This is a genomic window from Microvirga arabica (assembly GCF_016811235.1).
GTDB lineage: Bacteria > Pseudomonadota > Alphaproteobacteria > Rhizobiales > Beijerinckiaceae > Microvirga > Microvirga arabica.
Genome location: NZ_JAFBID010000039.1, coordinates 1 through 52121, shown reverse-complemented (window position 1 = coordinate 52121; position 52121 = coordinate 1). Strand labels below are relative to the sequence as shown.

The window sequence follows — 52121 nt, the reverse complement described above, 5'->3', positions numbered from 1 at the left end:
GCCGTCGAGGCCGAACTGGGCCCCGTCGACATTCTCGTGAACAATGCGGGCATCACCCGCGACGGCATGTTTCACAAGATGACCTTCGATCAATGGTCGGCCGTCATTCGCACCAATCTCGATTCCATGTTCACCTGCACACGCCCCGTCATCGACGGCATGCGCTCGCGCAGTTTCGGCCGCATCATCATCATCTCGTCCATCAACGGCCAGAAGGGTCAGATGGGGCAGGCGAACTACTCCGCCGCCAAAGCCGGCGTGATCGGCTTCGCCAAGGCGCTGGCGCAGGAGAACGCCAACAAGGGCGTCACCGTCAACGTGATCGCACCCGGCTACATCGCCACCGAGATGGTGAAGGCGGTGCCGGAAGAGGTGCTGAAATCGAAGATTCTGCCGCTCATTCCGGTGGGCCGTCTCGGCGAGGCGGAGGAGATCGCCCGCACGGTGCTCTTCCTGGCCGCTGACGACGCCGGTTTCATCACCGGCTCGACCCTGTCGGTGAACGGCGGCCAGTACATGGCCTAGAATAAACCAAGGAGCGTGCTGCAAGCAGGCCTGCAATGGGGTCTGTGGTCGGCTTATTCCTTAAGCCGGCCGCAAGCGCCGTGCTTTGGCTTGTACACGCCTTCGGTAGCCCTCAACGAGGGCTTCGGTCGACCCACCTGTTGCAACAGTCGTAGCTGCGTCCATGAAGGCGAGCATCTTCTCGGTTATCATCAGCTGCGCTTCAGCCGGCGTGCCCTGACCCAGCGCGATCTGCGCCAGGCGCAGGCCTATGACGCTCTGCGCTTCCAAGCCAAGAAGAGTTGTGTCGATGGTCAACTTCATCCAAGGCTCCAGCATTGCTTTGTCTCCAGCCGCACGGAACTGGCAGCCATCGTCTCACGGATTTCCGGACACTGAGCCTGCCGTGAAGCTGATCGCGAAACGGCACAGGGTCACAGCAGTGGGTTTGGACAACTTACTAAGAGCATGAGAACGCCCGCCACCAGTGCGGGCGTTCTGAACCGGCTGATTGGGCCGTGTCTTTACTTCGCGCGAGCGGCCGACTTGGTCGGGGCGACGGCTGCCTCTGCGGCAGAGCGCAGGAAGCCGAAGGGCGCGACGCTGTCTTGGGCGAGCTTGGTGTAGAGTTCACGGCTCTTCGTGGCATGTGCGACGAAGCCCTCGTAGGCGCTCCTGAGATAGTCGCTCTGGATCTGAATGGCCTGCTTAAGCGACTTGACGCCGGCCAGCTTCTCAAACGTAGCGGCATTCTGCTCAAAGGACTTCTTGGCGTAGTCGGTCGTCTCCACCACGATAGCCTTGGTACCGGTGGAGGCGACATCAAGCGTCTTCACGGTAGCCTCAAAACTGTTTTTGCCGAACTTCTGAACGGCCTCGAACTGCTGGTTCATCAGGAATCTCCGAAAGGTGAGGGCGCTCGGCGCCTCTCAGATATTGAGCCGTGTCATACTCCGGCATGTGTTTATGGTGCAGTGCACAATTGACGCCAAGTCACATTGTGCGCTGCACAATAGGACGAGCTTGCCCATGTCCTCCCTTCCGATCGACTTCTTTTTACAAAGATGTCGCACCTTGTCCCGGGATCGAAGCCCGCTGTTGCCAAGTTATGCTGCAGTGCAGTACGCATCATTGTGTCCTAAGGCTAAGGCTGATCTCTGCGGCCTTACAGCTGCCCCTTGGCACCAGTTCCGTGCATGAGTTTGTTCAGTTCAGCGTACCCACCCGACGTTCTTTCCCCGAAGGAGAGGTCCTGGCTTTACGATCAGCGCAGCACAATTGCGCGCCACTGATCGTCCAGATCGCTCCTTCCACCTTTGCGAGGAATGATGACCCCCAATCGAACCATCGGCCAAACCCCGCCCGATCAGGCCAACAAGCTCTTCGCCCAGCTTCTTGAGACATCCAATGATGCCTTCGAGCTCCGCGAGCGGCTGTTCTCAGAGCTGAGACAGGAGCTTGAGCTGCTCGCCAATCTCCAGGAGGAGCATCTCTTCCCCGTGCTGGAGCAGAACCCGGAGACGGCGGACCTGGTCCGCGGGGCTCGTGACGACTACCAGCAGACCAGGGCTCTCCTGAATGAACTCGGAGCCACCCCCAAGGACAGCGATGCGTTCCTGGCCAAGGTGGCAGAGCTGCGGAAGGTGTTTCAGCAGCATATCCGCAACGACAAGAACGAGTTGCTGCCGGTGGTGCTCAAGGTCCTGAGCGCGGAGGAGGTCGAGGCCGTCGTCGAGAAGGTTGAGGAGGAGGTCGCGGAGACCCGGCAGGCGGCCACTGAACCACGGCGAACCCGGCGGGGACGCAAGCCGACCGATGCTAGAACGGACACAGGCGGAACCTTGTTGGCTGCCGTCGAGGCTGGCTCGGAGAGCGTCAGGGTCCTTGAGCAGGCGGCGCAGGACGCGGTTCAGGACAGTGCCCAGGCGGCATCCGAGTTGGGCGGCCGTTCACTGGAAAGCTTCAGCCGTCAGGGCCGAGAAGCCCTGACCCTGGTCAATCAGATGCCGGATTACCTTCAAGCCGTTGCCCGCTCCAATCGGATCCTGGCCGGTGGGGCAGGAACCATCACGCTGGAGTGGTTCGGGCTCCGTCAGGAGCGCCTGCTGAAGAACCTTGAGGGGATGACCGATCTTCTGAGCTGCCGGACGATCCCGGACTTTGTCAGCCTCCAGAGTGCGCTGGTCCGGGGCAACGTTGAGCGCATGCTCGAGAACAGCCAGCGGCTGGCGCAGCTCACCGCCCAAGTGGCCCAGGAGGCCACCCGGACTCTCACGGCGCAACCCAAGCACGACCGGCGCGGGCGCTAAGGGTCTGTCTGACGACGCTCCCGGCTTGCGAGCCGGGAGCGCCATAGCGGGGATCGGGCAACAGCACAGGACTGTCCTTGGCATCCGACGTTCCATCGATTGCGTGTGTTGCCTGGCGTGAGACGCTCCTGTCTCGAAACCTTTTCAGCGGGTGGGCATGCGCCTGAAGCTTCCGATTGCCCACCTTCTCAAAGCCCAGCGTCACTGGGAGAAAGCCCTCGTCAAGGCCACGGCGACGTCGCGCAAGCTCATCACCAGACCGCGCAAGACCCAACCCAAGAAGAGCGGGCTGACCGAGGTCAGCTCCTTCGGGTCCAATCACGGCAATCTCCGGATGCTGGCCAATGCGCCCCCGCAATTGCCCAAACCCGCGCCCCTGGTTGTAGTGCTGCATGGCTGCCTGCAGACCGCGCGTGCGTACGACGAGGGCAGCGGCTGGTCGATGCTGGCGAGACGGCACGGCTTTGCGCTCGTCTATGCCGAGCAGTCCCAGGCCAACAACCCGAACCGCTGTTTCAACTGGTTTCAGCCCCACGATGCCCGGCGCGGCTCAGGCGAAGCCTTGTCGATCCGCCAGATGGTGACTCGCATGCGGCGGGTCCACAGCATTGATCCGGCCCGGATCTTTGTCACGGGCCTTTCGGCTGGTGGCGCCATGGCATCGATGATGCTGGCCACCTACCCGGAGGTCTTTGCCGGCGGCGGGATCATCGCCGGACTTCCCTATGGTGCTGCGTCCGGTCTGCGCCAGGTCATGTCCGCAATGAGGAGACCGCAACCGCGCAGCGGCGAGCAATGGGGCGACCTCGTCCGCGCCGCTTCGACCTATACGGGCCCGCGGCCGACGGTGTCGATCTGGCATGGCACAGATGACCGGACGGTTGCGACCTCCAATGCAGCGGCGTTGCTCAGCCAGTGGGCCAATGTGCACGGTATCAGCGAGGAGGTGTTTAGTTAGACGTCAGTCGCGGGCCACCGCAGACGGTCATGGTCGAACAGAAGGGGTGACACGGTCGTTGAGCTGTACCTGATCGATGGCATGGGCCACGGCACGCCGGTGCGCCGGACGAAGGCTCAAGTCGCGGCGGTAGGAGCCGGATCATTCATGCTGGATGTGGGCATCTCATCCTCGCTGCATCTGGCGAAATCGTGGGGCATTGTTCGCCGGAAGGCCGCCTCCCGCAGGATCTGAACGGCAGTCCAGCTCTACTGGCCTTAGTGAGCCTGTCGCCACCAAGTAACATCTTGCCGGTTGGCCCGATCAGGGAACGGCATGTCGTTGTCGTGGTGACTCCCATGCCAGCCGGGTGGTCCTGTCCGTCAACAAGGCCCTTGCCACCCCAGTTGCCGGCAAACCTTGGGCAAATCGGATGACATTTAGACCTTTGCTTTGAGCTTACCGCCGGTTTAGCTTGGGGTATGAAACCTCATAACCACCATGCCGCTCCGGTTCCAAAGGTTAATCACCGCTCCAATCGGCTACTGGCCGCACTGGAGCCGGATGACTTCGCGGCCATGGAGCCGCACCTGCATGAGGTTAACCTGCAGCAGGATCAGGTGCTGTACGAGGCGGGGGACCCTCTGCGCCATGCCTACTTCCCCCATGACACGGTGGTGTCGCTGGTGGCCGTGTTGAAGGACGGCCGCTCGGCCGAGATGGCGGTCTACGGCCGCGAGGGAGCCCTGGGTCTGGTGAGTGCCGTGACGGCCGTCCATTCCTTCGGGCGCTACATCGTGCAAGCCAAAGGCACCGCCTCGCGCATTGAGTTGGAGCGCCTGCACGAGGTGATCGGCCAGTGCCCGAAGGTGCGCCAGCTGGTGCTGCGCTTCACTGAGGCGATGATGGCCCGGGTTCTGCAAAACGTGGCCTGCAATGCGGTTCACAGAGTCGAAGCCCGCGCGTGCCGCTGGATCCTCAGCATGCATGACCGGCTCGACCGGGATACCGTGCCGCTCACGCATGAGTTCCTGGCCGACATGTTGGGTGTGCAGCGATCCACCGTCAGCAGCATCACGCGATCCCTTCAGGAAGCGGGCTTCATCCAGCAGGGCCGGGGCGTGATCACTGTGACCAACCGCGCCGGCCTGGAGCAGACCTCTTGCGAGTGCTACGGCACCGTTCGCAGCAGTTTCGAGCGGCTGCTCCCTCACACCTACAGGCATAGTACGACGACCGACCTACGTCAGCAGCGTCGCTGCTCCTGATCGCCGTTTCACATGACTGTCGAGCGCACGACGGCCTCGCAGGTGAGATCGTCCGCTTTACCTGTGATTGTGGAAGGAAGCGGAGAGGGTTAGGGTGTCCAAGCACGCTTACAAAGTCGTTGAACTGGTGGGCTCATCGACGAGCAGCATCGAGGATGCGATCCAAGCGGCGATCAAGCGTGCCGACCAGACCTTGCGCACCCTGCGCTGGTTTGAGGTGGTGCAAACCCGTGGGCAGGTGGAGAACGGTGAAGTCCAGCATTACCAGGTGGTGCTCAAGGCCGGCTTTACCTTGGAAGGCGAGTACCCGTGATACGAGGCGATGGCTCCCCAGGCATGCCAGGAAACCAGCAGCGGAATGGCGCTGACCCTTCGCGGCGAACTCGGCATACGACTTCAGCGGGGTCGACAGGTGACATCCTTGATGTGGTTGTGGGGGGACATCAGCGTGGATCGCATTCTCCAACAGAGTGCAGATTTCGTGCAGGCTAGCACCCTGCAAGGCACCATGTTGTAAAGACAGTGACATCCGTCTTGTCACAGCTCTAGGGCAACTGCATTCGCCTTACCCCTTCAGGGGGACTTCACCTTTAGGATGGCTTATCTGCGATCAAGATCAACAAATTAGGAAACGCAGGAGCATCATGATCGCAGTCTCCCAGCAATATCAACAGCTTGGCAGAACTCGAAGACAACTGATTGTTTGTAAAGAATTTACAATTTGACTTCCGTTATCTTGTAAAGCTTGACACCTGAACCTTAACTCGCCTTCCCGGCCCCGAACGCACCGGGTACTTCCTCGTTCAACCTTCACAAAAGCGAGGAACACGACCGTGGCTTACCAGGATCAGATCACACAGGCTCAGATCCTTATCGAAGGCCAGAACACCTGGAACGGCATCGACCCCGAATCCGTCGCCCGCATGAGGCTGCAGAACCAGTTCAAGACCGGCCTCGACATCGCGCGCTACACCGCCAGGATCATGCGCGAGGACATGGCCGCCTACGATGCCGACCCGTCGCTCTACACCCAGTCGCTGGGCTGCTGGCACGGCTTCATCGGGCAGCAGAAGATGATCTCGATCAAGAAGCATTTCGGCTCCACCAAGCGCCGCTACCTCTACCTCTCGGGCTGGATGGTCGCCGCCCTGCGCTCCGAGTTCGGCCCGCTGCCCGATCAGTCCATGCATGAGAAGACCAGCGTTCCCGCGCTGATCGAAGAACTCTATACTTTCCTGCGTCAGGCCGACGCCCGAGAGCTGGGCATGCTGTTCCGCGATCTCGATGCCGCGCGCAAGAGCGGCAACATGGTCAAGGAACGGGAGATCCTCTCGGCCATCGACAACCATCAGACTCACATAGTCCCGATCATCGCCGACATCGATGCGGGCTTCGGCAATGCCGAGGCGACGTACCTTCTCGCCAAGAAGATGATCGAAGCCGGCGCCTGCTGCCTGCAGATCGAGAATCAGGTCTCGGACGAGAAGCAGTGCGGCCACCAGGACGGCAAGGTCACCGTTCCGCACGAAGATTTCATCGCCAAGATCCGGGCCATCCGCTACGCCTTCCTCGAACTCGGCGTGGATGACGGCCTGATCGTCGCCCGCACCGACTCGCTCGGCGCAGGCCTCACCAAGCAGATCGCCTTCAGCCGCGAGCCGGGCGACATCGGCGACCTCTACAACGGCTTCCTCGATTGCGAGGAGATCACGCCCGAGAACTGCACCAACGGCGACGTGGTGATCAACCGGGGCGGCAAGCTCCTGCGCCCGAAGCGGCTGCCGAGCAACCTGTTCCAGTTCCGCCCCGGCACGGGCGAGGACCGCTGCGTGCTCGACTGCATCACGGCGCTGCAGAACGGCGCGGACCTTCTGTGGATCGAGACCGAAAAGCCGCATGTGGATCAGATCGCCGGCATGGTCGACCGCATCCGCGAGGTCATTCCGAACGCGAAGCTCGTCTACAACAACTCGCCGTCCTTCAACTGGACCATCAACTTCCGCCAGCAGGTCTACGATGCATGGGAGAAGGCCGGCCAGGACGTGTCGCAGTACGACCGCGCCAGGCTGATGAGCGTGGACTACGACGGCAGCGAACTCGCCCAGGAAGCCGACGAGCGCATCCGCACCTTCCAGGCGGACGGAGCCAAGCGCGCCGGCATCTTCCACCACCTCATCACGCTGCCGACCTACCACACGGCAGCACTCTCCACCGACAACCTCGCCAAGGAATATTTCGGCGAGCAGGGCATGCTGGGCTACGTGCGCAACGTCCAGCGGCAGGAAATCCGCCAGGGCATTGCCTGCGTGAAGCACCAGAACATGGCCGGCTCCGATATCGGCGACGACCACAAGGAATACTTCGCCGGCGAGGCCGCGCTTAAAGCAGGTGGCGCGCACAACACGATGAACCAGTTTGCGGCTTAAGTAATCAGCGGGCGGGGGGCAGTCCAAGCCGACGCTAGTCGATTGCACCTCGCACCCGCGGTTTACCGAAGCCTGACGACACAGAGGCCGCAAACCTCCCGGTAGAGTAAATGCTGCGGTCAACCTTTGACTTTAACAGGAGTGAAGCACATGACGATCTCTGAAAAGCCACAACTGAGAAGCCGCTTCGAGGACGCTGCCAGCTCGATGTCTTCTGATCAGGAGGGCGCTATCCGCATCCTTGCCAATGAGCTCCATCGGGTGAATGAGGCGGTGATGAACTGCGTCAACCATGGCCTGTCGATCGAGCTGCAAAGGGTCAAACGCTGTCATTCTGAGCACGGATATTGGGGCGATATGATCGTGCCGGTCATCGTCAAGCAAGGTGATGATCGGAGCTGAGTGCCCGCATTCATCCACAGAGCGGGCAGGGGTCTACGTCAACCCGATCCGCATGATGGCGGCGTCGCGCTATCCGTCTCATTGGAGTGTCGCGTCGCCGACTGGCCCTGGTGCCTCAGCCATGTTGGCGTGGTGGTAGAGGGCAGCAGCTCCTTGGTGAAGCGGGAGGCGACGATGTATTTGGTCATCCGCAAGTTCAAACACATCAGCTCGATGGCTGAGGCCGCACGGCGGGCCGAGAGTGGTCTTGGCCGACTTCTCAAGCAATCTCCTGGCTTCCAAGGCTACTACGTGTTCGATGCCAGCGATGGAGTAGGTGGATCTGTGAGCCTGTTCGAGAGCAAAGAGGCGGCTCTAGCAGCCAACGAAAAGGCGCTCGCTTGGATTAGGGGAAGCCTTGTCGATGTCATCAACGGCGAACCTGAAATCACCATGGGCGAGGTGCTGGCGGTGGTCTCAGCCTGAAATGCTGTGACAAATTGAGATATCGATCTCCAAGCCCGGTGTCAGGAGCCTCTGAGCCTGGTGTTCAGCCCGGCAGTCTGGACAACTGTGCGACAGGGATGATCGCAGAGGTGGCTCCTTACATGTGAGGCCTCTGTCTTCGTCCCAGCAGCGTACCAGGCGCGGATCAATGGTTGCGAGCTTGAACCAGGTAGGCGGCAACCGTCGTCTCTCCAAGAGCCTTGCAGGCCTCCAGCCGATGCAATCCCTCAACCAGAACAAAGCGATTGCCGTCCGGCCGCACGAGAATGGGCGCTTCCTGCCCTTTGATCAGGATGCATTCTGCCAAGGCATCAACCTTCTGCCGATCCAGCGTCTGACGCCGCGTCACCGGCACATAGACATCCTGGATCGCGAGCATCTGCCGCTTCAACACCATCCCGACTGCTCCTGTGTCTGTCCTCTCAGGTGAAGCTTACGTGCAGGGATCTGGCTTGCATAGGAACATGCCCTCGCGACGGGCGTTCACCGACAGGCCCAGCTTGGCAATTTAGTCGACGTATGCGCTGGACCTCCTCAACCGGAGACACATCCATGAGCAAACTCACGGCACTAATCGGCTTCATCTTCCTGGCCGTTTCGTCTGCCTGGGCGCAAACCCCAGCACCCACCACCCCGGCACCTGGTGCTACTCCCGGCTCTCCTCCTGCCGGGGATGCTGCCGCAGCAGGCGGCGGTATCGCTGACTACTGGTGGATCATCCTGCTGGTCGTCATCGTCGCCGCAGCCATCTGGTACTTCTCCCGCAGTCGCGGCCGCAGCCGTAATCAGCTCTAGGAAGGCAATCCTCCAGTGCGCCCGTTCTGGAGCGGCTCCATGGGCGTCAGCGTTGATAAGCAGACGTGTTGATGCTCATGACCGTCTCTGAGGCAGAACCCGGCCCCGCGCCGGGTTCTTTTTTGGCAGGAACGCCCATCCGCACTTATGCGCTCCAGGGATGCGGACCCTGAGAACGTGAGACGTGCCACTCGATCTCCATCGATGCTCTGACGGTGCAGACCCGCTGGCCGCGCTCATCCCGCACTTCGATGACAACATCGCGGGTGTCACCTTTTGCCAGACGGTCTGTTCCGATCTCGGCCGCCGAGCGGGCGGCTGCCTGCACCGCAGCGTCCAGGCTGTCGAAGTCGGTGCCGTCGTCATCACGCACGCTCTGTGCGCCATCCTGAACGTCAAAGTAGTAGCGGGCCACGGCAATCTCCTCTGGGCCAGCACACCTGCGTCGGACATGGTCCGTACCAAGCGGTAAGCGCCCCGGCTGAGGTGCTGTCAGGATTAACCTCAGCCAGGGCAACAGCGGAGAGGAAGCCCTCCATCAACTCCGAGGCCATCGACCAACGGCGCCGGGGTCTCTGTTCGGGCGGATACGCGATCCGCCCGAGCAGAGATCCTGTCGCAATCAGAGTAAACAAACGGTAGACGTCGAAATGCACTGCGTGCGGCAAGTACATCTCAAAGATGTCCTTGGCCCTTTGACGACCACCAAGGATCAGAAGGTGCATCAATCATTCAGCGGGTGTGACACTGGCCAAATCCGTACGATCCCAACTGTCACGGCGTCATGAGGCTGTCATCGAGCCGCTTTAAGTGAGCCCTGTGGCCGCTTGGTCCGAGGGCCAAGGGCAGGCACGGATGCACTGCCGTCCTTGGCTCTCATCCAATCTCATCCTTCGCAGCGGCACTCAGTTCGGGCTTCAGTGGCTCTGGCGTACCACCTGCGGGATGTCGTGTCTGGCAATACCAATGTCCGACAACTTACGATCGGACAGGGCATTCAACTGCCGTGCGGTTTCACGAGCACATAACCAGCGTCGCAGACCTGAAAGAACAACTGATAAAAACATAACGCAACCTCAATGATGTGCTGGCCCAAGCGGAAAGGCACGGCGCACTGGCTGTGAGAAAAAAGGCCACCTGCTGGGGTGGCCGAGTTTAGGGAGGAAACCCGCCACAGAAAGGCCGCGGCGGAGGAGCGGTGATCTGCAGCGCATCAGCCTCAGGACAAACCCGCTTGAGCCCAGCCCTGCCATGCGGAATGAGCATGGAACAGATTTGGAGCGTTTACCCCTCGTTTACGGCTGCCGGGCAGCTCACGCAGGAACCTTACCGACGATCCACGCCGCCGCCACCGGGCTAAAGCCTATTTCGATCAACTCCTCCTCAAGATCCTCAATAGGATCTGGCTCCAGTGGAATCGAGCTGACTTCGGCTCCTGCACCGGGCGTCGGCCCGCCCTCGTCCTGCTCCGCGTCTTCGAGAGGCGCTACCGTGACACGCACGATCGGGTCTTCGTCGCCATTATCCTCACTCTCGTAGACCTTGAGCGTGACCCAGCGCTCCTCGACCTCGTCCTCATAGACCGTTTTCCACTCGCCCATGTTCCCCTCCTTAGTCATGTACCGGGGAAGGCCCGGCACTGATGCCGTCGCACCATAGCGCTTTAACGCCATCACATTGTCGTGCTTCAGGGCCCTAGTGCCATTGTGTGCCGAAAGGGCACCCCCATGTCCTCAATGCGGAGGCACATCCCGCAACCCCTTCACCGCCTCCGTAGACTTCAGCCCCGTTCAGACCAATCCCGACGGGGCTTTTTCCTGCCCGGCGTCTGCATGACCTGGATCAGATCGCGTGGTGTTCCGATGCGAGGGTGCCTAATGCGACGTGTAGCAGTCCATGACAAGCTTCAATGGACCGCGCCCTGCTCCTCGGTGTCAGGAAACACCTCCGGCTTTCGCAAGCTCGGCCGCAACTGCCTCATCTTCCGTCATGCCAGTCCCCACAACACCTGACAGAAGCTAGGGCTTCTGTCCTAGGCAGCAATGAGCGGAAGACAACGGGCACGATGGAACATCGTTCCTGTCTCAGAGATGGTTCCAGAAGGACATGGCCCTGACGCGAAGGGCTCGCTCCTGGCATCAATTGGAGCTTAGAAAGCCAAACGCCTCGGCTGAGGAGATCGGGTTCAAGGACCCTCAGCCGAGGCGCATGCGGTTCTCTGGAGCTGACACCGCAGGACAAACTACACCCGCCAACCGTGGCTATTTCATGAAGCGATTCAGAGACATCAATGGCTACTTTGCCCTCGCCGCAGATTAACTCACGATGTCGATTAGATAAGGTTCAACCTGCACAGGCTTGCCTCGCAACCCCTGTGCTGAGTAGAGCTTCTGTTGGGAGGCACGGTCCGCTATCCATCCTGCTGTCCCGCTGCTGTCGTTGACCTCTCCAGAAGGTTCAGAATGGCCTACACACTCTCCCGGCTTGCTCCAGGCAGCTATGACGTGCTGCTCCATGGGGTGATTATCGCCAGCCTCGTCCAAAGCGGTAGAACAGATGACGCCACGTGGACAGCAGAACTTCTACTCGACTTGCCTCCTGAAGAGAGGCCTGCTCCGTTCACCGAGCTCGAGCATACATTTGGCAGTCTTGAAGAAGCGCAGAGATGGTTCGGAGATGCTGACATCCGTGGAGCCGGTGGAGAGGACTAGGCATGGCAGAGGTCATTCAGTTCCCGAGGCGGACAGAGACACAGACGCTCCATTTCGGTGAGAAGCATGCCTTTGGTGAAATCGGCGGGCTGATGCTTTCTCTCGTACAGGAGCAGGACAAGCCCGATGCGCCCTACACGCTCGTGCTGTTCGGCGGGAACGATGTGTTCTTCCCACTGGAGTCGTTTGAGCCCACACTGGAAGGCTTGGAACTCGCCAACATCACTGGCGAAATCACATTGCGTGCACTTGCAGTCGGTCATGACAACTGGTCGAGATAGTCTCTCGGCCCAGAGGACAGCGCACAAGGACAAGTTGTCGAGCAGGGTGAACTCGCTCCTAATTCAGGCACGACCCCGAGCTTTACTCCGCCTGGAAGGGCAGAAGTCAGAAAGGCTGACACACAATGGCAGACAATCCGGGCGAACAGACTCCTCCTGCCAAGCCCAGGCGAGACGATTTGGATAAGGCCCGCGAGACCTACCTCCTCGAACACACACCTGGTCTGAAGGAGCACGATGCCGCCCAGCACAGAGCCTTCCTCCAGATTGAGGAGGATGCTCTGGCCATCCCGATCCAACGCCGGACAACATCGCCGCGGCGGAAGCTGCTGAGGCTGCCCTCCCGTCCAGAAAGAGGACGGAAATTCAACTGCGACGAAGCTTTGAGTCCTTGGCTCTACATCTTCCCAAGGACGCCAGGCGCAAGCGCAAGAGCTTCGTCCAGCGTGGTCAGCGAGCGTGGAACAGAGCCAACCCGACACCGCTGACATCGGAGCTGGAGCGAACCCTAACAGTAGCCTTCATGAAGGCTTATGGGCACTGACTGCTCATAGGACCATCAGGAGGCAGCGCATAAGCCCGAGACGTCGAGCACTGGTTAAGGGGACGTGTACTCCCAAAACCGCTTTACCACACTCCACCTTCCACTGACGCCAGCGTCGCCTGCGCTGAACCCAGTGGAGCGGGTCTGTCTCGACCAGCGAGCGCTACCTCCTGCATCGCATGCTCAACGACTATGAGGCGGTGTTGGAGGCGGTCTGCCGAGCCCAGAGCCGACATCTCGACGATACAGGTTCTCTCGCACTGATGACGGCCTACCGTACCTGACTGCGTCAGGGATTCCTGAGCGCGTATCTGTTCCGAGCCCCTGAAGCTTCAGAGGTCTGTCCAGTGTGGCCTTCACTAATCAGCTCTCGCTAAAGCTGGATTTTTCGCCGCCGTCACTGAAACTGCTATCACCCGATAGGGTCATACTGGCTGTGGTATCGGACAGCCGGTTGAGGCTGCGGGTCAGCTCGTAAAGTACCCAGCGTCTGGCTCGGCGTGCTGAGGATCGTTTCATCACCACCTCCTGGCACGTGCAAGGTTCAGCGGCGAGGTCGGCTCGACGTGTCGATGGTGACGAGGTTTCCGGTGATCGGATCGAGAATGGTCATGAGCAGTTCTCTCGTTCAGGCACAGGAGCAACGCCGTGCCTGAGGTTTCGATCAGTTGCGATTGGAGTTGTGGTTACGAGACAGTTACTGCACGGGACGCTCACATCCCCAAAGCAGATCGAGGCGGTTCATCCGCGCCCCGACTGCTTTGGAGGTGAGGACTGATCCGAATCCCAGCGGATCAGCCAGAGTATGGGCATGGCATCATGGTTAACGGGTCGCTAACAAGCCTCTTGACGGCTGTAATGTGCTCTTACTTTCATCGGTTAACCGTTTGGTAACAACATCAGGCGCCGAATGAGGGGACTTACGAGGGGTATGGCCGTAACATTCTCCATTGCCTTTCCGCCTCATTGCGTATTGCCGCCTCTCAATCTCGCTTGTGCCTGCGTGGGTGCCGTGCCTCCTCACGGTTTCTCTGGAGAAATGCCAGCGATGAAGAAGCCAAGGCCAAAGCATAACAAGTCGAAGACAAAGGTCAGACAGGGCAGGGTGCTCGTGGTGACCTCCGGCAAAGGTGGCGTCGGCAAGACCACCTCGACAGCGGCACTAGGGGCAGCACTTGCGCAGAGTGGCCAGAAGGTGGTTGTCATCGATTTTGATGTTGGCTTGCGCAATCTCGACCTAGTCATGGGCGCTGAGCGCCGTGTGGTGTTTGACCTGATCAACGTCATGAAAGGCGAGGCCAAACTTTCACAAGCGCTCATCCGCGACAAGCGTCTCGACACGCTGGCTCTCCTGCCGGCCTCGCAGAGCCGGGACAAGGATAGCCTGTCCGAGGGGCCTTGTCACATTAACTGACAGTGGGCGCCCCAGGGCAAACTCGGTCACTTGACAGGCTCACGCGGCAACGCTGGCTGCAGACTTCCACTCCGCTATGGCATTGAGGCGGTGAAGGTGGGTAGAAAGGGCAGAGCGGCGGGAGCGGGGCGGCACAAAGAGATTGCGAACTGCCGAGAAGACGCTGACGAACCTCTGTAGCCCTCCCGTTGATCGAAAGCCCTGCATTGCCTGCTCTCGTCGGCGCAGGGGCAGATGCGAATTCTCCGCCCGGTTGTTGAGGCCTTTGTGCGAGCGATGCTCGACCGCTGGCATGATCTGGCGCCGGGCAGCCGCGTAGGAGCCCAGCTTATCGGTGATCATTCGCCGGGGCGGACAGCCTTGCTTCTTCAACAGGCGCCTCAGTAATCGCTTAGCGGCTTTTGTATCACGTCGCGGCTGGACGATCTCATCGAGCACGTAGCCATTCTGATCGACAGCCCGCCACAACCAGTGCTTCCGGCCAGCGATAGTGATCACGACCTCGTCGAGATGCCAAATGTCGCGCCGGTTCGGCCTCTTGCGTTTGAGGCGGCGGGCGTAGTCCGGCCCGAACTTCAGAGCCCACCGACGGACTGTCTCATAGGAGACGAGAATGCTGCGCTCGAGCAGCATCTCCTCGACCAGCCGTAGGCTCAACGGGAACCTGAAATAGAGCCATACCGCGTGGGCGATGATCTCAGGTGGAAAGCGGTGACGTTTGTAGCTGACGGGCTTGGTCATGCCCGTCCACCTACACGCCTTGCTCTCATACTTCAGTTAATGTGACAACGCCCCATTGAGGTCGTACTCATAGCGGAAACGGGTTCCTTGGCGGAGGCGAAGCTCGGAAAGTGCAACATCCGGAGACCGGGCCGCCAACTCCATGGAGCCGAACCGTCTGGCCCGCAGCACGAACTGGAACAGGTGGATGCCCTCCCAGCCCATCACAACCTGGATGACACCGTGCAGCTGCCGCAGCGTCAGGCTGTCTGGCACCTGAACCCGCCGCCAGATCACGGGGCTGAGCCCGATCAGCCAGACCTTGAACTGCAGGATCTTCGGAGTTGGAGAAGGATCAGGAGTCTTGGGTTCGGATGGGGTGGGTTTCGGCAAATGAGGGTGTCCCGCAGCTTTGTTTCGTTGGGCCCGAAATGTTGTGCAGCCAACCCGTTACCAATCTGCCCCACACTTCCTCATGCTCTCCTCTTGGGCGCCTTTCTTCTTGACAGATAAAATTCTATAATAACTATACGTATAAATAGAATAAATAGCCAGGAGGAATTCATGCTTAATCGTCGTGCTCTGCTGAAACTCTCATCCGTTGCCGCGAGTTCGCTGCTCCTTCCTGCGGGGCTCCGGCCGGCCTTCGCTGCCAGCGGGGACATCACCATTGGCGCGCCGCTTCCAATGTCGGGCCCCTTCGCTGCCAATGGTAAGTTTGGCTCCATGGGTACTGCAATGATTGTTGAGGAGATCGGCAAGGTCTTAGACCGTAAGCTAAGCTATCTCGAGATCGACACGGAAGGAAAGCCGGCCACAGCCGTCCGCAAAGTTCAGGAGGCGATGGAGCGCGGAGTGACGCTGTTCTCCGGCGGCATCCTGTCGTCTGAGGCCCTCGCCATGGGCAAGGAGGTCGCGAAAGGGAAGGGGGTCTTCATCACCACGGCAGGCGCCGATGAGATCACCGGCTCGGAGTGCAACAAGAGCACGTTCCGGTGGAGCGTGCCGACATTCGGCGCCATCGAGCAGACTGTGCGTCCGCTTATCGAGCAGCTCCCCAACGCGAAGCGCTGGTACACGATCACGCCTCAGTACGTCTTCGGCGATGGCCTGCTCAATGCCGCCAAGGCAATCTTCAAGGAGAAGGGGATCGAGCATGTGGGCAACAGCTATCACTCCCTCACCGAGAAGGAGTTCAGCGGCTATCTGACCAATGCCATGGCCGCGAAGCCCGATGCTCTCCTCATCCTCAACTTTGGCTCCCAGTCGTCCGATACTCTTCGTCAGGCCGTCAGCTTTGGCATGAAAAACCGCATGACGATTCTGCTGGCCTGGGCTTCGGGGCTCGAACAGTTTGAAGCCTTGGGGCCTGAGCTGATGGAGGGCGTCTACTTCGGGGCTCAGTACTGGCACGGCATTGATTCGCCGTTTAACCGCGAGCTGGTCGCCAAGGTGCAGGCCAAGCACAAGATGAACCCGAACTACGCCTTCGCCAGTGCCTATCTGACAACAAAAATTTTGATCGACGCGGCCGCAAAGGCGGGAAGCACAGAAGGTCCAGCCGTCATCCAGGCCATGGAGGGTATGAAGTATGCTGGCCTAACCGGCGACGAGGAGATCCGCGCGGCCGACCACCAGGTCATCAAGAACTATTACCTGCTCAAGGGCAAGGCCAAGAGCGCCATGAAGGACAAGGACGACTACGCCGACATCATCAGCTTCGGTAAGTCGTTCCAGTCTCCGGAGCAGGCCCAGTGCAAGATGGCCTGACCATCGGCGGGGGCGGCACGCGGCCGTCCCCTTCCTGTTTTGAACATTGACTGCCTCCAACATCAGGTGCCCGCGTGATCTATCTGTTTCAGCTGGTGAATGGCATCGGCCTAGGAATGCTCTACTTCCTGCTCGCGGTGGGATTGAGCATCATCTTCGGGCTGCTTCATTTCGTGAATTTCGCCCACGGCGCATTTTATCTTCTGGGCGCCTACTTCGTTTATGACATGACCGAGCGCGGCCTGAATTTTTGGGCGGCACTTCTTATGGCGCCGTTCATCGTTGCGGGGCTCGCGGCCCTGACGGAATCTGTCCTGCTGCGGCGCATCTATCACTTGCCGCATACGTTCCACATCCTTGTGACCGTCGGACTCGCCCTGATGGTGCAGGAACTAGTCATCATTCTTTGGGGGCCGGTGGGCGGCAATGTCTCGACTCCGAGCGCGCTCAGTGGCGTGCTTATGCTGGGCGATTTCATCTATCCGCAATACCGCCTCTTCGTCATCGGGCTGACCCTCGTGCTCGCCATCGGCCTCTGGTGGCTTTTGGAGGGCACGCGGCTCGGCGCCGTAGTGCGCGCGGGCTCGGAGTCGACTGACATGGTCTCGCTGCTCGGCATCGATATCCTGCGGGTGAACACGGCCGTCTTCGCCCTCGGCGCTGGCCTCGCTGGCCTCGCCGGAGCCCTCGCGGCGCCGATCCGCGGCGTCGAACCCTTCATGGGCGTCGAGGCTCTCGGCATCGCCTTCGTGGTCGTCGTCATCGGCGGCATGGGCAGCTACACGGGCGCTCTCATCGCAGGCCTTCTGGTGGGAATCGTGCAGAGCATCATGACGACGCTCTGGCCCGAGGGCGCCCGCCTGATGATCTATCTCGGCATGGGTCTCGTCATTCTGACGATGCCGCGCGGCCTGCTCGGCCGGGCATGAGAGCTGCTATCATGAACCGCGCTTCTCTACATTTCCTTCTCGCCGCACTCATCGCCATCGCGCTCCCGCTCTTCATGCGGTCCGGCACGCTTGCGTCCGAGGTGCTGATCTTCGCCATGGCGGCGGCAGCCTGCAATCTGCTCCTCGGCTATACGGGCCTGTTGTCCTTCGGTCAGGGAATCTTCTTCGGCCTCGGGAGCTACGCTGCCGGACTGACCTTGCTGCACACCTCGCTGCCGCTCGCTCTGGCGCTCGTGCTCTCGGCGATCACGGGAGCCGTCGTCGCCACGGGAGTCGGCTGGCTCTCGATCCGCCGGCAGGGCGTTTATTTCGTCATGCTGACGCTCGCCTTCTCCCAGTTTTTCTACTTCCTCGCTTACACGTTCAAGGACATCACCGGCGGCGACAACGGCCTGCTCAATATTCCCCGGCCCGCCATCGGACCGTTCTCTCTGGGAGATTCCTGGACCTACTACGGATTCGTGGCGGTGCTCTTTCTGCTCCTCTTCGCGGCTCTGCAGCGGGTTGCGAGCTCCACGTTCGGGCGTACCCTGCTGGCGGTCCGCGACAACGAGGAACGCGCGCGCGCCATCGGCTTCCCCGTCCGCGACTTCAAGATTACGGCCTTTGCCATTTCCGGCGCGGTGACGGGGCTTGCCGGCGCACTCCATGCTCTCCTCATCGGCGTCGCGCCTCTGTCGAACATCGAGTACCACATGAGCGAGAGCATCCTGATCATGACGATTATCGGTGGCACCGGAAACCTGTTCGCCTCCGTGCTTGGAGCAGGGTTCTACGTGATCGTCTCGGATCTGCTCTCGTCGATCTGGCCGCGCTGGCTTCTCCTTCTCGGCGGGCTCCTCATCGTGGTGGCGCTCTTCATGCAGAAGGGTCTTTGGGGCCTCCTCGAACGGCTGGTCGAGGCCCTGCCCATGGGCCGCAAGTCGTCCACCAAATCTTCCATCGAAGCGCCCATCCAGCCGGAATCCCAGGGGAGGGGTATATGAGCACCCAGACTCCGATTCTTGCGGCCGACAAACTCAGCGTCCGATATGGCAGCTTCCTCGCCCTCTCGGACGTCACCCTGTCGATTAAGCCCAATACGATTCATTCCGTGATTGGCCCGAACGGAGCAGGAAAGACTACCCTGTTTCATGCCCTCACCGGCCGGGTGCGAGCATCGAGCGGGCGGATCACTCTCGACGGACGGGACATCACCCATGTGTCCGACGACAAGAGGGTGCCTCTGGGCATCGCGCGCTCCTTCCAAGTAACGAGTCTATTCCAGAACCTGAACGTTCGCGAGAACCTGCGCCTTGCGGCTCAGGGGCGCACACCTCTTCAGGCGCTCGCACCCTGGCGCGGAGTCAATCCGCGTGACAACGCGCTCGCCGTCGCCGACGAAGTGATGGAGCGCTTAGAGCTGACCCATGTGTCGGACAGGGCGGCTGGTGAACTCTCACATGGACAGCAGCGGCGGCTCGAAGTCGGCATGGCAGTCGCCGCAAAGCCGCGGCTGATCCTGCTCGACGAACCGACATCTGGCATGGGCATCGACGACGTAGAGGCGATGAAGGCTCTGATCCGCGATCTGGGGCGCGACCACACGGTGCTTTTCATCGAGCACAACATGAGCATCGTTATGAACATCAGTGACACCGTGACGGTCATGCGTGCGGGGCGCGTGCTGGTGGAGGGCCCACCCGCCGTGGTGCGAGACGATCCGGAAGTGCGGCGCGCCTATCTCGGCAACATGATCACGGGTGATATCGCATGACCACGGCATTGCTCGAAATTGAAAACGTGCATGGCTATTATGGCAAAAGCCATATCCTTCAGGGAGTGACCCTCGAGGTCCGGGCCGGCGAGGTCGTAACGCTGCTCGGTCGGAACGGGGCCGGGAAGACCTCGACCCTGAAGAGCATCAGCGGCCTGCTCGCGCCGAGCGCCGGACGCGTACGTTTCGCCGGTACGGACGTCACGGGATGGCGCCCTCACAAAATCGCTCAGCGTGGCCTCGCCCTCGTGCCCGAAAACCGCGGCATCTTCGGACTGCTCAGCGTTGAGGAGAACCTGCGCATCGCGGAGCGGAAGGGCTCGCCCTGGTCGCTAAGGGACGTGTACAGGATCTTCCCGCGCCTCGAAGAGCGCCGCCGCAACGGAGGCAGCCAGCTCTCCGGCGGCGAGCAGCAGATGCTGTCGATTGCCCGCGCCCTTCTCAACGCGCCAAAGCTCCTGATGCTAGACGAGCCCGTCGAAGGACTGGCGCCCGTCATCGTCGATGAGATCGTCGACCAGATCAAGAAAATCCGCGCCGCCGGAGTCCCGATCCTGCTCGTCGAGCAGAACCTCGCCGTCTGCACGCAGCTCGCCGACCGCCACTATATCCTGGAGCTCGGCCGGGTCGTCTATCACGGCACACATGACGAGTTCGCGGCCGACGAGGCAACGAAGGACCGCTATCTGGGCGTGAAGGCTCACTGACCCTGCTTTTGGTAAACCGAATGATTCCCAATCTTCAGATCAATCCCCAGCGTCTCTGGGACAGCTTGATGGACACCGCCAGGATCGGCGGAACGGCGAAAGGCGGCGTGTCCCGCCTGACCCTGACCGACACCGACAGGCAGGTGCGCGACTGGCTGAAAGGCGAATGCGAGAGGCTCGGCTGCACCGTGACGGTCGACGAGGTCGGCAACATGTTCGCCGTTCGCCCCGGCCGGCGCGCCGATCTTCCGCCCGTCGCGATCGGCAGCCATCTCGACACGCAGCCCACGGGCGGAAAGTTCGACGGGATTCTCGGGGTGCTCGGCGGCCTGGAGGTCCTCAAGACCTTGCAGGATTCCGGCTATGAGACGAACGCGCCTCTCATGCTGGTGAACTGGACCAACGAGGAGGGATCGCGCTTCGCGCCCGCGATGCTCGGATCCGGCGTCTATGCGGGCGTCTTCGATCGGGCCTATGCGGACAGCCGGGAAGATCGTCAGGGCGTCACCTTCGGCGAGGCCATCGAGGCGATCGGCTATCGGGGAGAAGCCAAGGCCGGATCGATCACGTTCGGAGCGATGTTCGAGCTGCATATCGAGCAGGGGCCCATCCTCGAACAGGAGGAGAAGGTCATCGGAATCGTCCAAGGCGTCCAGGGCATGCGCTGGTACGAGGTCTCCGTCACCGGACGAGAGGCCCATACAGGCTCGACCCCGATGCCCATGCGGCGCGACGCCCTCGTGGGCGCGGCGCGGCTCATCGACCGGATCGAGGCCATCGCGCTGGAGCACGCGCCTTCCGCCGTGGGCTCCGTCGGGCTGATCGAGGTGCAGCCCAATTCGCGAAACGTCGTGCCGGGCCACGTTTTCTTCACGGTCGATTTCCGTCATCCCGACGACGCCGTCCTCGACGTGATGGAGCAGAAGCTCCTCGCCGCGATCGACGAGATGGCCGGCAAGGGAAACCTCGGCGTGGAATCCAAGAAGGTCTGGGAATCGCCCGCCGTCAGGTTCGATGCCGATTGCCTTGCGTCCGTGAAGAAGAGCGCGCAGGCGGCCGGGTATCCGGCGCGCGATATGATCTCGGGCGCGGGTCACGATGCAGCCTACGTCGCCCGCGTCGCACCGACCGCCATGATCTTCGTGCCCTGTGCGGGCGGGCTGAGCCACAACGAGGAAGAAAGCACGTCCTTCGAGGAATGCGGGGCAGGGGCGCAAGTGCTCCTCGGCGCTGTTCTCGACTACGACGAGCGCGGGACCGAACGCTTGGGCTGACGCATCTCGAACCAACCGCTCCGGGTTCGTCCGGATGCATGGACTTCATGGCGCTGGCCGGCGCCTTCACAAGGATAGACAGGCATGCGCTTCGTTGTCGCCCGCATGAATCACGAAACCAATACGTTCTCTCCGGTGCCGACGCCGCTCGCATCGTTCAACCCGCGCTGGGGTGAGGATGCTCTGCAGGTGGGCACGGGCTCGCGCACTGCCATGGGGGCCTTCCTGGCCTTTGCGGAAGCGCGCGGCGCGGAGGTGGTGACGCCAGTCTTCGCCACCGCCAACCCAAGCGGCCCAGTGGCGGACGACGCCTTCGAAGCCATGGCGGCCGCCATCATCGACGCGGTCCGGAACGGATGCGACGCCGTTCTCCTGGATCTTCACGGGGCCATGGTCACCGAGAGCCTGGAGGATGGCGAGGGAGAGCTCCTCGCCCGCATCCGTGCCGTCGCGCCCGATGTGCCGCTCGGCGTCGCCCTTGACCTTCACGGCAACATCACTGAACGTATGGTTGCGAACGCCGACGTGCTCGTCGGCTTCAAGACCTATCCGCATGTGGACATGTACGAAACCGGTACTCATACGGTGCGGCTCGTCGGACGCATGCTTGACGAGGGGCTCGCGCCGAAGCGGGCCTGGTGCCATCCGCCGCAACTGGCCCACACCTTGAAGATGAACACTGGCGCTCCCGGAGCCATGCAGGACGCGATCAAGGCTGCGAGAGCCGCGGAGGAGCGGCCCGGCGTGCTGGCTGTCAGCGTTTTTGGCGGCTTTCCCATCGCCGACATCGCGGATGCGGGTGTATCGGTGATCACAGTCGCGGAATCGGCCGATCTCGCCGCGGAGGTCGCGCGCGAGATCGGCGTGCTCCTGTGGGAGCGCCGCGCCGAGTTCGTGTACCACGAGGAGCCGCTCCACCAGTCCGTGGGCGCCGCGCGCGCCGCGGCCGCCGAAGGAGCGGGGCAAGGCCCCGTGCTGCTGCTCGACCATGGCGACAACTGCATGTCCGGCGGCACCTGCGACACCATGGACGTGCTCAGCGAGGCGCTGACGCAAGGGCTCGACGACATTATCGTGGGTCCGATCTGCGATCCGAAAGCCGTGGCGGCCATGATGGCGGCGGGCGTCGGCGCGCGGATCGAGATCGGAATCGGCAACCGCGTGGCCATGCCCCGCATCGGCATCTCCAAAGATCCGCTGCGGCTTGAAGGCGTGGTGCGCGTCCTGGGCGACGGGGAATACACGATCAGTGGGCCGACCTATACGGGCATGCGCTGCTTCATGGGGCGGGCCGCCGTGCTGGATACCGGCCGGGCACGGGTGCTCGTCACCGAGCTGCCTCACGAGCCGTGGGACCTTGCGGTGTTCACGAGCGTCGGTCTCGATCCCCGTGCGTGCCGGTACCTGATCCTGAAATCCCGGATGTATTGCCGTCCCGTGTTCGAGCCCATCGCGCGGGCCGTCGTCGAGTGTGCGAGCTGCGGCGTGACGAGTTCGGATTACAAGTTATTCCATTTCGAAAAACTCGCCCATCCGGTGTATCCTCTTCAGCAAGACATCCCGTGGAGAGCTGAGGCAATTCGACTATGAGAAGCGACAAAGAACGCGCCCCGGACCGCGGGCGCGGACGGATGCAGCGCACGAAGCTCTCGGATCAGATCGCCGAAGACCTGAGGCGCTGGATCGCGAGGGAAGGCCTGAAGCCGGGTAACCGGTTGCCCAACGAGAAAGCCTTGATGCAGCACTACGGCTGCGCGAAGGGTACGCTTCGCGAAGCGCTGAAGGCCCTTGAAGTACAGGGGCTTGTGAAGATGCAGACTGGCCCGAACGGTGGCGCCGAGATCCAACCCGTTTCCATCGACGCGGCCATGCAGCAGTTGCGCAGCTACCTCCATTTCCAAGTGCTGGATTTCGAGCAGATCTACGTCCTAAGGCGCAGTCTCGAGGTTTCCCTGGCGGAAAGTGTCGTTGGCCGTCTGACGGAGGACCAGTTGCAGAGGCTCGAGATTAATATTGAGCAATGCGTCGAAGCCCGCGACAGCGGCGACCGTGTCGCGGGCCGTCGGCTCGAGATCGAGTTCCACGATATTCTCTGCGAGAGCTGCGACAATCCTCTACTCGCCTTCATCTGTCGCTTCCTGAACGGGCTCCTGCGCGATCTCGTCGAGTTCCGCAGCGACCGCTACGACGAGCACGAGGCCTTCGGTCAGCACAACGTGGCGAGCCACCGGGATCTCGTGGCAGCCTTCCGTGTGAGGGATCGCCGTGACGTCAGTCGGATCATGCGGGAACACATGTGCTGCGCGGAAAGCTTCATGCAGCGCCTCGATGCATCCTTCCGCTCCGATTTGCTGAGCACCGGCTGAGACCGCTCACTTTGCACAGACGACTGTGCTGTGCAAGGCGCCATCTCCGTTGCAGTCGTTCGATGTCACCGATCCTTGAGCCGCCATGGACGCGATAGACCAACGCATCACCAGCATTCTCCGAACCGACGGGCGTATCACGAATGCCGACCTGGCCGAGAAGGTCGGGTTGTCTCCGTCGGCGTGCCTGCGCCGGGTGCGGCTTCTTGAGGAGAGCGGAACGATCCGTGGATACTCCGCCCTGATCAATGATCGGGCAGCGGCATCGGAAACGGTCGTCATCGTGCAGATCACCCTTGAACGGCAGACGGACGAATATCTCAGGCGCTTCGAGAAGGCCGCCTGCCAATGTCCCGACATCCGGGAGTGCTATCTCATGACCGGAACGTCGGACTACCTTCTCCGTGTGGCCGTGCCCGACGCGGCGAGCTACGAGCGCATTCACAAGGACGTTCTATCCTGCCTGCCTGGCGTCGCCCGCATTCAATCGAGCTTCGCGATCCGAGCCGTGATCAAGCCGCCGGATCTTTAGTGATCAATCGCGGACACGAGCGGCAGCCGCATGGCCCACCTGGGCTTCCGTTGAGGAAGTTTTCAGGACGTCCTTGGGGATAGAAAGTTCGATTCGATCGAACTTTATGAAGCTATGATCAGGCAAATACGCGAACCCTACGACACTTCGGCAGGATATTCAGGACGATTTACGTTACTTTTGGGGCGTCCTTTGAGGTGTGTGCAGTGCAGCTTCTCCGTTCGACGCATTTTGCAGTGGCTCGTTCTGTCCCGCTGCCGGCCGTTTCGGCACAATCGGCTATGAGCTGCTCACCAGCTTAGGTGCCCGGTACCACCGTCAGTACATCCATTCCTGAGGGGCACACCATGCGCATTCTCGTTCTCGGCAGCGGCGTTGTTGGCGTCACGTCGGCCTATTATCTCGCCAAGCAGGGTCATGAGGTGACGGTGGTGGACCGCCAGCCCTCCGCCGGCATGGAGACGAGCTTCGCCAATGCCGGGCAGGTTTCGCCCGGCTACTCGGCACCGTGGGCGGCTCCAGGCATTCCGATCAAGGCCATGAAGTGGCTGATGATGAAGCACCGGCCGCTAGTCCTGTGGCCCCGCACCGAGTTGCGCCTCTGGGGCTGGCTCGCCCACATGCTGGCCAACTGCACCGAAGAGGCGTACCGGCGCAACAAGAGCCGGATGGTCGCTCTCGCCGAGTACAGCCGGGACTGCCTGCGCGAGCTGCGGCAGGAGACCGGCATCACCTATGATCATCGGGAGCAGGGCCTGCTCCAGCTCTTCCGCACACAAAAGCAACTCGATGGAATCGGTGAGGACACGGCTGTTCTCGATGCCTATGGCGTGTCTTACGAGATCCTGGATCCCGCAGGATGCGTTGGTGTCGAGCCGGCCTTAGATCTAGTGAAGAGCAAGGTCGCCGGCGGCCTGCGTCTTCTTGGCGACGAGACCGGGGATGCGCATCTGTTTACGCAGCGGCTTGCTGCGATCGCAGAGCAACTGGGCGTCCGGTTCCGTTACCGCACCTCCGTCCAGACGATACTCACCGAAGGCGAGCGGATCTCCGGCGTGCAGGTGAACGGCGGCGAGGTGCTCACCGCGGACGCCTATGTGGCAGCGATGGGCAGCTATACGCCCCATCTGGTCAAGCCGCTGGGCATCCACCTGCCGGTATATCCAGTGAAGGGCTATTCCCTGACCATGCCGATCACCGATGCGGATGCGGCGCCGGTCTCGACCGTGATGGATGAGACCTACAAGGTGGGGATCACCCGCTTGGGCGATCGGATCCGGGTTGGCGGTACGGCGGAGCTGGCCGGCTTCAGCCAGCGCCTGCGAAGGCCGCGGCGGGCGACGCTGGAGCACTCAGTCATGGACCTGTTCCCGCACGGCGGCGACGTCCGGCAGGCCAGCTTCTGGACGGGCTTGCGGCCGATGACGCCGGATGGCACGCCTGTGGTGGGTCCCGCCCGGTACAGGAATCTGTACACGAACACAGGCCACGGCACCCTCGGTTGGACGATGGCCTGCGGTTCCGGGCGGGTGCTTGCCGATCTGATCTCCGGCCGGCTGCCCGAAGTGTCCCATAAAGATCTCGCCGCCGATCGCTACAGAGACGAGTGGCGTTTTCAGGCCGCATAGGTCGCTGTTTCGGCTCCGGCCCAATCGTGAAATCGCACTTCACCGAAGCAGCATCCGGTGAAGTGCGGCAGGCTGTCAGAAGAACGGGCACACCACGCTGCGACATCGTGCACCTTAGCGAGCGTCACCTCATAACAAGCCTCCCAAGCCACGTCGGTCTGACGGTGCCGGGTTAGAACGTTGGCGGTGTACAGGCACTCACGACCTCACATGCCACCGGGCCGACACATCGGAAGCGATGCGGTCTCCAGCTCTCGAAGTAATAGGCGTCACCCGGCCCAAGGATCCGCCGTTCGCCCTCGACAGTGACTTCCAAGCGTCCGCTCAAGATGATGCCGCCCTCTTCGCCTTGATGCGTCAGAGGAACCTTGCCGGTGTCCGCACCAGGCTCATACCGCTCTTTCAGGATTTGAAGCGCACGACCGAACAGGTTATTGCCCACCTGCCGGAAAGAGATCTTGCCCTTTCCAATCTCAATCAATTCGTCGGCGCGGTAAAAAGCCTGCTTCGGCTTCTCCGGTTCGAGCGCAAAAAACTCAGCCAATCCGATCGGGATGCCGTCCAGAATGCGCTTTAGCGCGCCGACTGATGGGTTGGTCTGGTTCGACTCGATCAGCGAGATCGTCGAATTAGTGATGCCTGCACGCTTGGCAAGCTCACGCTGAGACAGGTTATGTAGCCCCCGAACATAGCGAAGCCGTCCGCCCAGATCGAATTCCATTGCAGCACAGTGACCCGTGTGTTTCAGTTGTTCAAGATAAGACAAACACGCTGGTGCGCACTAAGCAATATCAGAGCCTTAGCAGATAGAAGAAAAGGACTTGTTGGCCTCCTTCGATCATGGCCATGATCCGCCATCGAAAGGATCACGGTCATGAACGCTCCCCAACGGCACAACAGCTTCCGCCTCGACAGTTACTGGATGCCCTTCACGGCAAACCGCCAGTTCAAAGCCTCACCCCGCCTGCTCACGCGGGCGGAAGGGATGTACTACACGAGCGATGACAACCGGCAGATCCTCGATGGCACCGCGGGCTTGTGGTGTGTGAACGCCGGTCACGGCCGGCGCGAGATTGCTGACGCGGTGGGGCGCCAACTCTCCACGATGGACTATGCCCCTTCGTTCCAGATGGGACATCCGATTGCCTTTGAGTTTGCCGAGCGTCTGGCCGCCATTGCACCGGGTGGGCCGAGTGCGGGCCTCGACCGCGTGTTCTTCACCGGGTCCGGCTCGGAGTCCGTCGATACAGCCCTTAAGATTGCAATCGCCTATCAGCGCGCCATCGGCCAGGGCACGAGAACGCGCCTCATCGGGCGGGAGCGCGGCTATCATGGCGTGGGCTTCGGGGGCATCACCGTTGGCGGCATTCTGAACAACCGCCGTGTGTTCCCGCAGCTTCCCGGCGCCGACCATCTGCGGCACACCCATGACCCCGCTCGCAACGCCTTCGTGAAGGGCCAACCCGAGCATGGTGCTGAACTTGCCGATGATCTCGAGCGCCTCGTTGCGCTGCACGGGGCAGAAACGATCGCAGCCGTTATCGTCGAGCCCGTTGCCGGCTCCACTGGGGTTCTCATCCCGCCCAATGGCTATCTCGAGCGGCTGCGAGCAATCTGCGACCGCCATGGCATCCTGTTGATCTTCGACGAGGTCATCACGGGCTTCGGCCGTCTTGGCGCACCGTTCGCGGTGGACCACTTCGGCGTCATTCCGGACCTCGTGACGGCAGCGAAAGGGCTGACCAATGGGGCCATTCCCATGGGTGCCGTGTTTGCCAGCCGTAAGGTCCATGACGCACTGATGCACGGGCCCGAGAACCAGATAGAACTGTTCCACGGCTACACGTATTCAGGTCATCCGGCCGCTTGTGCTGCGGGATTGGCGACCCTCTCGATCTACCGGGAAGAAGGACTGCTGACGCGTGCGGCTGAGGTCGAAGCCTACTGGCATGATGCCATCCACAGCTTGAAAGGGCTGCCGAACGTCAATGACATTCGCACCATCGGTCTGATTGCGGGTATCGAGCTGGACAGCCGTGCAGGGGCTCCGGGGAGCAGGGCGTATGATGCTTTCGTTGATTGTTTCGAGAGAGGGCTGTTGATCCGGGTCACAGGCGACATCATCGCCCTCTCGCCGCCGCTGATTATCGAGACCGCTCAGATCGACGCCATCATCGATACCTTGTCTGATGCCTTGAAGCGGGTTGCTTGATCTCAACGCTACTTCTCAGGTCAGACACTGCCGCACAGCGAGGGGATGCCGCATCCAGTTCCTGGATGCGGCATCCGGTTTCGCGACCGTGTCGCACGGATTGTTTGGGTGGTTAATGATGGAAAGTCCAAACCAAGCTTTCACTCAGGTCCTTCAGTGACTCGACGGCAGTCGGTCGCTCGCGCGCAACGACTGTGATCAGCGCATCGGCGAGGGCGAATATTGCAGCCGGCGAATTTGGCAGGAGGCGATTGCGGGCCGGCGTGAACAGGGTGATATCGGCGACACGGGCCAGTGGTGAGGTTGGAGTATCGATCAAGGCCAGCAAGGTCGCACCTCTATTCTTGTGTCTGGGGGCAGAATCCTCTTCAATGCTTACCTATTTTGATCTCTTTGAACCAATTTGTTCGTCCCACCTGCGGAATGCAACCACCATCTTGTCGGGCGTGAGAGGCAGCTCGATCGGGTTGTTAGCGATTAGATCAGCGTATTCGGGCCGGCCGAACTCCCGGATGACATCCTGGCTCTCCTTCGGGGCCATGGTGATCGGAACATTCTTCACCGCCGGACCCGGATAGAGATACCCTTCGTCGTAGGCAAAAGCTTGGCTTTCTGGCTTCAGAAGGAAGCCCATCAAATCAAGAAGCACTGCGAGCTTGTCATCAGCGACACCTTTTGGAACCACCATGAAGAAGGCATCGGAGACCCAGTGAAAGCCCTTGAGGGTTGCAATCTTCGCCTCCTTGGGCACGATACCAAGGGCTCGCGGATTGATGTCCCATCCCGTGGTTGAGACGATCATGTCCCGCGAGCCCTCGCCGAACTCCTTCATCGTCGCGGTTGTTCCCGACGGATAGTACTCGATGTACCGGTTGAGTTCTGCCAAATAGGCCCAAGTCTTCTCCCAGCCGTTGACGGGGTCCTTGGGATCCTTGTCACCCAAAAGGTAGGGCAGACCCATAATGAACGTCCGTCCCGGACCGGAATTGGCAGGGCGCGCATACATAAACCGGTTCGGGTTTGCCTTAGCCCAGGCGAGGAGTTCATCCGCCGTCGTGGGGACACTCTTTACACGATCGGGCGCGTACTCGAGCAGCGGACCAGAAGGATAGTAGTTGATGACGATTCCGTAACCCTGTCCTTGTGCTCGGTGCAGGTTAAGCGCTGCAGGCTCATAGTTCTCCTCTAAACCGGGGAAGCGGTCCCCGTATGTCGGCAGGAGTTTCAGCCACAGGTTATTTTCAAGCCCAGCCGCGAGCCCGTCGCTGCCGGTCAGGACCATATCAATGTCGACGCGTCCCGCATCCTGTTGCGCCTTGACCTTGCTGGCGATCTCTGGCGCGGGGCCTTTGACGTAAGTGATGCGAGAGACGAGTTCTGGCTTCGCTTGGCGATACGCTTCGAATGCTTTCTGCATCAGAGCGAGAGCGCCACCAACATCCATAACGCTGAGCGTAACAGGCGATTTCGGCAGGGTAGGGGCCTGTGCGCGGGCACCGGCCGCCTTGAGTGCCGCTAGGCCAGCGGCCCCGCCAAGCAGGTTGCGTCGGTTGATCCTCATACCACGATCATTCATCGCTTTTCCTCCCTCACATAACAGCTCACATGAGTCTTCTTAAGCAGGTCATTATCCATCGGTGGCAGACGAACCTCTGTGGGTCGTAGCTGGGAATGTCCGTCCCACCGGTCCAACGCTGACCTCTAGCGGGCGAAGCTCGGGCGACCAGGTGACTTGGCCAACCTCGTTCGTGATCGAGAAGGTCCTGAATGCTAAGCGCATTAGGTTGCGAGGATTGTAAGAGGCCATCTGCACTGCCTGTTCCGGGGTTGCCAAACTCCATTTCACAAGGTTCCGCACGGCTCCATCAAGAGTGAGGGCAGAACCAGCCAAGTAATGGCTGCCCGGCAGCCGGACGCTACCGTCGCTTGCATGTTCCACGACCATCCCGGCAAACGGGTAGAGACCCGGCTCAGTTGCCGCTGCTGAGACGGCATCGCTAACGAGAATCGAGCGCTCCAGCCCTTTGACCCGGAGCATGACTTTGAGAGCGTGTGGAGGAAGGTGTATGCCATCGACAATGAGGCTGGCGCTCAAGCGATCCTCGGCAAGCTGCGCCATTAAGGGGTTGTCCACCTTGTGCAAAGTCTGAGGCAGCCCATTACCGAGATGCGTAGACAGGCGGGCGCCTGCCTGCGCCGCACGCGAGATGGTTGCAACATCGGCCGCCGAGTGCCCAATAGCAATCACCCTTCCGGCTGAGCACATGGCTGATATGAAGTCCTCGCTGCCGGGTAGTTCAGGCGCAATGGTCACGAGCAGAATGGGTCGCGATAGACTACGCGCCAGCCGCTCGATCATGGAGATCTCCGGGGCCGCCATGGCGTTGGCTGGATGGCACCCGGCATAACCGTCAGAAGAATTGAGGAAAGGGCCCTCAAGGTGATAGCCCGGCACCATAACCGGTCCGAGTTTGCTCCGGGCTACCGCGCGATCGAGAGCGGCAAATCGGGCCGCGAGCACGCCAGGCGGGGCTGTAATCAGTGTCGGCAGACACGAGGTCGCACCTGTGGCAAGCATGGCCTCAAGGGCGTGATCGAGCCGATCCGCATCAACCTCGTCAGAATTGAAGTCGACGCCGGCGAAGCCATTGACTTGCAGATCAAAGAGGCCGGCGCTGCGCATCTCCGCCTCAACGTGGATTGGATTGCGAGAGCAGCGACGCCGCCGGCGGATCGAGATAGAGGGTGCAGTCCTCGTGTCTTTGAAGCACCGACGCGGGATAGTCCGGGGAAATAGAGGCTTCAACGGCTGCACGGACCGCCGGCGCCTTCCGAGCATCAGGCACGCTCAGGATCACGCGCTTGCTCTTAAGGATCTGGCGGATGCTCATGGAGACTGCCTGTTCGGGAACAGCGTCCAAGGAGGGAAACCATCCCTCTCCCATCTGCTGGCGTCGACAGGCCTCATCGAGAGTGACCACAATATAGGGTGCGTCTACCTCAAAATCGGCCGGTGGGTCGTTGAAAGCCAGATGGCAGTTCTCGCCAATTCCGGCGAAGCAGATATCCACCTCACGCTTGCCTAGTAGCGTGTTGAGGCGCTTAAGCTCTGCGTCGAGGTCGGCTGCGTCGCCATGAACTGGCACAAAGTCACCAAGTCCTGGGACACGCGATACGAAGCGGTCCAGAAGGTATTTGCGGAAGCTGGCAGGGTGACTTTCCGGTAGCCCGACGTACTCATCGAGATGAAAGGCTGTCACCTTCGACCAATCGATCTCAGGCTCACTGACGAGCGCATCAAGCATCTCGAACTGACTAGCACCTGTTGCGACAATGATCGTGCATTCGCCTTTGGCCGCCACAGCGTCACGGATCGACTTGGCGCCATCGGCGGCGGCCCGCCTTCCAAGGGATGTCTTGTCAGGGAGGACTTCTATGATCATTCCACGAGGCAACCCTCTAAAGTTGGGCTCTTGCTTCTCGGCGGATAGGACCAGCGAGCCCTGTTGCGGTAGTCGCGGTAGTGAAGCAAAAAAGTATCGGGATAGCAATAACTGCTGCGCCGGTAGTGGGGCTATAGCGGCGGGAAAACGCGGATCTTGCACAAGCCCCCTTGCGGACCACCTTGTCCTCGGCAAACCTTGGAACTGAGTATCTGCTAATTTCCCTCCGCCAATCCACCTTTGAGCCATACGGATGTTTGAGATCAAACCCACTCGTCTGCTCGACGACTGAGCCGCGTTTAGCGGAGGCGAGCCTTGGCATGGGTATCAGCCTCCTGGAAGGAGTTGCCATTCAAAAGAAGCGTTCCCGCGACAGTTTTGCGCCTGATTAGCTCAGGAAGTTGGTCAAGTCTGGAGCCTCAGACGTTCCGAGCACATCCTCGATCGCTAGCGCAATCGACAGTGCCTCCAAATCAGCCCCTTCGGGACAGATAATCTGAAGTCCTATTGGGAGATTCCCGGGCTTCTGCGGCAGCGGAACGCTCACGGCGGGACATGCGAAATAATTCGCGGGCTGAGTATTGCGGGTCATGCCCAGTGCAAGTTCAAGGGCCTTCTGTTCGTCATCCAGGTCTGCCACGGAAGGGGGGGGCGTTGCGGTCGTCGGAGTGACCCAACCGTCGAACCCCACGAACTTCTCGGACACGCTCTGGCGGGACTTGGTTCGCTTTGCCTCAAGCGTCAGATAATCCGCTGCTGTCACATCAAGGCCAGAGGTTGCACGCTTCGCAACAATTGGATCCATATGGTCGCGGCCGGCAAGGAAGCGATCGCGACCGAGGGTTGCAACAAGGCAAGCCGGGAGAACAGCGGGGAAATAGCGCTCGCGCTCGCTCGCCTCGGGAACAGATACAGGCCTCAACCGGCTCCCTGCAGCCGACAGGGCTTCCATCGCCCCTCTAATTTGCGCTTCGACAACCGGATCGAGGTTATCAAAAAAGTACTCCTGCGGAACGCCAAGCCGAAGCGCCTCGACAGGAAGAGGGCGTGCTTCCATCTCGCCGGTGAGCGCAGCCACAGCAATCGCTGCGTCTCGGGCACTCCGTGTTAGCAGGCCAGGCGTATCCAAATGAGGTGCCAGAGGGAACGCTCCATCAGTCGAGAAGAAGCCGGGTGTCGTCTTGAACCCGAATATCCCATTGAACGCGGCGGGGACGCGGACCGAGCCGCCCGTATCCGACCCAATGGCGAAGGCACATAAGGCGGCGGCAACTGCAACGCCTGAGCCGGAGCTCGAGCCTCCAGGCAGGCGCGGCGTTTGTGCGTCCCATGGATTGATCGGTGTTCCCTGGGCACTGGATACCCCGGTGATGCCGAGGGCGAACTCGACGGTCTTTGTCTTACCAAGAATAACGCATCCTGCCTGACGCAAACTTTTGACCAGGGGGCCTTCTGGTCCAGCGATATCGTCGATGTTCATTTTGGTGCCTGCTGTCGTGGGCATGCCCTTGACAACGAACAGATCCTTCACCGCGACCGGTACGCCCATCAGCGGACCAAGATCAGTGCCGGCCGAATAGAGCGCGTCGATTGCGCGTGCGGTCTCAAGCGCCTGCTCTGCAGCAACATGCTGGAATGCGCCGAGTCGTGGGTCGAGCAGTTCGATGCGGGAGAGATAAGCCCGCGTTGCCTGCTCGGATGAAATCTCGCCGGCTCGAAACCGTCGGGCGAAATCAGAGAGCCCTCCCTGACCAAGTGGATCATCTTCCAAAACGACCATTCAGCGTCCCTCGTAATATTAAAACATGGCCGCTTCCTGCAGCGCAGGTATGCGAACCATGAACCATTTCATTTCGCAGGTGAGGATATTATCCAGCTAAGCTCTGTCGAGAAAAAAGTGTCTGGCGGGGCAGGAACACCCGCACTAGGTTTAACCCACTGCAGAAGGTTCTCTTTCTTGCAGCAAGAGACTTCCTAGTGAAGCAGATAAACAGGTGAGGAAACAAATGAGGATTGCTATCGCCGCTGCATTAGCGGCCACTCTGTGCGCGGTCGGCGCCCCGGCTCAGGCGCAGGTTGAGGTAGGCGTTATCAACAGCCTTTCGGGTAACTTCGCGGCATTCGGAGAGCGTTATCGCACAGGTCTTCAGGTTGCGCTCGACGAGATCAACGCGAGCGGAGGTATCAAGGGTCAGCAGCTCACCCTTACGATCCAGGATGACCGGTCCGAAGCCAAGAGTGCGCTTGCCGCAGCTGAGAGTTTTGCAAGCAAAGGCGTTCCGCTTGTCATCGGGTCCTACGCCTCCTCGATCACAGGACCACTTGCTCAGTTCCTGACACGCCAGAAGGTCCCGATGATCGTTTTGGGCAGCGCCGACGACAGCATCACGAAGCCGGGTTCGCCGTGGGTGTTCCGCGCCAAGCACAACTCGACGATCGTCGGGAAGGCTTATTTCGACTATTTTGATCACCTCAAGACTACAAAGAAAGATGTGCCTCTTGAGACGGTCGCTATGCTGTACGGTAACGGTGCATGGCCTACCTCACTGGCGAAAGAGGGCAAGCGTCTCGCATCGGAGCGCGGGTACAAGGTTGTCGGTGACCAATCCTATGATCAGGGTGTCACTGATTTCCGGCCGATTCTTAACCGCTTCCGTGGCGCCAACCCGGATATCCTCTATATTGTGTCCTATGCAGAGGATGGTGTCGCGATCACCCGGCAGATGCGTGAGGTTGGCCTCAACGCCAAGGTTATTGCCATCGATACATCTGCGGCTCTTCCGAGCTTCGTTCAGCAAGTCGGAAAATCGGCTGACTATGTTGCAACGGCCGTAAGCTGGAGCCAAGACGTGAAGTATCCCGGTGCGCAGGAGCTCTATGAGCGCCTGAAGGCCAAGGCTGGCGGTGAGCCCTCGTTCTATGAGGCAGAAGGTTATCTCGCGCTGATGGTCGCGGCCGATGCTCTGCGCCGTGCCGACCCGAAATCGCGTGACTCCGTGCGCGAGGCGCTGGCTGCGACCGACATCACGACACCTGTGACGACAGTGAACTTCAAGAGTGCTGACGGCTTCCAGGGTCAGAACCCGATCCGAAGCCTCATCCTGCAGATCCAGGATGGCAAACACGTCACGGTATTCCCGGACGATCTCGCCGCGAAGCAGGCGCAGCACCCCACGCCGGAATGGTCGACCCGCTGACATAAAGGAGCCGGCGGCACATCCGCCGGCTCTAACCAGAGCTACAATCGCATAACAAGCTTGCTCACCGCCGTGCATGTTCTTGCGGTGGATGAACGCGTGACAGCAATCGGAAAAAAAATGGCCGGGTTAGATATTTTCCTCCAGAACATCGCCAACGGAGTTCTGATGGGAGGCGTTTATGCTCTCATCGGAATCGGCCTAACTCTCGTGTTCGGGGTCATGCGCACGATCAACTTCGCGCATGGCGATTTCGTCGTGCTCGGCATGTACAGTGCCGTCCTCTTCAACGCGCTCCTCGGATGGGATCCATACCTATCACTGGTTCTTGCAATGCCGATCGGCTTTTTCGCCGGCGTCATTGTTGAACGCTTCATCCTCTCACGCGTCATCGATGCGCCGCCGGAATCTGCGCTTCTGGCGACGCTCGGGATCTCATTAATCATCGGGAATGCAATCCTGCTCACCTTCGGTGGCGAGCCGCGCTCCGTTCAGGTGTCGTATGCCTCATCAACCTTCTCGATTGCTGGGGTCAACCTTTCTATGGTCCTGCTCCTTGCTGGGATCGCTACCGTAATTATGATCGCAGCACTCTATGCGCTGCTCAACCGGACCGAAGTTGGCCGTGCCATCCGCGGCACTGCGGAGAACCGGCTTGGCGCCGAGCTCGTTGGCATCGATACCCGGCGGATCCACAGCATCGTCTTTGGCCTTGGCGTGATGTTGGCCGTCATGGCAGGTGTCACGCTCATCCCGCTCCTGTTCGCAACTCCGACCAACACGGGAGCCGTGTTCACGCTGAAGGCTTTCGTCGTCACGGTTCTCGGTGGGTTGGGGAACGTCGGTGCGGCGATCGCCGGAGGTATTCTGCTGGGGGTCGTCGAGGTTCTGGGCGCCTCTTACTTCATGTCCGAGTACCGTGAGGCTTATGGATTGATTGCGTTCCTGCTGATCCTGCTCTTCCGGCCTGAGGGTCTATTTGGACGGACGGTGAAGCGCGTATGACAAAGCATCTCATTGGACTGGGCGTGCTGCTCGCTGTCGGCGTGGCCTACCCGGCCATCTTCCCTAACAATCTGACGATTGCGATCTCTGTCCTGCTGTTCGCCGGCTGGGCCACGTCTTGGGACCTGCTCGGTGGATGGAACGGCCAGGTGAGCCTTGGTCATGCATCGTTCGTGGGCCTCGGAGCCTATTTTGTCGCCATCGGCCAGAGCCAGTTCGGACTTGCGCCATGGTGGACAATGGCCATGGCAGCCGCTGTTGCGGCAGTCCTCGCTTATTTTTGGGGATGGCTGACCTTTAGCCTGCGAGGGCCGTACTTTTCGCTTTCCACCATCGCGGTTGCGGAGATTCTCCGGTTGGTCGCTATCAACGAGGAGTGGTTGACCGGCGGCGCTACGGGTGTCTTCATTGCAACCCTCCCCGAACCATTCGGCGTCGACCTCTTCTCCAGAACCGCCCAGTTCTATATGGCGCTCGCCTTCGCGACCGTGGTGATTGCGACCGTCATCGTGATCTCTCGAGCTCGGTTCGGCTATCAGCTCCGGGCTGTTCGCGAGGACGAGGACTCGGCGATGGCTGCCGGCATCGATCCGACGGCGACGAAGCTGAAGGCGTTCATGCTGTCCGCTGCGCTCACCTCAATCGGCGGCGGAATCTACGGGATCGTACTGGCTTTCATCGAGCCGCACGTCATTTTCGCCCTTCTCCTGTCCGTGCAGATCGCCCTCACCGCCATCATCGGTGGGCGTGGGACAATCTGGGGGCCCGCAGTCGGCGCCCTTGTGCTGATTGGGGCAGGGGAGATGTTCCGCACCACGTTCGCCGAAGCGAACATGCTGATCTATGGCATCCTAATCCTTGTGGTCGTGCTTTTCGTCCCCCGCGGCATCGTCGGGGAGTTAGCCCGCAGACATATTCGGAGGCTCTATGCCAAACGTGCTCAGGGCTGACGGCATTACCGTCAAGTTTGGTGGGGTAACGGCTGTCAACAACGTTTCCCTGTCCCTCGGCTCCGGCGAGATCCTAGGCCTGATCGGCCCGAACGGCGCCGGCAAGACCACACTGTTCAATGCGGTGACGGGCTTTGCTCCGATGCATTCCGGCAGGATTACCTTGCTCGACAAGGATATCACGGCGCTCCCGACATTTAAGCGGACGCGTTTGGGCTTTGGCCGAACTTTCCAGACCGAACGGCCCTTCGAGGAGCTGACGGTCTTGGAGAATGTGCTCATTGCCGCGTTCCTGACGGTCGGACGGCGGAGCGAGGCGGAGCGCCTCGCCATGAGCGTTCTCGAGCAGGTGGGGCTGGCGGATCGGGCTCACCAACCGGCATTGGATCTTAACCTTGCACGCCGACGGCGGCTGGAGCTGGCGAAGGCGCTCGCTGTAAAGCCGAGGGTGATCTTTCTCGACGAGATCATGGCGGGTCTGAATCCTCCAGCGTTGCGGGAGATGATCGCTTTCGTGAGCTCATTAAGCGCGCAGGGTCTCGCGGTCTTGATGGTCGAGCACATCATGGAGGCAATCATCGAGTTGTCCGACCATGTCATCGTACTCGCCAGCGGCGAGAAGATCGCGGAGGGAACCCCGCATCAGGTAACGAGCAACGAGCGCGTGATCGAAGCGTATTTGGGGACCGACTGATGGGTCAGGCAATTCTGCAGGTTGACAATGTCGACCTTGGCTACGGCGCGCTGAAGGTGGTGTTCGGTGCGTCCCTCCATGTGGATCGCGGTGAACTGGTCGGCCTCGTTGGGGGAAATGGTAGCGGCAAGTCGACGATCCTCAGAGCGATCTCAGGCATGATTGCTCCGTGGAGTGGACGCATCCTATTCGATGGCGAGGAGCTCAAGGGAGCACGGCCTCACCAGATGGCTCGCAAAGGATTGGCTCATGTGCCGATGGGTCGTCAGTTGTTCCCGAACATGACCGTGCGGGAAAATCTCATGCTGGGCGCCTATCTGCCGGAAGCAAAGGCTGCCCGGGACGAGAACATGGCGAAGGTTGAAACGCTTTTCCCGGACCTTGTTCGCTACGCCAACGCGATGGCTGGTCAGTTATCCGGTGGTCAGCAGCAGATGGTGGCTATTGCACGTGGTCTTATGCTCGGGCCCAAGATGCTCATCATGGACGAGCCAAGTCTCGGGCTGTCGCCGCTTTTCGTCAAAGAAGTGATGGCAGCGATCAGGCGGGTCGCCGAGACTGGTCTTCCAATCCTACTAGTAGAGCAGAATGTGAAGCAGGTGCTCGCTGTCAGTCATCGCGTTTACGTGCTCGAGAATGGCAAACAGGTGCTCGATGGCCCATCAGAGGAGTTACAGGGGCACCCAATGATCCGTAAGGCTTATCTCGGCCTGTAATCTGTCAGTGTTACGCACAAGAGCTACAGGCAGTAGAGAATAGTTCGACTGTATAAGAGCATCTCGGGAACGTCTTGATGCTTGGTTGAGAGGGCTCGTTCTCCAGGAGCTGTCAGAACGACCTTCTTTAGCGGGCTGAGTATGAGCGAGAGATGGCATTCCCTGTATTGTGGGAATCTCGCTTATGATGCACCCAGAACTTTTTAGTCTTTTCTGCTCATATCGAAAATTCGACTGGCGCAGTCGGATATCTAGCTTTCATCGCGAAAGTTGCCACAACAATCTCCTAAAATCGTGATAACGTTACTAATATCAAGCGGTCTTATCATTATATACCAATTTCGGGCAAAATTTGCGATTGACGTTACAGCTTAGGTCGTCAAAGGATCAACAAAATTTCAGGACGGCTAAGTTCGGTGCCTGTCCGCTGAAACGGTTCGGACGGCGCGAATGAGACAACGCCGGCCTAACAGAGGGTAGGGAGGATCACCAATGTATTCCAAATTCGTTCTCGCGGTGAGCGCGGCGCTGCTGACCCTCGTGGGGGCTGCACAGGCCCAGGAGGCCGTCGAGATCGGCGTCGTCGTCGAGCTTTCCGGCGCCGGCGCACCGGCGGGCACCAACTGGCGTGACGGCATTAGGATAGCCGTGGAGGAGATCAATGCCGAAGGCGGCATTCTCGGCAAGCCGGTCAAGGTCACCGAATACGACACGCAGACCGATCCGCAGATATCCCGTGCGCTGGTGCAGAAGGCGATCGATGGGCGCGCCTATGCGATCTGGGGTACGATCTATTCCGGTTCAACGCTGGTCAACATGCTAGTAGCGCAGCAGAACAGCGTGCCGCAATTCGTCGGTTCTGAGGCGCCTACTATCGTCGAGAAAGGCAACCCGTTCGTCTTCCGTACCTCCTCCGGCGCTCAGAAGGGCGTCCCGGCCTTGGTGCCCTACTTCAAGGACACGTTGAAGGCCAAAAAGGTTGGTGTCGCCTGGGTGAACAACGAGTTCGGTCGCGGCGGGCGCAACGTGTTTATCGCCGAAATGAAGAAGGCTGGGATCGAGGTTGTCGCCGACGTGCCATCCGAGCAGGCGCAGACCGACTATGCGTCGGATGTCTCCAAGCTGAAGCAGTCGGGTGCCGACGCTGTGTTCGTCTATATGAACCAAGAGGAGTCCGCCCGTTTCCTGATTGAGGCGAAGAAGCAGGACCTCTCCATGCCGCTCGTCGGCGAGGTAACGCTGACGGAGGCCAAGGTGATTGAGCTTGCCGGCCCCGCGGCTGAGGGTGCGATCGCTCACGTCGGCATCACGGCCACTGCCGATCAGGTCGAAGGGATTGCGGCCTTCAGAGAGAAGTTCGTGAAGACCTTTAAGCGAGTTCCGACCCACGATGCGATCAAGGGCTATATCGGAGCCTGGACGACCAAGTACGTGACCGAACTCGTCGGTAAGTTTGATGGCGAGGCCTTCTCGGAGAAGATGCACGGCTTGTGCCTGCCAGCCACTAAGTATCCGAGGATCCTGCTCGATACCTGCTGGGACAACCGCGGTGAGATGTCCCGTCCGAGCTTCATGGTACAGGTTCGAAATGGCTCGCCGGTCGTGATCGGAACCGTTCCTGCCAACTGAACGCTAGCGCATCATCGGGAAAGTGGAGCCTTCCCCGAACGATGCGCCGCCTCCAAGAGGAGGCATCGGACTCAAAAGTGGAGCCCACTTGTGGGTCCGATTCTCTAAGATCTGCCGCACCGGCAACGCCGGTCGCTGAGGCCTCTAACCAAAACATACGATGTCCCAGTTCCTCCAGATCCTGCTGTCCGGTCTCGCGACTGGATCGATCTACGCGCTTGTGGCGATCGGCTTTGCGCTGGTCTGGCAGGCGGCCCAGACGATCAACTTCGCCCAGGGCGAGTTCGTCATGCTTCCGGCGTTCCTGGTCTTGGTCGGCCTGAACTACTTCGATCTCCCGCTCTGGGGCGCGCTGCTGTTCGGCCTCGGCATGTCGATCCTCATACTGGGAGCAGCATTCAAGAAGCTAGTCGTGGAGCCTATCCTGCCGCATGGCGGCATCACACTCGTCATTGCCACGATTGCGCTCGGCATTCTAATCAGGGAGAGCGTGAAGGAGTTCTACAGTGCTGAGGGGCAGCCCTACCCATCCGTGCTCCCCAGCGACCCGATCAACATCTTCGGCGCGGTCGTCTCACTGCAGGACATCCTGAACCTCGTTCTCTCGCTGGGCATCGTTGTCCTGCTGACGCTTTTTCTCAACCGCACCCGAACCGGCCGCTGTATGCAGGCGACCGCGCAGAATCCGGCTGTGGCCGAGATCTTAGGCGTCGACGTGAAGAGAATGGTCCTCTACACGTTCCTGATCAACGCAGCGCTCGCGGCGCTCGCCTCCTTCCTCATCACGCCGGTCTATCTCGCCAAGTTCTCCAACGGCGAAACCCTTGGCCTCATTGCCTTCATCGCGGCCATTGTCGGCGGGTTTAACCAGATCCGCGGCGCGCTGGTGGGTGGCTTGCTGATCGGCGTCCTGGACAACCTGGTGGCCACCTACATCACTGCTGAATACCGCGCTGCGCTGCCATTGATCCTTCTCATCCTTATCATTCTGGTCCGACCGCAAGGCATTCTGGGCACGCCTGAGGGGAGGGCTGTTTGATGGCCACCTGGCTTCGCCGCATCCTGATCCTGGCACTGATCGCGCTCGCGATCGTCGCGCCCCTCGGACAGGGCAACTACATCATCTACGTGATGACCTCTTGGCTGATCTTCTCGATCGCCGCGATGGGTCTCAACCTGACGTTAGGCTATGCCGGCCAGATCTCGCTGGCGCAGGCTTCCTTCATGGCTATCGGGGCCTATACGACGGCGCTCCTCACGCTTTCAGGCTGGCACTGGCTTGCGGCCATGCCGCTCGGCGTGCTGGCCTGTTTCGTCGTCGGATTCGGGCTGGGCTATCCGGCTCTGCGCGTAAAGGGTCACTTCCTCGCCTTCATCACGCTCGCGTTCAACACACTTGTCTTCCTCGTGCTACGCAATGAGGAGTGGTTGACGGGCGGAACCTACGGGCTCGTCGGCATTCCGCGGCCGGACCTTGGCTTGTTCTCGACCATGCGGTCGCTGCCCTTCTACTACTTCACGCTAACGGTAACGATCGTCGCTGCGCTGGCGATGTGGGGCATCGTTCGCTCGCCCTGGGGCCGCGCCTTCAAGGCGCTGCGTGAGAACCCGATCCGGGCCGAGAGCTTAGGGGTTGACACCCGCCGCATCACACTTCTGGCTTTCGCCATCGGTTCCATGTACGGCGGGCTTGCCGGGGCACTGATTGCATCGCTCGTGCAGTTCATCGAGCCGGGCTCCTTCGGGCTCGCCCATTCCCTGCGCATCCTACTGATGGTCGCGGTCGGTGGTGCGGGTTACTTCTTCGGCCCATTCGTGGGCGCGGGCGTCGTGATCCTGCTGCCCGAGATCCTCCGGTTCGCCGAAGGCTACTACCTCATCATCTATGCGGTGCTCGTGATCGTCATGCTCATCTTCGTCCCATCGGGCATGATCGGTATCTGGGGACGCATCCGCGACCGATTCTTCGTGCGGCCTGTCGCCCGCGCCGATCTCCAGCAGGGGGCGCAGCTCAAATGAGCCAGCCAGTCCTTTCTGTCCGCAGCATCGAGAAGAGCTTCGGGGGCATCAAGGCCGTCAGGGGCGTGTCCTTCGATGTGCACAAGGGCGAGATTCTCGGCCTGATCGGGCCGAACGGCTCCGGCAAGTCGACGCTCTTCAACTGCATCCTCGGTCAGCTCGAGCCTGATGCGGGCCAGGTCCATGTCAACGGCCGCGACGTCTCAGGCCTACGGCCGTCGAAGCTGAACAGGCTCGGCGTCGGCCGTACCTTCCAGCAGCTCGCCGTATTCCCGCAGATGAGCGTGTTCGACAACATCGTCCTGGCGGGGCAGGAGCATCGCGGCACAATGCTGTCACGACTCTTTGGCCCCTCTGATGCTGGCCTCACGGCAGACGCTGAGAGGATGATTTCGTTCTTCCGACTGGGTCATTTGCGGGGCACGCTGGCGGGCTCGCTGTCGTACGGGCAGCAAAAGCTGCTGGATGCTGCTATGGCTTTCATGGCGGGTCCAGCTCTCGTGCTGCTCGACGAGCCGGCGGGCGGCGTGAACCTCACGATGCTCGCACACCTAAGGGAGCGGCTCGCCGCCTACAATGCCGAGCATGATACGACATTCGTGGTGATTGAGCATAACATGGAGTTCGTGATGAACCTCTGCACCCGGGTGATCGTCCTCGCCGAAGGTGCAGTTATTGCCGAGGGGACACCGGACGAGATTCGGTCGAACCAAACTGTAATCGATGCCTATCTCGGTGGCTGACTGATGCTTGAACTGCGCAACGTTCATGGCGGCTACGGTAAGATCACAATCCTGAACGGCGTCTCGTTCAAGATCCCGAAGGCGTCGATCACCACAATGATCGGTCCCAACGGCGCGGGCAAGTCCACCGTGTTCAAGGCGATCTTTGGCCTGCTGCAGATCCACTCCGGTCAAATCCTCCTAGGCGACCAAGAGGTTACGGGCCAGACGCCGCGCCAGATGATCGCCCATGGTGTGACCTATGTGCCGCAGGGCCGCAATGTGGTGCCGCAGCTCTCGGTCTATCACAACCTAGAGCTTGGTGGGATCACTGTGCCCAACCAAGCCAAGGTGCGCCAACGCATCGAAGCGGTGATGGACCAGTTCCCGATGCTAAGGGAGTTCAGGAACCGTAAGGCGATCGAGCTTTCCGGCGGTCAGCAAAAGCAGCTCGAGGTGGCCCGCTCGCTTCTGCTCGATCCTAAGTTGGTGCTCATGGATGAGCCCTCTATCGGCCTGTCGCCGAACATGGTGCGGGAGGTCTTCCAAACCCTGATCCGCCTGCGCGACAGCGGCGTGACGATCCTGATGGTGGAGCAGAACGCCAAGGCCGCGCTCGCGCTATCAGACTATGGCTTGGTGCTTGAGCTTGGCCAAACTCGCATGCACGATAACGCGAAGAAGTTGCTAACCGACCCGCGCGTTGGTCAGCTTTTTCTCGGCGGCCACGTGCATGAGGATGTAGCGGTCGATGGTCGTTGAGGCGATAAGGAGCCGCAACGTTCGCACATTCGGCTACATCGAGACTGTGATTGAAGGACGATAGAGGGTGCTCGACTCCAACGTCCGGACTTTGGATGCTCAAGCGCATGGACCTGACGCACAAAAAAAGACGCTCCGGGCGGCCGAGCAGGACCGGCCGGACGTAGCCCAGGAGCGCCGCCGCTTTCGGGTGTGGCAACGCTTCATGGATGCCAGCCGCTTTGTGTTCCTGGACGAGACCGGCACGGCCACCAACATGATCCGGCGCTACGGCGGGGCACCGCGCGGGCAGCGGGTGGTCGATGCGGTGCCGCACGGACATTGGCTCACCACGACCTTTGTGGCGGGCCTGCGCGAGAACGGGATCATCGCACCGCTCGTGGTGGACGGGCCCATGCGGGGCGAGATCTTCAAGGCTTATGTGGAGCAGATGCTGGCGCCAGCCCTCTCGCCTGGCGATGTGGTCGTGCTCGACAATCTGGCCGCTCACAAAGTGGCAGGCGTTGAGGAGGCAATCCGAGGTGTCGGAGCCAGCCTGCTGTACCTGCCGCCGTATAGTCCCGATCTCAATCCGATTGAGCAACTGTTCGCCAAGCTCAAGGCGCTCCTGCGCAAGGCGGGCGCACGTACCAAGGAGGCGCTCTGGACCACGATCGGAGAACTGCTTGATGCCTTCGAGCCGAATGAGTGTCAGAACTACATCAGGAACTGCAGGTATGAGCCCGTCTAAGTCGAATCTGCTTTAGCAGCGCCACGAAGATACCATCAAGCTGCATGTTGGCCCCAGGGACAAGGACAGGCACGGATGCACTGCCGTCCTTGACCCTCACTCAAGCTCATCTGTTGCAGGAGTACTCAGCTCGGGCTTCAATGGCCCTGGCGGGCCACCTGCGCGATGTCGTGCCTGGCAATGCCGATGTCGGACAACTCACGGTCAGACAAGGCATTCAACTGCCGTGCCGTTTCACGAGCCCACAACCAGCGACGCAGGCTTGACAGAACAACTGATAAAAACATGACGCAACCTCAATGATGAGCCGGCCCAAGCGCACAGGCGTCGCGCAAGGGCAGCGAGAAAAAGGCCACCAGTAGGGTGGTGGCCGGGTTTAGGGAGGGAACCCGCCACCGGGAGGCCGCGGCGGAGGAGGGGTCATCTACAGCGCACGGGGCGCGAGACAAACCCGAAAGGGATCGCCCCAGCCATGCGGAAAGAGCATGGAACGGATCGGACGCGTTTACCCCTCGTTTACGGTCATCAAGCAGCTCATTTAGGAACCTTGCTGATGATCCATCTGACCGCCTCTGGACTGAAGCCGATCTCGATCAGCTCCTCTTCCAGATCCTCAACGGCATCAGGATCAAGGGTGATCGAGTTGTCCTCTGCACCTGCCTCTGAAACCGGCATCGGCTCGTTGCCCGTCTGCTCCGGTTCACTGGCCTCGTCGGCAATGGGCGCTACTGTGACGCGCACGACCGGGCTGCCCTCCTCGTCTTCATCATCCTCGCTCTCGTAGACTTTGAGCGTGACCCAGCGCTCCTCAACCTCGTCTTCATAGACTGTTTTCCACTCACCCATCCGCTCCTCCTCGATCATGCCTCAGCGCCACCGTACTCCGGCATTGTAGCGCAACAATCCCGGGCCCATGGGAGTTGTTCTATGGCGGAGGCGTTCCACAGCCCCTGTGCTCTCCTTGCACCAGGCCTCCGTAGACTTGAGCCCCGTTCAGCCCAATCCCGACGAGGCTCTTTCTATGCCGAAGCGCACGCAGGTCTGGCTTCTGCCGCAGACATCAATGCAATCGCCTTGATGCTGCGCGCAAATGGCTCATGAAAACCATCTCACCCGTTCCCCTGCGTCTGAAGAAGATTGGGCGAAACTGGATTGCCGCGCAGAACCTTAGGCGTCTCCTCACTGGCCGTTATGACAGGACCCGCAAGCCCTTGAAGCAGAGGCAGCGTGATGATGCCAGCCACGACGGCAAGCACCGCAATGATGAACTCGGCTCGCCCATAGGCTGCTCTTTTGCCGTGAAAGGCGTGGCAGCCTTTCGGGGGGCTGAACACAGCGTTGTTATCATTCACCGCCATCAGCGGCCTGGGTTTCAGGTGCGCCAACGGCATGGGGCCGCACGAGAACGCTTTGTTGGTGCAAGCAGAAAGTACAACCCTCATCCGGCAGCCTCCCCTACGAGGTCCTTCAATGAGTGTACGTTGCCTGCCTGGTTCAGGCTCTCGCCCGAAGGGGTAACTCTGCCGCTCCAAAGGGGTACACGGTTTCAAGATCTTGATTTCAGGTCACCTGGAATGCGCGCTGAGCTCTCTAGTGGATCTCGTCCAACTCGTCTTAGAGCGAATTGATCTGCCCTTCGGTCTCTTCGAAGGACGTGCACTCGGGCGTGATCAACAAGCGTCCATCCTCGCCCCGGGTGTAGCGGAGGAGGGCAATCTTCACGGCTGGCGGGTTGTCCAGTGTTCCAGGCCGGATTACGAGCTCCAAGGCTCCGAAGAGATGCATCGATGGATCTCCTTGCCAGGGTTGAGAGTGAGGCCGCATGCCGGGTACCGCCTAACCAGCTTGCGACTCCGTTTACCGACACTGAAGCAGCATCGCGATCTCCGTCCTGTTCTCCCCAAGCCACTGGGTGGCATCAGGCTGGCTGACAACACACTCGACGGCGGCCTAAGTGGGGTCCTCGAGTGACTCGTCCCTCAGCCGGGTGGCCGCATAGTCGACGAGCCGATGAAGGCCGTCGTAGCCGGGCTGCGCTTCAAGCGCATCGGCGACCCAGACGCTGGACCAGCCCTGCTCGGCAAGATGCAGAATGCTGTGCGGATCGGCCTCGCGAAACCATGGTGTCGCGTAGAACTTGAGAGCGAGTGCGTTGTCGGCGGTATGGCACGAAGCCTGGATCATCGCCTGCCTCCCGGATCAGCTCTCCGGAGCGCAATTCTTCCACACGCTCCCGCCCGGACTGAACCGACGCTGTCTTCACAGGCCTACCGCCTGAGCTTCTCGAGCCCCAGATCACGCCAGAGCCAGGTGAAATCATAGCTGACCATCGGATCGTCGGGCTGCCTCCCGCCCTTCGACTGGTTCTCGATGTGCTTCAGCCAGTCCACGACCTTGCGCCGTCCCGCGACGGTTTGAACGGCGCCCCGCGGGCTCAGGTCCCCAAGCGCCGGGATCGGCTCGTCGAGGGTCTTGCGGTAATGGTCGGTCAGAGCCTCATGGATCAGTTCGGTCTGCACGTCGGCCGGAAGGTCGTTCGCCTTGTGGTCAATGTCCCGATCTCGCCTGGCCATGGCCTGTTCGAGCGTTTCGATCTCGATTAGAGCCGGCCCGACCAGCGCCCCGGCCAGTTCAGCCAGGATGGTCTGCCCGCGCTCGGCCCGTTCGCGGGAGTTCACCTCCAGCAGCAAGGCCTTGTCGGTCAACTCGATAGTGCCCAGAACCGTGTCGCCCGTGTCGAGCGTCACCCGCACGGACGTGCCTTGCCCTGGGGCGAACCTGCTCGCCGGCTTGCGTGAGGATTTCCGTGTGGCAGGCTGACCCGGTTCGATCCAGTTCCAGAAGCCCTCATTCTCCTCCTGGAATGCCGGAATGGAGCGCAAACGCTCTCGGATTTCAGCGGCTGCACCCTCTGAGCGCAAGGGAAAGCGAACCCGGCAGAAGACCACCTCGTCGCCATCGCTGTTGAGAATGGTCGGCAGGCTCTGATCGAGGGCTGAAGCCAAGGCATCGTCCAGCCAGATGTTGCTGAAGATTGGTGCAGCCGTAGCCATAAACAGGAGATCGGCGATCTGGCCGTCCTCCCGGGTCGCTCTGGGCAGCTGGGCTTCCTTGGTCAGCTTGCGCAAATCGCGCCGGGCCTGTGTTCTGGCAGCCTTAAGCTCATCCATGAGCAGAGTGGCGGCGCTCGGGCGGAAGGGCAGGAGGCCTCCGGCCAGGATGTTCTTGCCCGAGACCTCGACAATCCGGGCACCGATCTTGTCCCAGACCTTGAGGCTTTTGGTGGCGGAGTGCTCGCTGACGCTGATCGGCTCACCGCCGCGCAGCAGATCTCGCGCCAGGAAAGATTGGCCCGGCACGATCTCGCTGACCTCGTACAGGCTCATGCAGGAGTTCCGTAGCGCCTCCATGTAGCGTCGGTTGCCGGCACTCTCCTTCCAGCCGCGGCGCTTGAGATAGTCCTCGACGACGTTGCGCCCGTCCGGCTCGATGGCTTGGGCCAGGAAATCCTCGAAGGCGCAGCCCCACAGGGTCATGGCCGCGTGATCGCCGATCACCTCGGCGATGTCTTCGAAGTCCATCTCATAGTCTTCGCATGCTGGACCAAGGTGCAGATCCAGGACCTCCACGAACGGCTCGCGCCATTCCTCGTGTGTAAGCCATTTCATCAGCCCGGAGAGGGAGTGGTTGCCGAGCATGATCCTTCGATCCTGGTTGAGTTGCAGGAGAAGCGCTTCAAGCTCAGTGTATCGCCGCAGGATTTCGGATCAAGCGCGGCTTCCGAGCCCCTTGTCCATACTGCTACAGAGCTTCAGGCAGCTGTCGTGCGCTCGTCCCGTTCATCCTCGTTGAGCGGGTGGAGGTCTCGCACCATCTGGTGGAGGCGAGAGGTGTCGAGATGGGTGTAGATCTGGGTGGTCTCGATGCCGGCATGGCCGAGCAGCTCCTGCAGCACCCGCAAATCGGTGCCGCCTGAGTGCATGTGGGTGGCAAAGGCATGCCGCAGCACGTGCGGCGAGACCCGCTCGGGGCTGGCAAGGCCTGCCGCCACCGCGGCTTCCTTGATCTCGAGCAGGGCCGCCTGACGCGTCAGGGCCTTGGATCCGTTGCGCACCGCATGGAACAGCCAGGGGGAGGGCGCTCCACCGGAATAGGCGCGGGCCAGCTTCTGCCAGTGGGCGATGGCTGCAATGGCACGCTCGTGCAGCGGCACAAGCCGCTGCTTGTCGCCCTTGCCGCGCACCAGCAGCATACGGGTGCCGGGAGGCGCAGCGTCGGAGGGCAGCGCCAGGGCCTCGCTGATGCGCATGCCCGAGGCATAGAGGGTCTCGAACAGAGCAGCCCGCCGGGCATAGCCGGCCTGCCGGTACAGGCCGACTGACGGATCGGCCGCAAGCCTGTGGGCCATCTCCAGGAGGGCTTCCGTCTCAGCAATGGACAGGACGAAGGGCAGCTTCCGGGGCCGGCGCATGGTCGACAGATTGGATGTGGGATCGCGGGAGCCGAGGTCCTCCGCGATCAGGAACTTGTGCAGGCCGCGGGCCACCGTGATCCGTCGGGCAATAGTCGATCCGGCGTGCGGTCAGGCTCACCCGCGAGATTCGGGAGCGCGGCTATCAGGGCGCCTACACGGCCGTGAAGCGATTCCTTGCTGCCGTACGTCCCGCCGATCGGCCCAAGCCCTTCGAGGTTCGCTTCGAGACCCCCGCCGGCCAGCAGGCCCAGGTCGACTTCGCCCGCTTCGTCACCACCTTCACCGATGAGCCGGAGATCACCCGTATCGTCTGGCTGTTCTCCCTGGTGCTCGGCCACTCGCGCTACATCTTCGCGCGCTTTGTCATGCATCAGGACCTGCAAACCCTGCTGCGCTGTCACATGCTGGCCTTCGCGGCCATCGGCGGCGTGCCGCTCGAGATCCTCTATGACCGCATGAAGACGGCGGTGACGGGGGAGGATGGCGAGGGCCACATCATCTACAACCGGGCGCTGCTCGCCCTGGCGCAGCACTACGGCTTCCAGCCCAAAGCCTGCCGGCCCTACCGGGCCAAAACGAAGGGCAAGGTCGAGCGGCCCTTGAGCTACATCCGGCAGGACTTCTTCCTCGCCCGCAGCTTCCGTAACCTCGATGACCTCAATGCCCAACTGCAGGATTGGCTGGATATGGTGGCCAATGCCCGCCTGCACGGCACGACGCAGCGGATCGTCGCGGAGGCCTTCGCGGCCGAGCAGCCGGAATTGCAGCCCCTGCCGGCGGCGCCCTTCGATGCCCTTCTCAAGCTGGAACGGCGCGTCAGCCATGACGGGCTCGTGTCGATTGGCGGCAACTACTACAGCGTTCCCGACCGTACCCGGCGTGTCCCACCGTAGCAAACTAGGAATGTCACCCCCCTGAACGGCAGTGCATGGGAATGTGGCAAGGGCTGGGTGGAGATGAGCGAACGGGAGCTTCGCCACGCTGAGGTGCTGGCCTCGGTGTTTTGCAGACCAGTTGACGATGACCGTAGCGCCTGACCTCTTGGGCGTCACCAGGCGCCAGGCGCACCGATTGGCGCGTCAGTTTGACGAGCATGGTGCAGGTGGCCTTCGCCACCGGGCCCGTGGACGACCCTCCAATCGTGGGCTGGGGCCGCATGTTCGCCAGATGGCCATCGCCTACGTCACGGAGCACTTCCGGGACTTTGGACCGACCCCGGTGAGCCAGCTGCTTCTGAAGTATCATGGCCTGCGGGTCTCGCGGGACACGCGGCGGGCATGTATGCGGTAAGCGTCCGGTGAGTCTCTGACGGTCAGTTGAGACCACAGCACTTCTTGTACTTTTTGCCGGAGCCGCACGGGCATGGATCGTTGCGGCCGACTTTGCCAAAGGCCGGTGCCGGCGCAACTGGCTGGCCGGCAAGATGCTGGCTGACCCGCCAAGCGTTGAGGATCTCGACCCAGGCGGGAATGAGATCAGGCGCCTTTTCGGTCAGCTCCTGGACCTCTTGCTCTGCCAGATCGCTTTCGGCGTGAGCAATATCGATGAGCATGACAAGGCCGGTCAGTGCCATGCGCGCCTTCTCGTCGCCCTTGAGAAGGGCCGCCCAGCTGTCCGGGCGAAGCTGCATGGCGGTCTCAAACCCTTCGATCCAGAGCTCCCACAGCGTTTCATCGTGCCGGGCGTCGACTTCAAACACGGGCGCATAGCAGCCCGACTGCAGATCGGTGGCTGTGGCGTTGTAGTGCTCCATCACCAATCCGACGAGCTGTTCGGCCTGTCGGGCATTCTCGAAGACAGGAGCTTCATCCTCGTCCCCACCCCAGACCAGCGGCAGCCACTCGCCCGGCATGATCAGATCAGGGCAGACAAGGAGCCCCGCCAGAAAGCCATCGAGCTCACTGACCAGCATCGCATCACTGTCGATTGGCAAGCTGGCCAGCTTCTTCTCAAGCAGCTTCAGACGACGTGGGATGTTCTGCATGCGGCGTCCAATTCCAGGGCAGCAGGTCACTGACGCGGTTGATCGGATGATCCGAGCCAGAACGTCGCGCAGCCAGGCCTCCGGATCAAGGCCATTCAGTTTGGCGGTCTCAATCAGCGACAGAATGGCCGCAGCCCGTTCTCCGCCTGTGTCCGACCCCGCAAAGAGCCAGTTCTTCCGTCCAAGAGCAACAGGGCGGATGGAGCGCTCAGCGGCATTGTTGTCGATCTCGATCGTGCCGTCATCAAGATAGCGGCACAGGGCCGTCCAGCGCGACAGAGCATAGCGGATCGCCTGTGCCGTGGCGCTCTTTCGAGGCAGGCGCGCCAGCTCCCGCTCGAGCCATTGTCGCAGCGCCTCGACGTTCGGCCTCGCCTGCTCCTGACGCACCTGGAGCCGCACCTCCGGAGGTGATCCGCGAATGGTCGCCGCGATGTCGTAGAGCTCCCCGATGCGACGGAGCCCTTCCTCTGCAATCGGGGCCGCTCCGCTGACGGTCAGCTCAAAGAACTTGCGCCGGGCATGAGCCCAACAGGCAGCCTCCACAATCGGACTTCGTCCGTCCGGTGCTTGGACCCGGTACAGGTCCTTGAAGCCCGCATAGGCATCAGCGTGCAGAACGCCGGAGAAGCCCTTCAGATGCGCTTGCGGGTGCATGGCCTTGCGATCGCGGCTGTAGAAGTAGCACACGGCCGGAGGCACAGGGCTCTGCCAGGGGCGCTCATCCCGGACATAGGTCCACAGCCGCCCCTGCTTGGTCTGGCCTCGCCCGGGCTCGAGAACCGGAACCGGTGTGTCATCGCCATGCAGGCGCGTGCCGGCGAAGACATGGGCACGAACCGCCGCAACCAACGGCTCCATCAGCCATGCCGCGCGTCCCATCCAGTCGGCCATGGTCGAGCGCGCAATCTCGACGCCCTCACGGGCATAGATCTCCGACTGCCGGTAGAGCGGCAGGTGATCGCAGAACTTGGCGACCAGCACATGCGCCACCAGCCCCGGGCCGGGTTTGCCGCGCTCGATGGGCAGAGAGGGCATACTGGTCGTGACCACCGCGTCACACGTCATGCACCGATAACGTGGCTGAATATGGCGCACCACACGGAAGGACGCCGGCACATAACCGAGAACCTCGGTGACCGTCTCGCCCGATTGGCGCAGCCGGTCGCCGCCGCACCGGGGGCAGACGCAGCGGGTGGCATGGACCACGTCTTCGCGCGGCAGATGGTCCGGCAGCGGCAGGCGCGCGGGCCTTGCACGGTCCGGTTGCTTCTCAGCCGGCGGAACCGGCCCGGTCTCCTGCGCCGCGGCCGCTTCGATGTCTTCCAGGGCTAGTTCAAGCTGCTCGATGGCCCGGTCGATCTTCTCGGACGAGGCGCCGAACCGCGCCCGGCGCAACAGGAGCAGTTGCGCCTCCAGCTTCTCGATCAAGGTCCGCTCCGAGCGTAGCTCGGCCTCCTTGGCCGCCAGTTCGGCGGCCTGCGCGGCGATAATCGCGCGCAGCCCATCGGGCTCGGATGGAAGCGGATCAGGAAGAGCCACCATGATCCGGGAGGCTAGCTGATTTGCCTGGAGCGGAACAGCTATCCTGTTGGGCTCAGACCGCCATCACGCCACACGAGACGGTGGCGAGGACCAAGCGGGACGGCGCCAGTCGATCCCCTCCCACAGCATGGCCAGCTGAGCCGATGTCAGCCGCGCGGCTCCGTCCGCCGGCGAGGGCCAGGTGCAGATTCCGACGCAATCCGGACAGGTATTCCGATTTGAAGCCGGACAGCATTCCGGAATGAAGCCGGACACCGTT

At 61.0% G+C, this 52121-nt stretch carries 57 protein-coding genes and 4 pseudogenes; 37 read left to right on the top strand and 24 right to left on the bottom strand.

Annotated elements, in window-relative coordinates:
* Positions 1 to 525: SDR family oxidoreductase (locus tag JQC81_RS18705; protein WP_203273290.1), on the top strand; the 525-nt coding region annotated here is incomplete at its 5' end.
* Positions 526 to 585: 60 nt separating this feature from the next.
* Here the strand turns inward: JQC81_RS18705 and JQC81_RS18700 are convergent.
* Both JQC81_RS18700 and JQC81_RS18695 read right to left on the bottom strand, forming a co-directional pair.
* Positions 586 to 843 (bottom strand): hypothetical protein, encoded by a 258-nt coding sequence (locus JQC81_RS18700; protein ID WP_203273289.1) that lies wholly within the window; start codon positions 841 to 843, stop codon positions 586 to 588.
* A 185-nt stretch (positions 844 to 1028) separates the two neighbouring features.
* Positions 1029 to 1397: a phasin family protein gene (locus JQC81_RS18695; protein ID WP_203273288.1), complete on the bottom strand. Its 369-nt coding sequence runs from the start codon at positions 1395 to 1397 to the stop codon at positions 1029 to 1031.
* Between the two features lie 435 nt (positions 1398 to 1832).
* On the opposite strand from JQC81_RS18695, the gene JQC81_RS18690 reads away from it, so the two are divergent.
* The 8 genes from JQC81_RS18690 to JQC81_RS18655 all read left to right on the top strand — a co-directional run bounded on the left by JQC81_RS18690 (position 1833) and on the right by JQC81_RS18655 (position 8311).
* On the top strand, positions 1833 to 2813 hold the full coding sequence (locus tag JQC81_RS18690; RefSeq protein WP_203273287.1) for a phasin family protein: 981 nt from the start codon (positions 1833 to 1835) through the stop codon (positions 2811 to 2813).
* 157 nt (positions 2814 to 2970) lie between these two features.
* A complete protein-coding gene (locus JQC81_RS18685; RefSeq protein ID WP_203273286.1) occupies positions 2971 to 3771 on the top strand; it encodes an extracellular catalytic domain type 1 short-chain-length polyhydroxyalkanoate depolymerase in 801 nt (266 codons plus the stop codon).
* 81 nt (positions 3772 to 3852) lie between these two features.
* The gene (locus tag JQC81_RS18680; RefSeq protein WP_203273285.1) at positions 3853 to 4005 is read left to right on the top strand and encodes a hypothetical protein; all 153 of its coding nucleotides are present in this window, start codon (positions 3853 to 3855) and stop codon (positions 4003 to 4005) included.
* Between the two features lie 227 nt (positions 4006 to 4232).
* Positions 4233 to 5018: a Crp/Fnr family transcriptional regulator gene (locus tag JQC81_RS18675; RefSeq protein ID WP_203273284.1), complete on the top strand. Its 786-nt coding sequence runs from the start codon at positions 4233 to 4235 to the stop codon at positions 5016 to 5018.
* Between the two features lie 94 nt (positions 5019 to 5112).
* Complete coding sequence (locus tag JQC81_RS18670; protein ID WP_203273283.1) at positions 5113 to 5331, top strand: dodecin; 219 nt, start codon at positions 5113 to 5115, stop codon at positions 5329 to 5331.
* A gap of 520 nt (positions 5332 to 5851) precedes the next feature.
* The gene (locus JQC81_RS18665) at positions 5852 to 7444 is read left to right on the top strand and encodes an isocitrate lyase (protein ID WP_203273282.1); all 1593 of its coding nucleotides are present in this window, start codon (positions 5852 to 5854) and stop codon (positions 7442 to 7444) included.
* Positions 7445 to 7594: 150 nt separating this feature from the next.
* Positions 7595 to 7846, top strand: coding sequence for an SMc00767 family acetate metabolism repressor (locus tag JQC81_RS18660; protein WP_203273281.1), 252 nt, complete (start codon positions 7595 to 7597; stop codon positions 7844 to 7846).
* Between the two features lie 156 nt (positions 7847 to 8002).
* Positions 8003 to 8311 (top strand): hypothetical protein, encoded by a 309-nt coding sequence (locus tag JQC81_RS18655; protein ID WP_312887553.1) that lies wholly within the window; start codon positions 8003 to 8005, stop codon positions 8309 to 8311.
* 166 nt (positions 8312 to 8477) lie between these two features.
* On the opposite strand, the gene JQC81_RS18650 is transcribed toward JQC81_RS18655, so the two are convergent.
* Positions 8478 to 8729 (bottom strand): ParB N-terminal domain-containing protein, encoded by a 252-nt coding sequence (locus JQC81_RS18650; protein ID WP_203273280.1) that lies wholly within the window; start codon positions 8727 to 8729, stop codon positions 8478 to 8480.
* A 155-nt stretch (positions 8730 to 8884) separates the two neighbouring features.
* Here JQC81_RS18650 and JQC81_RS18645 point away from each other — a divergent pair, with 155 nt between their 5' ends.
* Entirely contained in the window at positions 8885 to 9127 is a 243-nt protein-coding gene (locus tag JQC81_RS18645; protein WP_203273279.1) for a hypothetical protein, read from the top strand.
* A gap of 145 nt (positions 9128 to 9272) precedes the next feature.
* Here the strand turns inward: JQC81_RS18645 and JQC81_RS18640 are convergent, their stop codons facing one another.
* From JQC81_RS18640 to JQC81_RS18630, 3 genes are all read right to left on the bottom strand, one after another.
* Positions 9273 to 9542 (bottom strand): DUF6894 family protein, encoded by a 270-nt coding sequence (locus tag JQC81_RS18640; RefSeq protein ID WP_203273278.1) that lies wholly within the window; start codon positions 9540 to 9542, stop codon positions 9273 to 9275.
* A gap of 502 nt (positions 9543 to 10044) precedes the next feature.
* The gene (locus JQC81_RS18635; RefSeq protein WP_203273277.1) at positions 10045 to 10194 is read right to left on the bottom strand and encodes a DUF1127 domain-containing protein; all 150 of its coding nucleotides are present in this window, start codon (positions 10192 to 10194) and stop codon (positions 10045 to 10047) included.
* A 246-nt stretch (positions 10195 to 10440) separates the two neighbouring features.
* Positions 10441 to 10728 (bottom strand): hypothetical protein, encoded by a 288-nt coding sequence (locus JQC81_RS18630; protein ID WP_203273276.1) that lies wholly within the window; start codon positions 10726 to 10728, stop codon positions 10441 to 10443.
* An 861-nt stretch (positions 10729 to 11589) separates the two neighbouring features.
* Between JQC81_RS18630 and JQC81_RS18625 the strand changes: the two genes are divergently transcribed.
* The 3 genes and pseudogenes from JQC81_RS18625 to JQC81_RS18615 form a co-directional block, all read left to right on the top strand.
* A complete protein-coding gene (locus tag JQC81_RS18625; RefSeq protein WP_203273275.1) occupies positions 11590 to 11838 on the top strand; it encodes a hypothetical protein in 249 nt (82 codons plus the stop codon).
* 2 nt (positions 11839 to 11840) lie between these two features.
* The gene (locus JQC81_RS18620; RefSeq protein WP_203273274.1) at positions 11841 to 12119 is read left to right on the top strand and encodes a hypothetical protein; all 279 of its coding nucleotides are present in this window, start codon (positions 11841 to 11843) and stop codon (positions 12117 to 12119) included.
* 1592 nt (positions 12120 to 13711) lie between these two features.
* Positions 13712 to 14056, top strand: a pseudogene (locus JQC81_RS18615) (nucleotide-binding protein); the annotation flags it as partial.
* 60 nt (positions 14057 to 14116) lie between these two features.
* Here JQC81_RS18615 and JQC81_RS18610 read toward each other — a convergent pair.
* Positions 14117 to 14818, bottom strand: coding sequence for an IS6 family transposase (locus JQC81_RS18610; protein WP_203273273.1), 702 nt, complete (start codon positions 14816 to 14818; stop codon positions 14117 to 14119).
* A gap of 36 nt (positions 14819 to 14854) precedes the next feature.
* A complete protein-coding gene (locus JQC81_RS18605) occupies positions 14855 to 15190 on the bottom strand; it encodes a plasmid pRiA4b ORF-3 family protein (RefSeq protein WP_203273272.1) in 336 nt (111 codons plus the stop codon).
* Positions 15191 to 15361: 171 nt separating this feature from the next.
* Between JQC81_RS18605 and JQC81_RS18600 the strand changes: the two genes are divergently transcribed.
* From JQC81_RS18600 to JQC81_RS18555, 10 genes are all read left to right on the top strand, one after another.
* Positions 15362 to 16567, top strand: a complete 1206-nt coding sequence (locus JQC81_RS18600; RefSeq protein WP_203273271.1) for an ABC transporter substrate-binding protein — start codon at positions 15362 to 15364, stop codon at positions 16565 to 16567.
* A 74-nt stretch (positions 16568 to 16641) separates the two neighbouring features.
* A complete protein-coding gene (locus tag JQC81_RS18595) occupies positions 16642 to 17496 on the top strand; it encodes a branched-chain amino acid ABC transporter permease (protein ID WP_203273270.1) in 855 nt (284 codons plus the stop codon).
* 11 nt (positions 17497 to 17507) lie between these two features.
* A complete protein-coding gene (locus tag JQC81_RS18590) occupies positions 17508 to 18503 on the top strand; it encodes a branched-chain amino acid ABC transporter permease (RefSeq protein WP_203273269.1) in 996 nt (331 codons plus the stop codon).
* Positions 18500 to 19273 carry an ABC transporter ATP-binding protein gene (locus JQC81_RS18585; RefSeq protein WP_203273268.1) on the top strand — a complete coding sequence of 258 codons (774 nt, stop codon included), beginning with the start codon at positions 18500 to 18502 and terminating at the stop codon, positions 19271 to 19273. The genes JQC81_RS18590 and JQC81_RS18585 overlap by 4 nt, the downstream gene beginning before the upstream one ends.
* Positions 19270 to 19980 (top strand): ABC transporter ATP-binding protein, encoded by a 711-nt coding sequence (locus tag JQC81_RS18580; protein ID WP_203273267.1) that lies wholly within the window; start codon positions 19270 to 19272, stop codon positions 19978 to 19980. The genes JQC81_RS18585 and JQC81_RS18580 overlap by 4 nt, the downstream gene beginning before the upstream one ends.
* Positions 19981 to 20000: 20 nt before the next feature.
* A complete protein-coding gene (locus JQC81_RS18575; RefSeq protein WP_203273266.1) occupies positions 20001 to 21254 on the top strand; it encodes a M20 family metallo-hydrolase in 1254 nt (417 codons plus the stop codon).
* Positions 21255 to 21338: 84 nt separating this feature from the next.
* The gene (locus tag JQC81_RS18570) at positions 21339 to 22844 is read left to right on the top strand and encodes a M81 family metallopeptidase (protein WP_203273265.1); all 1506 of its coding nucleotides are present in this window, start codon (positions 21339 to 21341) and stop codon (positions 22842 to 22844) included.
* Positions 22841 to 23620 (top strand): FadR/GntR family transcriptional regulator, encoded by a 780-nt coding sequence (locus JQC81_RS18565; protein ID WP_203273264.1) that lies wholly within the window; start codon positions 22841 to 22843, stop codon positions 23618 to 23620. The genes JQC81_RS18570 and JQC81_RS18565 overlap by 4 nt, the downstream gene beginning before the upstream one ends.
* A gap of 85 nt (positions 23621 to 23705) precedes the next feature.
* Positions 23706 to 24152, top strand: coding sequence for an Lrp/AsnC family transcriptional regulator (locus tag JQC81_RS18560; protein WP_203273263.1), 447 nt, complete (start codon positions 23706 to 23708; stop codon positions 24150 to 24152).
* Between the two features lie 347 nt (positions 24153 to 24499).
* Positions 24500 to 25780 (top strand): D-amino acid dehydrogenase, encoded by a 1281-nt coding sequence (locus JQC81_RS18555; RefSeq protein ID WP_203273262.1) that lies wholly within the window; start codon positions 24500 to 24502, stop codon positions 25778 to 25780.
* A 172-nt stretch (positions 25781 to 25952) separates the two neighbouring features.
* On the opposite strand, the gene JQC81_RS18550 is transcribed toward JQC81_RS18555, so the two are convergent.
* Positions 25953 to 26501, bottom strand: a complete 549-nt coding sequence (locus JQC81_RS18550; RefSeq protein WP_203273261.1) for a cupin domain-containing protein — start codon at positions 26499 to 26501, stop codon at positions 25953 to 25955.
* Between the two features lie 153 nt (positions 26502 to 26654).
* Between JQC81_RS18550 and aptA the strand changes: the two genes are divergently transcribed.
* Complete coding sequence (aptA, locus tag JQC81_RS18545; RefSeq protein WP_203273260.1) at positions 26655 to 27992, top strand: omega-aminotransferase AptA; 1338 nt, start codon at positions 26655 to 26657, stop codon at positions 27990 to 27992.
* A 112-nt stretch (positions 27993 to 28104) separates the two neighbouring features.
* Here aptA and JQC81_RS18540 read toward each other — a convergent pair whose 3' ends face one another.
* The 5 genes from JQC81_RS18540 to JQC81_RS18520 form a co-directional block, all read right to left on the bottom strand.
* Positions 28105 to 28320: a MurR/RpiR family transcriptional regulator gene (locus tag JQC81_RS18540; RefSeq protein WP_203273259.1), complete on the bottom strand. Its 216-nt coding sequence runs from the start codon at positions 28318 to 28320 to the stop codon at positions 28105 to 28107.
* A gap of 51 nt (positions 28321 to 28371) precedes the next feature.
* Positions 28372 to 29553 carry an ABC transporter substrate-binding protein gene (locus JQC81_RS18535; protein ID WP_203273293.1) on the bottom strand — a complete coding sequence of 394 codons (1182 nt, stop codon included), beginning with the start codon at positions 29551 to 29553 and terminating at the stop codon, positions 28372 to 28374.
* Positions 29554 to 29619: 66 nt separating this feature from the next.
* A complete protein-coding gene (locus JQC81_RS18530) occupies positions 29620 to 30675 on the bottom strand; it encodes an N-acetylglucosamine-6-phosphate deacetylase (protein WP_203273258.1) in 1056 nt (351 codons plus the stop codon).
* Between the two features lie 7 nt (positions 30676 to 30682).
* The gene (locus JQC81_RS18525; protein WP_312887552.1) at positions 30683 to 31597 is read right to left on the bottom strand and encodes a glucosamine-6-phosphate deaminase; all 915 of its coding nucleotides are present in this window, start codon (positions 31595 to 31597) and stop codon (positions 30683 to 30685) included.
* A gap of 226 nt (positions 31598 to 31823) precedes the next feature.
* Positions 31824 to 33215 (bottom strand): amidase, encoded by a 1392-nt coding sequence (locus JQC81_RS18520; RefSeq protein ID WP_203273257.1) that lies wholly within the window; start codon positions 33213 to 33215, stop codon positions 31824 to 31826.
* 226 nt (positions 33216 to 33441) lie between these two features.
* Between JQC81_RS18520 and JQC81_RS18515 the strand changes: the two genes are divergently transcribed.
* The 11 genes from JQC81_RS18515 (at position 33442) to JQC81_RS18465 (ending at position 43859) form a co-directional block, all read left to right on the top strand.
* Positions 33442 to 34632, top strand: a complete 1191-nt coding sequence (locus JQC81_RS18515; RefSeq protein ID WP_203273256.1) for an ABC transporter substrate-binding protein — start codon at positions 33442 to 33444, stop codon at positions 34630 to 34632.
* 120 nt (positions 34633 to 34752) lie between these two features.
* Complete coding sequence (locus JQC81_RS18510; protein WP_203273255.1) at positions 34753 to 35637, top strand: branched-chain amino acid ABC transporter permease; 885 nt, start codon at positions 34753 to 34755, stop codon at positions 35635 to 35637.
* Complete coding sequence (locus JQC81_RS18505; protein WP_203273254.1) at positions 35634 to 36587, top strand: branched-chain amino acid ABC transporter permease; 954 nt, start codon at positions 35634 to 35636, stop codon at positions 36585 to 36587. Before JQC81_RS18510 ends, JQC81_RS18505 begins: the two co-directional genes overlap by 4 nt.
* Positions 36565 to 37281 carry an ABC transporter ATP-binding protein gene (locus JQC81_RS18500; RefSeq protein ID WP_203273253.1) on the top strand — a complete coding sequence of 239 codons (717 nt, stop codon included), beginning with the start codon at positions 36565 to 36567 and terminating at the stop codon, positions 37279 to 37281. Before JQC81_RS18505 ends, JQC81_RS18500 begins: the two co-directional genes overlap by 23 nt.
* Positions 37281 to 37997: an ABC transporter ATP-binding protein gene (locus tag JQC81_RS18495; RefSeq protein WP_203273252.1), complete on the top strand. Its 717-nt coding sequence runs from the start codon at positions 37281 to 37283 to the stop codon at positions 37995 to 37997. The genes JQC81_RS18500 and JQC81_RS18495 overlap by 1 nt, the downstream gene beginning before the upstream one ends.
* 492 nt (positions 37998 to 38489) lie before the next feature.
* Complete coding sequence (locus tag JQC81_RS18490) at positions 38490 to 39626, top strand: ABC transporter substrate-binding protein (protein ID WP_203273251.1); 1137 nt, start codon at positions 38490 to 38492, stop codon at positions 39624 to 39626.
* A gap of 160 nt (positions 39627 to 39786) precedes the next feature.
* On the top strand, positions 39787 to 40665 hold the full coding sequence (locus JQC81_RS18485) for a branched-chain amino acid ABC transporter permease (RefSeq protein WP_203273250.1): 879 nt from the start codon (positions 39787 to 39789) through the stop codon (positions 40663 to 40665).
* The gene (locus tag JQC81_RS18480) at positions 40665 to 41645 is read left to right on the top strand and encodes a branched-chain amino acid ABC transporter permease (RefSeq protein WP_203273249.1); all 981 of its coding nucleotides are present in this window, start codon (positions 40665 to 40667) and stop codon (positions 41643 to 41645) included. The genes JQC81_RS18485 and JQC81_RS18480 overlap by 1 nt, the downstream gene beginning before the upstream one ends.
* Positions 41642 to 42388, top strand: coding sequence for an ABC transporter ATP-binding protein (locus JQC81_RS18475; RefSeq protein ID WP_203273248.1), 747 nt, complete (start codon positions 41642 to 41644; stop codon positions 42386 to 42388). Before JQC81_RS18480 ends, JQC81_RS18475 begins: the two co-directional genes overlap by 4 nt.
* 3 nt (positions 42389 to 42391) lie before the next feature.
* Positions 42392 to 43129, top strand: coding sequence for an ABC transporter ATP-binding protein (locus JQC81_RS18470; RefSeq protein WP_203273247.1), 738 nt, complete (start codon positions 42392 to 42394; stop codon positions 43127 to 43129).
* 67 nt (positions 43130 to 43196) lie between these two features.
* Positions 43197 to 43859, top strand: coding sequence for an IS630 family transposase (locus tag JQC81_RS18465; RefSeq protein ID WP_203273246.1), 663 nt, complete (start codon positions 43197 to 43199; stop codon positions 43857 to 43859).
* 137 nt (positions 43860 to 43996) lie between these two features.
* Here the strand turns inward: JQC81_RS18465 and JQC81_RS18460 are convergent, their stop codons facing one another.
* From JQC81_RS18460 to JQC81_RS33245, 7 genes are all read right to left on the bottom strand, one after another.
* Positions 43997 to 44146, bottom strand: a complete 150-nt coding sequence (locus JQC81_RS18460; RefSeq protein ID WP_203273245.1) for a DUF1127 domain-containing protein — start codon at positions 44144 to 44146, stop codon at positions 43997 to 43999.
* Positions 44147 to 44393: 247 nt separating this feature from the next.
* The gene (locus JQC81_RS18455) at positions 44394 to 44705 is read right to left on the bottom strand and encodes a hypothetical protein (protein WP_203273244.1); all 312 of its coding nucleotides are present in this window, start codon (positions 44703 to 44705) and stop codon (positions 44394 to 44396) included.
* 263 nt (positions 44706 to 44968) lie between these two features.
* Positions 44969 to 45217 carry a hypothetical protein gene (locus JQC81_RS18450; protein WP_203273243.1) on the bottom strand — a complete coding sequence of 83 codons (249 nt, stop codon included), beginning with the start codon at positions 45215 to 45217 and terminating at the stop codon, positions 44969 to 44971.
* A gap of 256 nt (positions 45218 to 45473) precedes the next feature.
* Positions 45474 to 45644 carry a hypothetical protein gene (locus JQC81_RS18445; RefSeq protein ID WP_203273242.1) on the bottom strand — a complete coding sequence of 57 codons (171 nt, stop codon included), beginning with the start codon at positions 45642 to 45644 and terminating at the stop codon, positions 45474 to 45476.
* Positions 45645 to 45809: 165 nt separating this feature from the next.
* Positions 45810 to 46043: a hypothetical protein gene (locus tag JQC81_RS18440; RefSeq protein WP_246520518.1), complete on the bottom strand. Its 234-nt coding sequence runs from the start codon at positions 46041 to 46043 to the stop codon at positions 45810 to 45812.
* 83 nt (positions 46044 to 46126) lie between these two features.
* Positions 46127 to 47557, bottom strand: coding sequence for a DUF7986 domain-containing protein (locus tag JQC81_RS18435; RefSeq protein ID WP_203273241.1), 1431 nt, complete (start codon positions 47555 to 47557; stop codon positions 46127 to 46129).
* Between the two features lie 113 nt (positions 47558 to 47670).
* Positions 47671 to 48405, bottom strand: coding sequence for a tyrosine-type recombinase/integrase (locus JQC81_RS33245; RefSeq protein WP_312887551.1), 735 nt, complete (start codon positions 48403 to 48405; stop codon positions 47671 to 47673).
* A gap of 32 nt (positions 48406 to 48437) precedes the next feature.
* Between JQC81_RS33245 and istA the strand changes: the two are divergent.
* Both istA and JQC81_RS18420 read left to right on the top strand, forming a co-directional pair.
* Positions 48438 to 49214 (top strand): annotated as a pseudogene (gene istA, locus JQC81_RS18425) (IS21 family transposase); the annotation flags it as partial.
* A 139-nt stretch (positions 49215 to 49353) separates the two neighbouring features.
* Positions 49354 to 49623: a hypothetical protein gene (locus JQC81_RS18420; protein ID WP_203273240.1), complete on the top strand. Its 270-nt coding sequence runs from the start codon at positions 49354 to 49356 to the stop codon at positions 49621 to 49623.
* Positions 49624 to 49645: 22 nt separating this feature from the next.
* On the opposite strand, the pseudogene JQC81_RS18415 reads toward JQC81_RS18420, so the two are convergent.
* The 3 genes and pseudogenes from JQC81_RS18415 to JQC81_RS32760 form a co-directional block, all read right to left on the bottom strand.
* Positions 49646 to 50233, bottom strand: a pseudogene (locus tag JQC81_RS18415) (UPF0149 family protein); the annotation flags it as partial.
* Between the two features lie 49 nt (positions 50234 to 50282).
* Positions 50283 to 51862: pseudogene (tnpC, locus tag JQC81_RS18410) on the bottom strand (IS66 family transposase).
* Between the two features lie 52 nt (positions 51863 to 51914).
* A partial coding sequence (locus JQC81_RS32760; RefSeq protein ID WP_210347212.1) for a hypothetical protein occupies positions 51915 to 52121 on the bottom strand: 207 nt, incomplete at its 5' end.

Excerpts from the sequence above, each read along its gene's own strand:
- JQC81_RS18700 (WP_203273289.1), bottom strand. The coding sequence starts at position 843 with ATGCTGGAGCCTTGGATGAAGTTGACCATCGACACAACTCTTCTTGGC.
- JQC81_RS18695 (WP_203273288.1), bottom strand. The coding sequence starts at position 1,397 with ATGAACCAGCAGTTCGAGGCCGTTCAGAAGTTCGGCAAAAACAGTTTT.
- JQC81_RS18690 (WP_203273287.1), top strand. The coding sequence starts at position 1,833 with ATGACCCCCAATCGAACCATCGGCCAAACCCCGCCCGATCAGGCCAAC.
- JQC81_RS18685 (WP_203273286.1), top strand. The coding sequence starts at position 2,971 with ATGCGCCTGAAGCTTCCGATTGCCCACCTTCTCAAAGCCCAGCGTCAC.
- JQC81_RS18680 (WP_203273285.1), top strand. The coding sequence starts at position 3,853 with ATGGGCCACGGCACGCCGGTGCGCCGGACGAAGGCTCAAGTCGCGGCG.
- JQC81_RS18675 (WP_203273284.1), top strand. The coding sequence starts at position 4,233 with ATGAAACCTCATAACCACCATGCCGCTCCGGTTCCAAAGGTTAATCAC.
- JQC81_RS18660 (WP_203273281.1), top strand. The coding sequence starts at position 7,595 with ATGACGATCTCTGAAAAGCCACAACTGAGAAGCCGCTTCGAGGACGCT.
- JQC81_RS18650 (WP_203273280.1), bottom strand. The coding sequence starts at position 8,729 with ATGGTGTTGAAGCGGCAGATGCTCGCGATCCAGGATGTCTATGTGCCG.
- JQC81_RS18645 (WP_203273279.1), top strand. The coding sequence starts at position 8,885 with ATGAGCAAACTCACGGCACTAATCGGCTTCATCTTCCTGGCCGTTTCG.
- JQC81_RS18635 (WP_203273277.1), bottom strand. The coding sequence starts at position 10,194 with ATGTTTTTATCAGTTGTTCTTTCAGGTCTGCGACGCTGGTTATGTGCT.
- JQC81_RS18630 (WP_203273276.1), bottom strand. The coding sequence starts at position 10,728 with ATGGGCGAGTGGAAAACGGTCTATGAGGACGAGGTCGAGGAGCGCTGG.
- JQC81_RS18625 (WP_203273275.1), top strand. The coding sequence starts at position 11,590 with ATGGCCTACACACTCTCCCGGCTTGCTCCAGGCAGCTATGACGTGCTG.
- JQC81_RS18620 (WP_203273274.1), top strand. The coding sequence starts at position 11,841 with ATGGCAGAGGTCATTCAGTTCCCGAGGCGGACAGAGACACAGACGCTC.
- JQC81_RS18610 (WP_203273273.1), bottom strand. The coding sequence starts at position 14,818 with ATGACCAAGCCCGTCAGCTACAAACGTCACCGCTTTCCACCTGAGATC.
- JQC81_RS18600 (WP_203273271.1), top strand. The coding sequence starts at position 15,362 with ATGCTTAATCGTCGTGCTCTGCTGAAACTCTCATCCGTTGCCGCGAGT.
- JQC81_RS18590 (WP_203273269.1), top strand. The coding sequence starts at position 17,508 with ATGAACCGCGCTTCTCTACATTTCCTTCTCGCCGCACTCATCGCCATC.
- JQC81_RS18585 (WP_203273268.1), top strand. The coding sequence starts at position 18,500 with ATGAGCACCCAGACTCCGATTCTTGCGGCCGACAAACTCAGCGTCCGA.
- JQC81_RS18580 (WP_203273267.1), top strand. The coding sequence starts at position 19,270 with ATGACCACGGCATTGCTCGAAATTGAAAACGTGCATGGCTATTATGGC.
- JQC81_RS18575 (WP_203273266.1), top strand. The coding sequence starts at position 20,001 with ATGATTCCCAATCTTCAGATCAATCCCCAGCGTCTCTGGGACAGCTTG.
- JQC81_RS18570 (WP_203273265.1), top strand. The coding sequence starts at position 21,339 with ATGCGCTTCGTTGTCGCCCGCATGAATCACGAAACCAATACGTTCTCT.
- JQC81_RS18565 (WP_203273264.1), top strand. The coding sequence starts at position 22,841 with ATGAGAAGCGACAAAGAACGCGCCCCGGACCGCGGGCGCGGACGGATG.
- JQC81_RS18560 (WP_203273263.1), top strand. The coding sequence starts at position 23,706 with ATGGACGCGATAGACCAACGCATCACCAGCATTCTCCGAACCGACGGG.
- JQC81_RS18555 (WP_203273262.1), top strand. The coding sequence starts at position 24,500 with ATGCGCATTCTCGTTCTCGGCAGCGGCGTTGTTGGCGTCACGTCGGCC.
- JQC81_RS18550 (WP_203273261.1), bottom strand. The coding sequence starts at position 26,501 with ATGGAATTCGATCTGGGCGGACGGCTTCGCTATGTTCGGGGGCTACAT.
- aptA (WP_203273260.1), top strand. The coding sequence starts at position 26,655 with ATGAACGCTCCCCAACGGCACAACAGCTTCCGCCTCGACAGTTACTGG.
- JQC81_RS18535 (WP_203273293.1), bottom strand. The coding sequence starts at position 29,553 with ATGAGGATCAACCGACGCAACCTGCTTGGCGGGGCCGCTGGCCTAGCG.
- JQC81_RS18530 (WP_203273258.1), bottom strand. The coding sequence starts at position 30,675 with ATGCGCAGCGCCGGCCTCTTTGATCTGCAAGTCAATGGCTTCGCCGGC.
- JQC81_RS18520 (WP_203273257.1), bottom strand. The coding sequence starts at position 33,215 with ATGGTCGTTTTGGAAGATGATCCACTTGGTCAGGGAGGGCTCTCTGAT.
- JQC81_RS18515 (WP_203273256.1), top strand. The coding sequence starts at position 33,442 with ATGAGGATTGCTATCGCCGCTGCATTAGCGGCCACTCTGTGCGCGGTC.
- JQC81_RS18510 (WP_203273255.1), top strand. The coding sequence starts at position 34,753 with ATGGCCGGGTTAGATATTTTCCTCCAGAACATCGCCAACGGAGTTCTG.
- JQC81_RS18505 (WP_203273254.1), top strand. The coding sequence starts at position 35,634 with ATGACAAAGCATCTCATTGGACTGGGCGTGCTGCTCGCTGTCGGCGTG.
- JQC81_RS18500 (WP_203273253.1), top strand. The coding sequence starts at position 36,565 with ATGCCAAACGTGCTCAGGGCTGACGGCATTACCGTCAAGTTTGGTGGG.
- JQC81_RS18495 (WP_203273252.1), top strand. The coding sequence starts at position 37,281 with ATGGGTCAGGCAATTCTGCAGGTTGACAATGTCGACCTTGGCTACGGC.
- JQC81_RS18490 (WP_203273251.1), top strand. The coding sequence starts at position 38,490 with ATGTATTCCAAATTCGTTCTCGCGGTGAGCGCGGCGCTGCTGACCCTC.
- JQC81_RS18485 (WP_203273250.1), top strand. The coding sequence starts at position 39,787 with ATGTCCCAGTTCCTCCAGATCCTGCTGTCCGGTCTCGCGACTGGATCG.
- JQC81_RS18480 (WP_203273249.1), top strand. The coding sequence starts at position 40,665 with ATGGCCACCTGGCTTCGCCGCATCCTGATCCTGGCACTGATCGCGCTC.
- JQC81_RS18475 (WP_203273248.1), top strand. The coding sequence starts at position 41,642 with ATGAGCCAGCCAGTCCTTTCTGTCCGCAGCATCGAGAAGAGCTTCGGG.
- JQC81_RS18470 (WP_203273247.1), top strand. The coding sequence starts at position 42,392 with ATGCTTGAACTGCGCAACGTTCATGGCGGCTACGGTAAGATCACAATC.
- JQC81_RS18460 (WP_203273245.1), bottom strand. The coding sequence starts at position 44,146 with ATGTTTTTATCAGTTGTTCTGTCAAGCCTGCGTCGCTGGTTGTGGGCT.
- JQC81_RS18455 (WP_203273244.1), bottom strand. The coding sequence starts at position 44,705 with ATGGGTGAGTGGAAAACAGTCTATGAAGACGAGGTTGAGGAGCGCTGG.
- JQC81_RS18450 (WP_203273243.1), bottom strand. The coding sequence starts at position 45,217 with ATGGCGGTGAATGATAACAACGCTGTGTTCAGCCCCCCGAAAGGCTGC.
- JQC81_RS18445 (WP_203273242.1), bottom strand. The coding sequence starts at position 45,644 with ATGCATCTCTTCGGAGCCTTGGAGCTCGTAATCCGGCCTGGAACACTG.
- JQC81_RS18440 (WP_246520518.1), bottom strand. The coding sequence starts at position 46,043 with ATGATCCAGGCTTCGTGCCATACCGCCGACAACGCACTCGCTCTCAAG.
- JQC81_RS18435 (WP_203273241.1), bottom strand. The coding sequence starts at position 47,557 with ATGCTCGGCAACCACTCCCTCTCCGGGCTGATGAAATGGCTTACACAC.
- JQC81_RS18420 (WP_203273240.1), top strand. The coding sequence starts at position 49,354 with ATGACCGTAGCGCCTGACCTCTTGGGCGTCACCAGGCGCCAGGCGCAC.